The following is a 57,671-nucleotide window of genomic DNA, read 5'->3' as shown; positions in this document are numbered from 1 at the left end:
AGCCTCTGGCCCCGGGACTCACCATCCCGGAAACGCTCGGTTCGCCCCGGCCCGTCCAGTACAGGAACAAGGCCTTTCTGCCCGTGGGTGGGGACGCGGATGGCCTTTATTGCGGGATCTACGCCCGCTGGTCCCATCAGATCGTCAGGCATGAAACATGCCAGCTTCATCCGCCGCTCTTTGACCAGATCGCCCTCCGCTGCCTGGAGATCCTGACCAAGACAGGGGTTTCCGCCTATGCTGAAAAGACCCACTCCGGCACCCTGTGCCACATCGGTTTCCGCGCCTCGCGCGACCTCAGCCGGGTCCTGCTCATCCTGGTCACCCGCTCCGGCAAGCTGCCTTTCACGCGGCTTCTGGCCAAACAGCTTTCCGAGGAATTTCCCCAGATCTGCGGGATCGTCCAGAACATCAACCGCGAGCGGGGAAACGTCATCCTCGGTCCGGAGGAAAAGGTCCTTTTCGGCGAGCCATTTCTCCATGACGAACTGGCGGGCCTCAAATTCCGCATCCATTACCGCAGTTTCTGGCAGGTCAATGGCGCCACGGCGGAACTTATCATCCAGCATCTGAAGGGCCTGCTCGGTCCGGACGATGCGGTTTTTGACGCCTTTGCCGGGATCGGTGCTCTGGGCCTCTCCCTGGCCGGAAAGGTCCGCAAGATCCTCTGCATCGAGGAAAATCCCGCCGCCGTCGCCGATGGAGAGGAAAACATCCGCGCCAACGGGATCACCAATGCCGGATTCCTCCGCGCCAAAACCGAGGACGCCCTGCCCGCCCTGCTCCAGCCGGTGAATCCTGAAACTGCCCGGAAACCGGAGGCCATCATCCTCGATCCACCCCGCGGCGGGGTCCAAACCCAGGCCCTGAAAGCGATCTGCGCCGCCCAGATCCCCAAAATCCTCTATCTGAGCTGTTCGCCCATCACCCTCCACCGGGACCTGAAGATCCTGCTCGGGGAGGGAAATTACCGCCTGGCCGCGATCCAGCCCTTCGATATGTTTCCCCAAACCTGGCACGTGGAAACCCTTGCCGTGCTCGAGCTTGCACCTTCGGACCCACTTAGACAATGAAACCGGCCCTCCTCCTCCTGCTGTTCCTGGCCCTGGCCCTGGCCCTGGCCCTTCTTTCCTGCGGCCACAACAGCACAGACGAGGACGAAACCCGGATCCGCGACATCATCTACGACATCTCCCGGGATTTCAACTGGAACGAGATCGACGGCATCATGGAGCACGTGCACCCGGATTATCTCCACAACGGAATGTATGACTATCAGTTGCGCCTGCTTTGGCTCGACCGCCTGGCCCAATACGATCTCCTCTCCTGCGAGGTCTCCCGGGTGGATCTTAACGGCGACCTGGCCACCGTGCACATGCTCATGACCTTCGAAGCCTCCTCCGCTCCGCCCCTCAGCTATTCCGAACCGGAAACCCACGGCGACACGTCGTTTTTCCTCTACGACCAAGGGCAATGGCGCCTCTACGGAAACCAACTCTGGGGAAAGTGACTCCGCCTTTTCCCATTGCCCTGTTTAACTCACACGGATCTCGCAGATCACGCGGATTTAAAAGACCATTTCATACGGATTGAACGGATGGAAGGGATGGACGGATGAAGACCAGTGTCCACGAATTACACGAATTTCACGAAAGGACGGAGCCATTAACGTGAAAACGTGAAAGCGTGGAAGGGTGTAACACCGGCGCAGCTTCCCTTTTGCCCTTTTTCCCTTTTTCCCTTTGTTTCCACGAATTACACGAATTACACGAATTACACGAAGGGACGGAGCCATTAACGTGAAAACGTGAAAGCGTGGAAGGGTGTAACACCGGCGCAGCTTCCCTTTTTCCCTTTTTCCCTTTTTCCCTTTTTCCCTTTGTTTCCACGAATTACACGAATTACACAAATTTCACGAAAGGACGGAGCCATTAACGTGAAAACGTGAAAACGTGGAAGGGTGTAACACCGGCGCAGCTTCCCTTTTGCCCTTTTTCCCTTTTACCCTTTGTTTCACTCTATTCGCTGGTTCGCCCGCCACCAATTCACCACTGCCTGAGTAACCGCTGGTTCAGCGTTTAGTGAGCGTGTGGTCAGTGAGTGGTGAGCGGTTCTGAAAACGGGGACATTCCCCTCTATATATAGTGGGTTACGTTTGGGGATAAAGAGTTTCACGCGGATTTTCGCAGATAAAAAGCGCGGATCAACGCAGAAAAAGAGGCCTCACACAGATTTCACAGATTGCACAGATATAAAGGGGATTTTCATACGGATTGAACGGATGGAACGGATTGACGGATAAAGAGGGGCACGCAGATCTCGCAGATTTTAAAAGAGATTTTATACGGATTGAACGGATGGAACGGATTGACGGATAAAGAGGGGGCGGGGATGAAAGAATGGGAGAAAACAACAGGCTGAAATAATAGTTATTTGTTTCCGACTTGTTGTCCCACAAGGGATTAGGCGAAGAAAACCACAAAAAACAGGTCTCTGTATCTGTAAAAAGAATTGAGCGAGAGAGAGTTGGTAAATAGACGCATATACCTATAGTATATAGGTATATACAGTATATATATTATATAGTTTTATTTTTTATTATATTTATTATAGATATTACAAGCACTGGGAGCGGCATACAGTCCCCCCTCAAAGCAAAGCCCGGCATAGACTAGACCAGGCTCCCGGAGAGGATGCAAGAAGTTATTTTTAGCATTGAAACACCCCAAGCAATTCTTATATATACAGAGGGCTGTTTTTTGTGGTTTTCTTCAGTTAAGTTGTTGAGCACCAATTACTCGGAAACAAATTCCAATGTTTTTCCCCTGTGGTTTTCTTCCTTCAAAAAGGGGCAGACATCGCTGCCTGCCCCATCCATTGCCAGGGTTATCAGGTTTCCCCGCCTGGTTGTTGCCATGAGTTCAGGATCTCCTGATCCAGTACGTATAGTTTGGCCGGTTTGTTATTCCTGGACAACGACGTTTCCACGCTTATGGCCTCGCGTTCCAGCAGGGACTCGATGGCATCGCGGAATTCCCGCTTGCGCATGTGGGACATGTTCATCAGGTCCGTGTGCCGGGCTTTTCCGTTGTATTTCTGGATCAGGATCTCCACCAGTTTGCGTTCCCCGGCGAGTTTGTCCTGTTCATCCACGATCTCCAGGAAGGGGATGGTGTTGGCGAAGTAGAAATCGCAGAGGTAGAGGGCCTGGCGGGTGGTTTCGGCGCTGACTTCCAGTTCGGCCATGACGCTGTCGACGCTTCCTTTGGGAATGGCGAATTTGAGCCGGTCCCAGGCGTCGAAGACGGTGATGATGATGCAGAATTTGTAGAAGTAGCCGTCGTAGATCCTGGTGAAATAGCTCATCAGGGAATCGTTGCAGGGAAAAATCGCTTGACAGGAGAAGGGCCGCAAAATCTTTGGAAAAAAACTTCGGGAAAATTTGGTCCAGTAACTCAGTGGTAGAGTATCTGCCTTTTAAGCAGAGAGTCGTTGGTTCGAGTCCAACCTGGATCACCATATTGCGACCCCTTCGTCTATCGGTTAGGACACAAGATTTTCATTCTTGTAAGAGGGGTTCGATTCCCCTAGGGGTCGCCAATTGTTGCCCGGAGCCAATTATAGCGTGTCCCGTTCGTCTAGTGGCCTAGGACTCGTGATTCTCAGTCACGCAACAGGGGTTCGATTCCCCTACGGGATGCCACTTTCAGCCTCAAGCCAGGATCAATCACCATTAATATTCCTCCAACTGGGCTGTTTTTTGCATAAAAAACCTTAAACATTACAATAAAGATGGGAACCAAGCGCCTTAGATGAAAGAAGAACGATTCTTGCCAGAGCTGGAGCCGGAGACCTATCCGGACCGGCGGATCAAGCTGATCCTGGACAACATGGGGATCAAGCACAGCGTGGCTTTTCGCCCCTGGGTCCTGATTCTGCTCGTTCTGCTCTTGGTTCTGGGGCTGGCGCTTTTGGGCTTTTTCGCCTTTCAGGGGCAGAACTCCGAGCTTAGCTCCCGGCTGCGGAGGCTGGAGACTGAAAACGACTATTTGCGCGAAAAGCTGGACCTCTATGAGACGGAGCTCGATTCCATCAACGTCCGGCTGGACACGCTGGGCGTGTATAGAAAAGAGGCGGCCACCGCCTATCCCCATTTCGGAAAGCAGGACCCCCTGGCTCCGAACCGGCTGCAGGTCAATCCCGGCCTGGGCAGGAAGCTTGATTCGATCGAGCTGAAGCTGGCGACCCTGAAGCAGCAGGTGGAATTCGGATCAAGCGACGTGGGCCTTTCCTTCATACTGCCGGAGGAGTTCGACACCCATGGCGACGGTATTCCGGCGATCCATCCCACTTTTGGCCAGCTCACTGACGGCTGGGGACACCGCTACCATCCCATCACCCTGGAATTCGAGTATCACTACGGACTGGACATCGCCAACAGGGTCGGCACTCCGATCTACGCCACGGCGGATGGGATCGTCTCCCGAGCGCAGAATGTCAACGGCTATGGCAAGATGATCACCATTGAGCATACCGACGGCTATCAGACCCTCTACGGGCATCTCTACAGCTTCAAGGTGCGCCCCGGGGATTTGGTCTGCAAGGGCCAGATCATCGGCCTGATGGGCAACACGGGGCTTTCGACTGGTCCACACCTGCACTACGCGGTCTCCCGCAACGGCAGGCAGCTCAATCCCACGGTCTATTTGAACCGCATCGACACCAACACCTACGCCGCCAGATGAGGATATCGCGAAAAAAAGCCTGGCTGTTCACGGCCCGCAGCCCGGAGGAGATCTTTTCCAGCTACGCGTCCATCGACCCTGGCGCGGACCTGTTGGTGGCAGTGGATGGCGGTTTGGAGCGCGTGGACCGGTTGGGGCTCAAGCCCTCTCTGATCATCGGGGACATGGATTCCGTTTCCCCGGCTCTGCTGAAGAGGTATTCACGCACCTGCCAACTGGCCTATCCGAGCCGCAAGAACGAGAGCGACACGGAACTTGCCATTCTCTGGTGCCTGGAGCAGGAAGCGGGAGAGATCGTGATCTGCAACGACCTGGAGGGACGATTCGACCATGCCCTGGCTCTGGTGCAAAACCTATCCCTGGCGCGGCAGAGAGGGGTGGAGGCCAGCATCGAATCAGAACGGCAGCGCCTTTTCTGGCTGGAGGAGAACACTTCGCTGGAGGGCTGTCAGGGCTGCGTCATCTCGCTTTTCGCCTGGAGGGGCAAGGCATTGTTCCGGGATTCTGAGGGGCTGGATTATTCCCTGCAAGACCTGGCCATGGCTGAAGACCAGACCCGCGGGCTCAGCAACCGGATCATCGCTCCGGAAGCGCGGATAAAGCTGATTTCCGGACAGGTTCTGGCGATTCTGGCGAAATAAGGATTGACAAGATTTATCTGCTAATTTATAAAGGTTAGAATTACGTCATAACTTTGGGAGAACAAGTATGAACGAAGCTCGGGAAAGCGAATTGCTCAGCTTTGAAAAGGCCATCCAGGCCCTGGAAGGAGTTGTGGAAAAGATGACCAGGGAACAACTTAGCCTGGATGAAATGATCGCCCTCTATGAAGAAGGGATCGGCTATCTGCACCTTTGCCAGAAAAACCTGGAGGGGGCGGAAACCAAGATCAGGATGCTCAACGCCCGGATCAAGCAGGCCGAGGAAAACGAGGGCGAAAATGGATAGAAAAGTGCGCCTCAAAAAGGACATGAAAGAGAAGCAGGAGCTGGTCAACATCATTCTCGACCGCTACCTCCCCCGCAAGGACGAATATCCGAAAAACATCCACAAAGCTCTGCGCTACAGCGTTTTCGCCGGAGGGAAAAGGCTGCGGCCCTATCTCACCATGATCGCCTATCAGATGTACAAGGACAATGTGGAGGCGATCACGCCCGTGGCCGCCGCGATCGAGATGCTGCACACCTTTTCCCTGATCCACGACGACATGCCGGATATCGACAACGACGAATACCGCCGCGGCAAGAAATCCTGCCACGCCCTCTTTGGCGAAGGCGAGGCCCTGCTGGCCGGCGACGCCCTTCTGATCAGCGCCTTTGAGCTCATCACCCATGCCGAAATCAAGGCTGAGCTGCGCCTGCAATTCATCCGGGAAATGGCCGAGCAGTGCGGGATCCGGGGCCTGATAGCCGGCCAGATGGTGGACATCGAATCCGAAGGCAAAAAAGTCGACAGGAAAACGATCGATTATATCCACGAGAACAAGACCGCCAGGCTGATCAAGCTGTGCCTGCGCTTTGGCGCCCTCGCCGGCGATGCTCCTGCTGAGGAACTCAAGCTGGTGGAGGATTACGGGGCCAAGGTGGGTCTGGCTTTCCAGATCGTAGACGACCTGCTGGACATCGAAGGCGATCCCGACGAGATGGGCAAGACGGTCGGCAAGGACGCCCATGTCCAGAAAGCGACCTACCCTTCCGTGTATGGGATCGCGGAATCCAAGCGCAAGGCCCAGGAGCTGATCGCCCAAGCCCGGGAAAGCATTTCCGCCTTGGGAGAAAAGGCGCTGCTGCTGGATATCGTGGCAGAATACCTGCTTAACCGCAAATCATGAAGATACGCTATAAACTGCTCACCCCGACCGCCATTCCGCCCAAGAGGATGACCGACCACAGCGTGGGTTGGGACCTGAGCGCCGATCTGGCCAGATCCGAGGTCCTCGAGCCCGGGGACAGGGCCGCCATCCCCACAGGCATCGCGGTGGAGATTCCGACTGGCTATGAAGGGCAGATCCGACCCCGCAGCGGACTGGCCCTGCACAGGGGACTGGGGGTGCTGAATTCGCCCGGCACGATCGATTCCGACTACCGGGGCGAGCTCAAGGTCATCCTGATCAACGCCTCCGCCGAGACCGTGATCATCCAGCCCACCATGCGCGTTGCCCAGATCGTCATCTGCCCTGTGGTCTGCGCCGATTTTGAGGAAGCTCCCGAGCTTGAAGACAGCAGCCGTTCCGAAGGCGGATTTGGGCATACGGGGGAATGAAGGGAGGTTTGCCATGACACTCATAGACAAGATTAACAGGCTTCGCCAGGAAAAGAACGCCCTGATCCTGGCCCACAACTATCAAGCCATCGCGGTCCAGGACATTGCCGATTTCCGGGGGGATTCACTGCAGCTCTCGATCCTGGCGCAGCAGAGCAAGGCCCGGCTGATCGTTTTCTGCGGGGTGCGCTTCATGGCGGAGACCGCTTCTATCCTCAATCCCGGGGCGAAGATCCTGCTCCCGGCCGAGGACGCGGGCTGCCCCATGGCGGACATGATCACGGCGGAGCAGCTGCGTGGTTTCAAAGCCCAACATCCAGGCGCCGCGGTGGTCTGCTATGTCAATTCCTCGGTCGAGGTCAAGGCCGAAAGCGACGTCTGCTGCACTTCCTCAAACGCGGTCAGGATCCTCAAATCCTTTCCCAAAGACCAGACCATCCTCTTCGTTCCGGACAAGAACCTGGGAACCTGGGCTGGCCGGCAAAGCGGACGCAAGGTCATCGTCTGGGAAGGCTACTGCCCGGTGCACGAATGGGGCTTTCAGCACAGGCAGTTGCTCAAGATCCGCGAGCTGCATCCCGGCTTCACCTTGCTGGCCCATCCGGAGTGCGACGAGGACATCGTGGAAGCAGCGGACCATGTGCTTTCCACAGGCGGGATGATGAAATACGCCAGCGACCACGACAAGCTGATCATCGCCACCGAAGCGGCTTTCACGGACTATCTGAAGCACATCTATCCCCACAAACAGCTGGAGGCCCTGAACACACTGGCCCGCTGTGTCAACATGCGCAAAACCACCCTGCACCATGTTTTGGAATCCCTGGACAAGGAGCAGCACGAGGTGACGGTGGATCCCGAGATCGCCACCAAGGCCCTGCGCTCGCTAACCCGCATGCTGGAGCTTTCCATCTGATCAAAACCCGGCGCGTGGACCTCGATGGGGAGGGGCTTTACATTCTGCAGGACGCTGCCTCGCAAGCGGTTAGTCATGCCTCCGACTCCCTGCGCAAAGCCGCCCTGGCCCTCAGGGACGAGCAACAACTGCGGGTCCTCGAACTGGGGAGCGGTTGCGGGATCGTGAGCATCATGCTGGCTCTGGCCCGTCCCGGATGGGAGATCGAAGCGCTGGAGATCCAGCCCGAACTTCACGCTCTGGCTTGCGAGAATGCTTCACGCCTTGGCCTGCAGATCCAGTTTCTGCTTTCCGACCTGCGCCAGTACAGCTCTGATGAGCCCTATAGCCTGATCGTCTCCAACCCTCCCTGGCAAAAAACAGGCAGCGGCAGGTACAGCCCGCTCCAGAGCAGAAATGTCAGCCGCTTTGAACTGGAATGCGCCCTCCAGGATGTTCTGGATTGCGTGCGGCGCAACCTGGCCCCGGAAGGCGACGCGCTGCTGCTTTATCCGGCCTCGCGGGCCGAAGATATCCGGGTCGCGGCGGCCAAGACTTTGCTTGACATAATTTCGCTCTCTCCGGCTGCTGGTCTCAAAAGACATCTTATCTGCCATATCCGGCATAAAGGACAAGCAAGATGAATTCACGCTTTACGGTGATCCTGATCCTGATCACGGCCGCTCTGCTGGCCTGGACATACATCCACCACCAATATCAGGAAAGCCGGCAATTCCGCCTGCAGCAGCTTTCCGGGCTGCCGGTCTACGTCTACATGGACAACGCCATCGCCATGGACAGCCTGGCCATCGAGCTGCACGTCAATGTGGCGGAGATAGATTCCCTGGCCAAGGAATCAGGGCGCGAAGCGGCGGAGGCCCTGCTGCGGGAATACGAACTGGGCATCGAGCCCAATACCCTCCGCGATTACCGCTTTCCCAACGTCATGACGCTGTTTTTCAAAGCCTCCGGGGCTTCCTTTGCTGCACGGGAGCAGGTTTTGGAACTGCTCAGGGAACGCGGGGTCCCGGAAGCCGATATCGACAGCCAGGCTGCCGCCTGGGGCCTCGTCAAAACCGAGATCGACCACCTGACCAGGCGCTGGAGCAATTCCACCCTGTTCACCGCCCTGGTCTTTTTCCTGATGTTCCTCTTTGCCCGGCTCTATCTTTTCCTGGCCCAGGCCCTCACTCCGCGGGACATGCGGGCCACCATCCTCGAATCCATCCGCAAAAGCGAGCTGAAGAAGTGGCAATCCATAAAGCTGCTGATGATACCCTTCCTGGTCAATGTCCTTGGCTATCTGGCCCTGGCGGCCCTGGGTTTGCTGAAGCCCCTTGTGGACTGGACCTTTTTCCTGGTCCAATTCATCTCGGTCCTGGCAGCCAGCGTCATCGCCATTTTGCTGGACAACACGCGCGAGCCGGGAGTTTCAGGATCAGGCCCCTCCATAACCGTCACCGTGCCCGGAAAGAGCGATGCGCTGGATTCCTAACGCCCTCACCATCCTGCGGGTCCTGCTGATCCCGGTTTTCGTCTGGCTGATCTTTGTTTCGGAAGTGCAAAACCACGTGGCCTGGGCTTTGCTGGTTTTCGCGGTCTGCGCGGTCACGGATTTCCTGGATGGCTGGCTGGCCCGCAAATGGAAGGTCATCAGCGATTTCGGCAAGATCGCCGATCCCCTGGCGGACAAGCTGGTGGTCCTTTCCGCCCTGGCCGCCCTCACCTGGTTGGAGCCCTACCGGCTGTTTCTGCCCATCTTCATCGCCATCGCCCTGCGGGAAGTGGTGATCACCGTTTTGCGCGAAGTATACAAGAAGAGGGGGATCATCCTGCCGGCGGACACTCTGGGCAAGTGGAAAACTTTCCTGCAAATGACCGGGATCATCCTTGCTTTCGCCCTCTGGGCCTGGCTTCCGGCTGTTCCCCGGTACTGCGTAACCGCGGCAAACATCTGGTTTGGACTGGTCGCCCTGCTTACCTTGTATAGTGGGCTGAATTATTTCAAGCCGCCCCAACAACCTGTTTTGAAGGAGGAAAAATGAAACTCACGGTCCTTCTGCTGGCAGCCGCGCTGCTCCTGGTCCTGGCCTCTTGCGGCAAGGATTCAGGCGAAGCCAACCATTATACAAGGTATGACAACCTGATCGACGGCTCCAAGCCGGTCGCCTATGGTGAGGACAGGGATGTCTTCATCTTCGCCGGCGCACGGAATCAGGCGCAGGTGGCTTCCATCCTCGATTCCACGCTCTCCCGCGAGGTCACGCTCACGGTCCCGGAGCGCTATTTCAATCCCGTCTCCATCGATTTCAAGGAGTTTGACACCTACCTCAACTACAAAAACCTGGTCTTCTGCGGAACTTTGGACGGCGCGGACGAGGTTTCGGCCCAGATGCTCCGGACCCTGGCCCCCAATCTGATCGATTCGGCAAAGGAAAGCGGGGCGGAGCTCTTTGTGATCAACAACCAACATGTGCGCGACCAGCTCATCCTCTATCTCCTGGCCGCGGACGCGCCATCCCTGGAAAGTCTGGCCCGACAGCGAGCGGACCAGATCTTCGGCTATTTCCGGGAGCGCTATGAAAAGCGCCTCGGCTACCAAGCCTACAGGCTTTCCGTCTATGCCGCCAGTTTTTTTGAGGACTGGCCTTTCACCCTCCAGGTGCCTGTGAATTTCCGGCCTTTCAGGGAAGACAAGGCCGGCGGCTTCCTTTCCTTCATCTACCAGCCCGCGACCCCCAGCCGCAGCATTCCGGACAAGTATGTCTCGGTCCACCATCAAGCCATGGCGGAAAACACCATCGACGCGGACTGGCTGTACGCCAAACGACAGGAACTGGGAGCCAGATACTACAACGGGGACGAGATCTACAAATACCAGGCTGAAGAGGCCAGGATCGCCGGCCAGGACGGACTGCGCATCTACGGGCATTGGATCAACAAGAGCCTGGGCGGGGGTGTCGGCGGCGCTTTCCAGACCTACGCTTTCTGGCATGAAATCTCGCAGACGGCCTACGTGGTGGACAGCATCGTCTATTTTCCTGATGGGGAAAAGCTTCCCAGCCTGCTGGAACTGGGCATGATCTCCCAATCCCTGCAAATCAAGTGAGCATTGCCTTGCCCAGGATCATCCCCATTTGCCTGCTCTGCCTGGCCCTGGGGGCCTGCGCGAGCCGCAGAGCCCAAACCGGAACGGAACTCCAAGCTGATCCCTCCCGCCCCAATTACGGCTCGATCTACTACTACGTCGTGGCCTCCTATCTGCGCTCGCAGAACAACTATTCAGCCGCGGACGCCCTCTACCGCAGGGCCTTGGACAGCGATCCGCGCAGCCATCGGCTCAAGAAACAGGTCCTGCTCAACGCGATCAATCTGCATCAGGCAGGAGGGATCGAAACTGAAGAACTGCGCGGCCTGATCGATGAATATTCACGCGAGTTCGCTTTTGATGAGGAACTCCTCTACGCCTGCTTCGAATTCTTTGAGCGGGAAGCCGATGCGGACGCCCTGCAGAAAACGATCCAGGAGATACAAAACCGCTTCCCCAGCGCCCGGGCCAGCATTCAGCGCTTCATCTTTGAGCTCAGATACAAAAACAACACGGAACTCAGGCATCTGGACCAAGCGCTGCAAATGGCGCACAACGATCCCCAGACGCTCTATCTGCTGGCCAGCATCTATATGTTTTACGACCAGGACAAGGAACGCCAGGCCCTGCGCCGGCTCCATGAGATCGCCCCTTCGGACGATTCGCACAAGTTGCTGCGGGACCACATCGTCCGCGCCAATGACCCGGACCTGGCCAGGGATTATCTCTCCAGCCTGGAATACCCGGCGGATAGGGAATACATGCTGATGTTCGCCGATTCCAGCATCGCCCCGGACCGCTATGGGCTGCTGGCTCAGCTGGCGCCTTTGATCCTGCCAACCCGGGACCTCGATCTGCTCAATATGCTGGGCCTTTCCGCCATGCTCAGCCAGCGCGGGGACGTTTTGGACGCCCTGGGCGGGCTTCTGCCTGGCCTGGAAGCCCCGGACCGCGACAAGCAATACCTTCGCACCATGCTGATCGCCCGATCCCTCAAAGCCGGCGACAGCTACGCTCTGGACCCCTGGATGGATCAGCTCTTTGAAGCATCCTCCTTCGACGACATCCTGGCCCATTACAATTTTGCCGTGACCTCAGACATCGCCGCAGATTGGAGAACCCCGGACCACGCGACCCTGGAAGCCTTCAAACGGCAGATCACGCTGCGGCTCTCAGACGGCCCCCCTTCGCGATATCTGACCGCGATCGCCAGCGCCGTGCAGGACAGTACCAATAAAAGCTTCGTGGATGCCCGGCACGATCTGTTGCTCTGGCTGAAACAGCGCCACGGGCTGTCCGAGGGGGATTATGAGTTTCTCCTCCAGTATTATTACAACCAGGGCAGGACGGCGGAGCGCAGGTCCCTGCTCGCGGAGGCGCAGGAAGAATATCCGGAAAATGCCTTGTTCAACAACGATCTGGGCTATTCGCTGCTCCTCGAGGGCGCCGACCCGGAAAAGGCCGCGGCCCTGATCCGTCGAGCGCTCGCGGTCGAACCGGTAAACCCCTACTATCTGGACAGCCTGGCCTGGTACCACTATCTGATCGGCGAATACGAGCTGGCCCTGGATCTCACCGCCATTCCACAGGAAATGGAGAACGTTCCGGCAGAGATCGCCTGGCACATCGGCGCCATTTATCTTAAACTGGGGGATTCCGCCAACGCCCGGATCTGGCTGGAAAAATGCGTCGAGTCCGGAGACGATCCGGAACATGCGGCCAAGGCAAAGGAAGCCCTCAAACAGCTCCCCTAACCTATTCCAATTCCATGGCAAGCGGCAAGATAAGGCACATTGCCCATATTTATATTCATCCAACCATGTTAATCCCCATCCAGATAATTATTTAGGCTTATCACACCCCCATGGCTCCCCTTATCATTACGGTGTCATTACGGACTCATTACGGACAAAGTCCGTAATGAGTCCGTAATAACACCGTATTGATCAAGGGGGAGATGGATTATCCTGCAGGGAAATAATTCTTGACAAGATAGTTGTCTGCTCAGAACATCAACACGAGCGGCAGCAACGATCAGGCTGAGCCTGGAATCCCTGTTTTAAAAAGGGTATTCTTGGTGCCGCCGGTCCAGGTTTCCGGTTTATATAGCAAAAACCCAGTGAAGTGAAGGCCGGTTCAGTTCCGGCTGAATGGATCCCCGGGCGAGATCGGGCCGGGACAAAGATGCAAAAGCCATAAACAAAGGAGACACCTTATGAGAACCATTGCCTGCATTTTCATTCTGACAGCGCTGCTCGGCTTTGCCCACGCGTCTGAGCACACCGCAATTGTGAACCTCTCCCGGGATCCGGTTACGGTTTTCCCCTATCAGATTGGTTTTGATGGACCGGCATTTCCTCCGGATGGCTGGACAAATGTGCATACCGCGGGTCAGGGCGAACCGGGGACCTGGGATCGCCAGACAGCTGGTACAAATCCGGATTGCCTTCCCCAAAGCGGAGCCGGAATGGCCAGATACAACAGCGCCGAACTGCTGATCGGCAACCGGGCTGAGCTGATCTCCCCACCCCTGGCGGTGGCGGAAAACACGGTTTACCAAGCCAGTTTCTGGATCTACCGGAATGCCGCGTATCCGAACAACTACGACTTTATCAAGCTGTATCTGAACGATTCACCCACTTCCGTGGGCGGCGAAATCCTGCTGAACGTTTTCCGGCATTACACTCTGCCCCCGGAAGAGGTTGTTCCCAACCAATGGTATGAATACACAGTGTTTTTTGGGGCCGAAACTTTCAGTTCTCCGCTCTACCTGGTGTTCGAGGCATACAGCGGAAACGGCACCAGCACGGGAAGCAACCTCTATCTGGACGAGATCAGCATCGGGCTGGCCGTGCAGCCCTCCATAACCTTGAACCTCAGCAACTGGAATTTCGGCAATGTGATGCTGGGGCAGGCGGCGACGCAACAATTCACCCTCAGCAACCAGGGAACGGGTCCGGGCATGGTTTTCAGCCTGAACGCCAGCGGCACCGGTTTCAGCATCAGCGATGATCCCACGCCGGTTTTGCTCCTGCCGGGGGGATCGGTCAGTTTCACGATTCAGTTCGCTCCCGTCTATTACAGGGCGGAGTTTGGATTTGCCGTCTATACCTATGAATACGGCTACAGCGGCCAGACCGCGGAGGCGGATGTGCAATTGACGGGGACAGGGTATTTTCCCGCGATCAATACCTTTCCCTGGAGCGAGGATTTCGAAGGCGGAGTTTTTCCCCCGCCCGGCTGGACATATTACGACATGGACGGAGTTGGAACTTCCTGGGAGGCCAGCACAGCCCAAAACCATACTCCGGGCGGAACCACTTCAGCACTCCATGCCGCCAGTGATGAGGCCCCCGAGATAGATGGAGGGCAGAGAGGCTGGCTGGTTTCGCCTCCCATCTCCATGCCCTCCATGGGTAACAGCATCCTGGCCCTCAGTTTCTGGTCCCTGAACGTAAATCCCGCCAATTACCAAAGCAACAGCATCTGGGTGTCCACCGGCTCGCCCGATCCGCAAATAGGCCCGTATCAGCAGTTTGAATCGGTGGAATACGTGGCAGACGAATGGATCAACAATCAATATTTCACGCTTTGGCTCTATGAATATCAGACCATCCATATCGCCTTCAGGTATGGAGGCTACGCCGCGGACGACTGGTATCTGGACGATGTGAGCGTGTTCGCGCCTGATCTTTTGGCTCCCGAGATCACCCATCTGCCACTGATCAACAGTCCCCGGGACGATATCGCGTATCGTGTCTGGGCTGAGATCGAGGATGATCCTGAATTCAACAACCCCATAGCTGATGCCCGGATTAGCTATTCCGTTAATGGAGGCGGATTCACAGATATTGTGATGGCCAATGCCGGCGGCAACAGTTTTTACGCCGATATTCCCCCGCAGCCGCTGAATTCTTCCCTGGAGTACTTGATCCAGGCCAGTGACGATCAAAACAACATCATGGCGCGGGGACCCTGGTTCTTCACGGTTGAGGATCCCGTCTGGCTGAGATATGATTCCGGCTATGTTACGAACTACTTGCAGTCATACGCGTCCTGGGGCGCGGCCAACTACTTTGAAAATCCGTTCTATGGAACCGATGTTCCCCTGGCTGTGCATGCGGTGGACGGCAATGTGATTTATCCGGAGCCGGCCACGCTGAAGATCTATTCCTTCAACCAAATGACGAACATGCAGCTGCTTTTCTCTCAGCAGGTCTATCTGCAGGGAACTACCACCATCGACCTCTCCAGCTACAACCTCTCCGTCAACGACCAGTATCTTTTGGTGGGCTTTTTCGATCTCGCCCCCGGAGGGAATTTTGGCATAAATGAGGAGTACAATTACGGCAGGTCGTTGCAATACTTTGGTGATCAATACCAACCACTGGACATGGGGGCTTGGGGCATTGGAGCCCAGGTGGGAGCAGGTACGCTGACCCTGGAAGCCCCTCTGGTCAGCATCCAGGTCAACAGCAGCGGCAACCTGATTCTATCCTGGAATCAGGTTCCGGGAGCCAACAGCTATCGGATCTATGCCTCGGCAGATCCCTTTGCTCCGGAACCCTGGGAGCTCTTTTGGATCACGGACCAGACCATGTTCGTCTACACTTGGGATGAAACGGCCTGGTTTTTCAAAGTGGCAGCCAACAGCTCAACTCCGCGCAGGGATGAGGCCTGGCTTATCGACCTGTTCCCCAAGCCGGCCAGCAGCCGAAAGGAGGAAGCGCCAGGCTTCTGAGCAACGTCCTCAGGTCTCGCCTGGAAAAGCCTGGAAACTCCGCCTATTCGAAAGGCAGGAAGTTCAGCAGAGTGTTCAGGCCCAGGGTGGAGAGCACAGTTCCCACCAGCACGGAGATCACGATCAGGATCTTGAAATAGTCCTGCGCCTTGAGCATGCTCACCAGTTCGATGTTGCGGGAAAGATAGGCCGAGGCGGCGTAAAACTCCTCCCCGATGAGGGTGTAGTCGCAAGTGGTGATGAAAAAGGGGATCTGGGTGATGGCGTCTGAGGCGGCGATCTGGATGGCTCCGCTCTGGTTTCCGGTTTCGGTCATGAGCAGCGCTTCAGCGTAGAAATAGCCCATGTAGAAGATCGTGGCCACTCGGTCGCGCACCGTGATGCCGTTCACCGCGGCGCAGAAGGCGAACTGGGTGTCCGAAACGAAGAAGATGTCGTTGTTGTTATAGGCGTCCGGGCGTCCCATTTCGTTGTAGGCGGATTGGACCATTTCCTGGGCCAGCGGCACCACGAAGTAGTCCACGTGGGGAGAGATCAGCCGGATGTCATATGCCGCGGTCTTTTTGGCGATCTGGTTGAGGATCATCATCGCGGAAATGGTGCAGGGCTCGCCCAAAGTGCCCCAGCCAGGCACAAACATCACGGGACGTCCCATTTCCGTGGCGCGTCCAACGGCGTTGTCGAGCTCCTCCAAACCCGCGATGGGGCGGATATACAGGTCCTTGCGCCGGGCCACGGTGAGGGCGTAGACCACCATCAGGCCCATCAGGATGGAGGCGATCAGGGTGGCGAGCTTGGTTTTGTCGAACCACTCTCCACGGGGATAATGCCATTCCTCCTCTTGGGAAGCGGCCGCGTCGGCTCCAGGCAGGTCGGATTCATCGCTCCAGAGGCCGCGTCCGTTGGTCGCGAGCAGTTGATAGGCATAGGAGCGGGAATTTTTGTCCAATTCCTGCCTCAGGACCCTGCGCCAGGCCCGGTCTCCATTGGCTTGGGCGGCTTTCTGATAGGCGGGGTTGGAAAGGATGAGATCCAGTTCCGCCTGCTTGGCCTTCAGGTTTTGGGCAGCTTCGGAAAGGCTGTCGCCAGTGGCGGTTTCCGCGCCCAGGGTTGCGATCCCGGCCCGCAGTTCATCCAGATAGGCGGCAAAATCCTGTTTGTAAAAAGAGGGCGAGAAGCTTACGAAGTTCTCGTTGTCCTGGGCCACTTGGAAATGGTGGTCGGTCAGGAGCAGTCCGGTCTGGGGGTCGTATTTGAGGATGGCGGGATATTCGGTCGCGGGGAAGGGGATGGTATGGTCATAGAGACGGGAAAGCGCTCCGATGCGCATTCCGGGGCTGAAATTGGCGCTCAGCTTGTTTTTGCTGAAGATATCGTAATAGAAGCTGTTGAGGACCTGGCCTCCGAGGCTGACGTCGCCGCCATTGAAACGAAAGGCCGTGGGGTCGTAGATGATGTCCTGGCTGATGTACTCAGAGCTGATCTGCCTTTCTCCCAGCTTCCTGGCATAGACGCGGACTGAGAAATCCTCGCCTGTCTTTGTGCCGGGGGGCAGCTTGAAGTGGATGATTTTGTCCGGATAGTTTTCCTTCACCCTGCCCAGGCTGTTCCCCTGGCGGTCAAAGAACTCGAACCTGAGGCGGTCGATCTCCTCATGGCCGTTTCCGGAGATCTCATAGTTGATGCGCATCCTGGTTTTGGCCTTGTTCGTGTAGCTGGCCATGGTTACGAAAGCGAAGGAGCGGCCGAAAGAGATCAACATATTGTCGCCCTTGTCGTTGGGCTTGTCCAGAACGCTGTAATCCGGCAAGCGGGGAAGCTGGGCGGATGCATGGATACTCAGCTGCTCGCCGAGGGAAGCGGTCTGTAATGCCTCTTCTCTGGAGCCGTCCTCAGAAACCCAATAATCCTCGTAAGTGAGTACGGGAATGTAGTTTTGCAGTTCTTCCGGGCTTGGGATCTTGATCCCGGCTGTGTTGAGGTCGACCTTGTCATAGAAGACCTGGGACCAGTAGGGTGGATACATGCTGTGGAGCAGTATGGAGCCGCTCTGCCAGTTGGCGTGGAAAACGCTGTCCGGGGCGGAGGCATTGGCTTTCTGATCGGCCCGGAACTGAGGTAGCATGCTTTTGGGCATCAGCCAGGCCTGCCAGCCTGAAATGTCACTGCTTTCCAGGGGCGGGGTCCATTCGAAGCGGAATTCGTTTGTATCACTGATGTAGGTGGTGTAAAGCACAGCCGTGGAATCCGGACGATTGTTTACTGGCGTGGCTGGAAGCACTTGGGTGGCTGGAAGAAAACCTCCGGTCTCGGTTACGGGGACCACGCAGTAATAATAGGTGTGGCCGGCCTTGGGGTTGGCATAGATATTGTTGAAGCGGGTGAGCTCGTATCCCGCGTAAACTTCAGGACCTTCCCCGCCCTGGATCTCCACCCGGCTGGAGCTGTTGAAATACTTGGAGGTGTTGATGTCCCCAAGCACGTCATAATGGGGCAGAAGCTGGCCCAGCACCTTGGCATCGCGGGGCACGGCTTTGAAAAGTGTGCCGCTGGCGGTTTGGTGCTTTTCCTGTTTCAGCTTTCCTGGAGCTGTTTCGAACTCGATCAGCGTGAGATAATCCTTGTCGTAGAAATTGAGCCAGTCGCTGGCCACCCCAACCGTGGGATCGATCTCTATTTTGGCCAGGAAAAACAGGCTGTCCGGCCTGTGTCCGCGATAAATGTTGTATTGGATAATGCGTTGGGAGCGGTCCAGAGGTTTCCAGGTCAGCATCACTCCGGTCCCGTCGTCAAAAGGCATGTCGGCGGCCGCGAAGGAAGCGATCCTGCTTTGCCCCACATCCCTGCGGGCGCAGCCGGCCAGGAGCATTAGAACCAATAGCAGCAGCGCCGTGAGTGCGTAGAATCTATTCATCAGTCAATCCTGAGGATCATGAACTCATATTTTTTTTTAAAAACCCGCAAAGAACTGTGGGGAAACTCATGCAAGTTTCCCCACACTTGATTCCATATCTGTGTGCTTAGCCGAAAATGGCTTGTTTGAGCATGATGAAGACGTCGTTGACCAGGAACTGGATCCTCCCGATCAGCAAAGAGATACGCGCCATCACGGTGAGTCCGAAGGAAGCTCCGAAGCCCACCATCATGTACCATTTGCCCACATCGACAAATTTCCCGTAAAGCCCAGTGTGCGCTTTGGAAAAGAAGAAATAGAGCAGCACGGCGATCGTTCCGAGGAAGATCAGAGCCAGGTTTACGTTTTCGATGGGCACCATGGCCTGGCGCATCTGCACCAGGATGATGTTGTGCATGGCGAGGGCGACCGAGGCACCCACGGCCATCATGGAAAAGGCGATGGGATAGCGCGACAGCCAGCTCAGCTTGCGTGTGAAACGCAGCAGGTAGAACATACCGATGATGCTGGGTATGATCAGGATCCATTCATGGCGCAGGAAGATCGGCTGGTAGAAATAGGGGATGAACACGCGTTCGTAGGTCAGCACCAGCGAATATCCCAAAGAAATACCCACCAGAAGCTGTTCAGACATCTGATAGAAGGGATTGTCCTTGTAAAGGAAGGAGAAGATGCAGAGGGTGAAGAAGGCACCCACGAGATTACTGAAGAGTTCGAATGACATTGTTTCCTCCCTTATTTCCTGGCCGTTCTGGCTTTCTGGATGAAGTAGCCGATGTTACCGATGATGATGAACACGATGATCATGATATGGGCCACCGACTGTGCGTTCATGCCGATGCGGGCGACCTTGAATTTATAGAGGGTGTTGCGGGTCATGCGGTTCAGATCGGCCCAGGCGTCACGTTCAAAGTCATCCGCATTGAGCTTGCTCACATCGATGACGATCTTGCCATTTTCCCTGGTCTGGGCGGCGATCATTCTGGCCTGGTCCTCGGGAGAGTGTTTGGCCAGAAAGTCCTTGAATTCAGCTTCGCTGAAGCTGGCCTTGGTTTGGGTGGTGATCTTGATCAGGTCCTGGACCTCGGGCTTGACCAGCACGTCCTTGCTGAAGGCCCTGCCGGGAACGATCTTTTCGCCATTCAGACTCTGTGTGAAGAGTCTGTCTCCCGGAGCGCGATAGGCTGCAAAGACCTCCACCAGTTTCTCGTATTCCGCGGCACCTTTCAGCCCTGCCAGCATGCCGATGAACTGTCCGGTCTGCAGATAGGGGTATTGGTCGGCTGCCATGACGGCGGTGACGCCTACGGCGATGTTGGTGCCGAATTTGGGCCGCGCGTAGGTGAGCCAGTAGCCGCCGGCGATGGAGCCGGAGAATTCGATCACCAGGTTCATCTCGTTGTAGTTGTTGATGCCTTTCATGATGGGCAGGTTTTCTGTTTTCCTGCCCTCTGCGTCGGTGGGCACGGCGGTGGAGATGTTATCTCCCATGCCGATAACCGTGGGCATGGCCAGCGCGATGGGGATATAGCCGAAATTGCAGTAGTCCGTTCCGGACTTGATGTTTGGATATTCCTCTTTCACGGAGTTGACGGCCATGTCGATGATGGGCGCGCCGGTGGGAAGGAAGGACAGCAGGAAGACCTTGACGTTGCGCTCGAAGCAGTGCCGGAGGATGGCGATCTGCATCGGATAGAGCTCTGGCATTGTCGAAGCGTCGTGATAGAAGCTCATCAGGATGGCCCTGTCTTCCCTTCCGGCAAAGGAATCTATCATCTGATAAACGTTTTCCGTGGAGGCGGAGGTCACGTTATCCGAATTATAGGGTATCAGCAACGGAATGATGATGGCCAGGGCGACCACGATGTAGATCCATCTGCGGTCAAGCCTTTGCAGGCGTTCGAAGAAATTCATTCTCTCTGCCATGTCAATCACCTCCCAGGTAGGAGCGTTCAATTCCCAGCATGATCTTCAGGGTGGTGGCAACGCTGCCGAGCCCCACTCCCAGCATGATCCCGCGTTTGGAAGCCAGGTTGGGCACGTCCAGGATCCACTGCGAAATGGTGGGCAGATGTCTGCTGATCTTCACACCCAGGGGCACTTGGGCCAGCATAACTACAATGGCAGCGACGAGCAGCACCGTAGCTTCAGGAGATCTGGCCCGGAAAGCTTTGTATGCGGCCGAGGCCATGTAGAAAGCGAGCAGGGAAAACATCGTGGCGCTCATGGGCATCTGCATGTTCTCAAAAAGCCACATGTAGAGCCCGCCTTTCTGCGTCCCGCCGATGAATCCCGCCAGCGAGGTGGCGATGAACCCGGCAAAGAAGAAGAAACTGTATTGCCATTTGGGGGCTCTGCGTTTGATCTTGCTATAGTGCATCATGGACAGGCTCATCACGCCCAGCAGCATTCCGAAAGGCGCCATGGCACGTATCCAGGGAACGAAGAATTCATAGTAGAACACATCTGCCAGGTATCTGTGGGGAATGAAAACCCAGCCGAGCCAGATAACTCCGCCCACGATCACGATTAATAAAGGTATTGTCTTCTTCATGTAAGACCTCTTCTATTTTAAGGGGAAAAGTTGCATTAAGCCGGTGACTTGGAAAGTCGCCAAGATCGCCCCGACAATTACCAGGACGAGGATCAGGAACTTGAAGTAATCCTGTGCCTTCAGGGTTCCCAAAAGCATCGGTTCTCGGTTCAGATAGGCGGAGGCGGCGTAGAGCTCTTCTCCGATCAGGGTATAGTCGCAGGTGGTGATGAAGAACGGGATCTGCGTGATGGCGTCCGAACCGGCGATCTGAACGGCGCCGACGGCGTTTCCGGTCTCCGTCATGAGCAATGCCTCGGCGGCGAAATAGCCCATGAAGAAGTTGGTGGCCATCCTTTCGCGGATCATGATACCGTTCACACCCGCCACATAGGCGAATTGGACCGAGGTGAGGTAGAAAACGTTGTTCTTGTCGAAGCTGTCCGGACGTCCCACCGCGTAATGGGCCTCGCGCACGATCTCCTGGGCGATGGGCATCACGATGTAGTCGTAGCAGGGAACGATCAGCTTGGTGTCATATTCCGCCGCTTTGCGGGCCACCAGTCCCAGGATGCCCATGGAGGCCAGCGTTGCCACGTCGGATAGCCCGCCGTTGCCCATGCAGTATAGCATCGGACGTCCCATTTCCGTGGCGCGGCCGATGGCGTTGTCGATCTCCTGCAAACCGGCTATGGGGCGCATGTACAGGTTCTTGCCCCGTTTGGCCAGGTTTACGAATACCACCACGGCGCCGCCGAAGATGAGCACGGCAAAGAGGGTGAGCAGCTTGTTCCAGTCGAACCAGTTGGAGATCGGCGCGTAATAATTGTAGGAGCCGTCTGCCTGGATGTCCGGATCGGATTCCGTGAACAGGCCGCGGCCGTTTGTTTTCACCACCATGTAGGTGTGCTGGCGGATTTCGGGTTCGCGGATGGATGTCACAAAGCGCATTCTGTTCCGGTTGGAATTGAATTCCAGGGAATGGGCGAAATGCTCGTTGTCGGCATGGATCTGGAGCTTTTTCTCCTGGGCTTCGATGTCCCCGCGCAGGGCCTCGATCTCGGCCTGCAGACCGGCTTCCGTGCCAGGAGCGGCCAGGCTTAGGGCGCCCAGCTTTGCTTCCAGCTCCTCCTTGCCTTTGGCCAGGTCTTCATTCATCTTGTCCAGCTTCTTTTTCGCTTCGTCGATGAAGATGCTGGTGCTGAGCAGGGTCTTGTTTTCCTTGTCATAGGTGAAATCGATGTCTGAGGATACCAGGGCCAGGTTTCCGATCTTCTCTCCAGGTTCCAGCTTGCGGGAGTGGCGCTCGCCGTTCACGTAGGAATGGAGCATCCCGTCCTTCACGAAGTTGAATCCGGCCACCACTTGCCCCACGCTGGAGATGTAGGGGATCGTCACATCCAGGTTGTTTTCGTAGGAGGTGTTCTTTTTGACCAAAGTGAAAGAGCTGCCGCGGTAGCTTTTGCGATAGATCGCGTTCAGGATCGGGGAAACGTCAACCCCATTGAGCAAAAGTTCCCGGGTGGGCATGTAGGCCATCATTCCGGCATCCGGCTTCAGATACTGGATCAGCTCATAATTCTCCACCAGCCTGGACTTGCCCCAACTTAGGCGGCCGGTTCTGGGATGCAGGGTATAAGGCTTGGTGGCTATCGTGATCTTCACCATCAAGCTATCCGTGGGCAGGGTCTCCCGGTCGCGCAATGAATACTGCTCCGGGATCTTGACCTTGATGATGTTGTCCTGGTAAAATTCGTTGACCTTGGCAAAAGGTTCAGATTGTCCGGGCTCAAAGAACTCGAAATAGATGTTTCCGATCCTTTGGGCATCGGTTTTGTTCACCTGGTAGTTGATCTGCAGGGTCGTGCCCTTTTTGGTCTGAGTGGTCGTTTTGGTCAGGGTCACGATCGGCTCTTCCCAGGTCACTGTGATGCGATCGCCCTTGTCCATGGCCTTGTCTTCCACCCAGAAATCTTCCTTCTTGGGCAGATCGGCGCTGGTTTTGCGGACCGGAGTGCTCAGAATGCTCAAAGGCGAGGGCGCGGGAGATCCATAATCCTGGAAGCGGATGGCATATCGGGAATTGACAGCCGCGTCCCAGCTCAGCCCGGCAGGATGGCCCTGCAGGTCGGCTTCGCTGACCACGCTGTAATTCTTCAAAGCTCCTCCGCCGACGGGGCCTTGCGTGAGCATGATGCCCCGGTTGGCCAGAATTGTCTCCCGCTCCGGATCGCTCATGTTGTTCCAGAGGGTATCCGATATTGCCGGCAGCATGTAGATGCTGTAAGCCGCGATATCAGAAAAGTTCAGGGGATAGTCCCATTCAAAGTTCAGGTTGCGCGTGTCCTCGATCGCAGCGCTGTATAGGCCGGGCGATCTTTCCGGACTGTCATCGATGGGATAGCCGCTCGCGGGTTCCGCGATGCCCAGATACTGGTTGCGCTCGTTTACCGGCACCACGGTATAGTAATAATGGATGGGCTCTTCGCCCGGGGCGGCGCTTTTCAATGAGGCCAGCAGGGTCTGCTGGTTGAATCTCAAGCCCGCGTAGACGGTCTCGTCTTCCGGATCGGCCGAGCGGGCCTTTTCGGAGCGGTAGTAGTAATACTTGTCCGGGATGGAGGCATAAAGGCTGAATTTCTCGCCCAGCCTGGCCGCCAGCTCCGTATCGCGCGGGACAGCCCGATAGAGGATGCTGCCCTTTTGTCCCTTTTCATTCTTGAGCTTGCCCGGGGAATCGATGTCGATGAGGGTGTTGTAACCGCTGTCGTAATAGTACATCATGTCCGACGCCACGCCGGTCTTGACGTTCACCTGCACCGAGGCCAAAAAGAACAGCGTGTCCGGGTTGACGCCGCGGTAGATGCGGTATTCCTGGATGCGCTGGGCTCTGGGCAGGGGTTTCCAGCTTACGATCAGACCGTCACCCCCGTCATTGGGAATGTCTTCGATCCTGAGGCTTTCCACGACTGTGTTGTTAAGCTTGTCCTGTTCCTGATCGGTCGGTCCGCTACAGCCAAAGGCAAGCAAACCAAGCAACAGCATCAAGCTTAAGAGCCGTATGTATAGCTTCATACGTCTACTCCTGTGCCATTTTAAGTTATTTTTTCCACTGGAATGCATCGACTCAAAACACCCTAAATTGTCAATCCCTTTTTTGTATGGCTTGACGCCGGCAGGCAAAAATCACCCCGGCGGGATAACCGCGCCTGGGTGATATTTGCATTTTTGCCTCTCATGGCTCCCTTTATCATTACGCTATCATTACGGACTCACTACGGACAAAGTCCGTAATGAGTCCGTATTGACACCGTATTGATAAGGGGGGCGACAAAGGTATGTATGCGCCAAGTAGTTGCCCTGCAACCTTATAAGCCATAAAGGTGAGCCAAATGATCAGCTAAGGGGCTAATATCCTGATGATGAGTTACATGCGTCGATGAGGCGAGCGGGATGCTGATCCAGGCTTCAAACGGCGGGAAGAGAAGCGCAGAATTATGAGGGAAGAGTGAGGTGGTGGGTGATACTGGATTCGAACCAGTGACCTCTACGATGTGAACGTAGCGCTCTAACCAGCTGAGCTAATCACCCCGGAAACAAGGGTGGTGGGTGATACTGGACTCGAACCAGTGACCTCTACGATGTCAACGTAGCGCTCTAACCAAGCTGAGCTAATCACCCGTGTGATTGTGCCATCCCAAAAAGCGCCGGAATTTTGTCAATGAAAATCGCAAATCCCTGGGCCTATCCACGTTCGGCCAAGCTTGCGCTGGGTCTTGAGGCCGCCCTGATGGTTCCCGCGCACTTAAAGATTGACAGATATGGCAGGGGCAGAATTGTTTGGCAAAGAACTTTAGCATATGGAGTAGCGATGTCCAGGTTTATAATCATATTTGTGGTGGTCATGATCATCAGCAGGATCTTGAAAAGCGTTCCCCGCACGGGAGGGGAATCCAGCCGACGCGAAATTCCCCGGCCCGGTCAGGATCCGAACCGTCCCGGCCCGGATCAGAACCGCCCCGAACCCCCATTGGAGCAGGCCCCGGTCTGGGACATCTGCCGCAGATGCGGATCCCTGGTGGAAAAAAGGGCAACCCGCTGCCCCAGTTGCGGGAAGGTCCGGAAGACAGGCTGGATCTGGGTGATGATCCTGATCGTGGCCCTGGCCATCGCGATGTTTTGGCTGGCCCTGGTTTAGGATCGGCCAAGCGGAGCAAAAATTGCACGAACAAGCTTGAGTGAGGTAAGATGAAACAATTTTGGATGACGCTTTTATTCCTGCCGCCGTTGTTCCTCTGCGCGGCCAATTTCATAAATCTGCCCACCGCGGTGGAGCAGCCCGACGGATCCGTCCTGGCGTTGCTGGCTTCGGGAGACGAATTTGCCAACCGGCTGCACGACGCGGAGGGTTTTTCCATCATGCAAAGCTCCGCGGACGGATACTACTATTATGCCGTTTTGGCTGGCGGAGAACCGGTTCCCTCGGCCTGGCGGGTCGATGCACATGATCCCCGCGCTCTGGGCCTGGTTCCCGGGATCAACATTTCCCCGGCGGCATACCAGGCGAAGGTGGATTTCATGACTTCCCATGCCCGGAGCGGCTCGCGCGGGCCAAACCTGGGAACGGTCAACAACCTCGTGGTCTATATCAAATTCAGCGACCAGACGGAGTTTGAGGTTTCCCGCGGGGAATACGACGCCAAATTCAACTCCGTGGGCGCGGACGAATATTCACTGCGCAACTATTTCCACCAGGTGAGCTACGACCAGCTGGATTACGTTTCCCACCACTATCCGGTCTGCGCCCCAGAGGTCAATCTTTCCTATACGGACAGCCATCCGCGGGCATATTACATGCCCTACAACGCCGTCACCAATCCCCAGGGCTATCGGGATTACCAGCGCACGGACAGAGAACACATCCTGCTGGCCAACGCCCTCAATGCAATATCCTCGCAGGTCCCGGCCAGCTTGAACATCGACGCGGACAACGACGGCTTCGTGGACAACGTCTGCTTCATCATCCGCGGGCCCCATACCGCCTGGGCCGAACTGCTCTGGGCGCATCGCTGGGCGCTTTACGCCCAGGATGTGTACATCAACGGCAAGATGGTCTGGGATTTCACCTTCCAGCCGGAAAACCAGAACAGCGTGCGCACCCTCTGCCACGAGATGTTCCATTCCGTGGGCGCGCCGGACCTCTACCACTACAATTTTGACGGGCTCACCCCGGCCGGCTGCTGGGACATCATGGAAAGCGGCAACGGGCATATGGGCATGCACATGAAAGCGCGCTACGGCGGCTGGATAAGCCCCATACCCACCATCTCAGAAGGCTTCCATACCCTCAGTCCGGTTACCTCGGCCACCAACAACGCCTATCGCGTACCGCTTTCCGGGACTGAATACCTGGTCCTGGAATACCGCAAGCAGGATTCCGACATTTTTGAGGCAGGCCTGCCCGGCTCCGGACTCCTCATCCACCGGATCAATGAAGCCCAAAACGGAAACGCGCAGGGCCCTCCGGACGAGGTATACGTCTTCCGTCCCCAAGGCGGGCCAGCGAACAACGGCCTGATCGCGCAAGCCGCTTTCAGCCTGGACAGCAGCCGCACGGAATTCAACCAGTTCAGCGACCCCAACTGCTTCCTTGGCTCCGGAAATCCCATTCCCGTGAACATCCACAGCATTTCAGAGGCCGGCGGGACCATCTCTTTCATCCTGGGCCAAAGTTCAGGTCCGCTGCCTCCGCAGATCGGCAACCTGAGCCCCGCGGACGGGGAGATCCTCACTCCCGGCGAACATCAGATCAGCGCGGAGATCACGGCTCCCGGGGATGTTATCGTGTCCGTGGAGTTCAGCCTGGACGGGATGATCCTGGGCCTGCTCTACTCAAGCCCGTATGTGTTGGACATTCCGGATGGCTTCCTCACTCCCGGCCATCACGAGATCAAGGTCCGCGCCACCACGGGCTCCGGCTTGAGCTCAGTCCGGCAAGCCCGGGTCCGGATGGTCGATCCCCAGCAGCCAACTTGGTTCAACTGGTTGAGCGACGCTCCGGTGCACTCCGAATTTGGCCGGGGCGCCGTTCCGATCAAGGCGGCGGTGGATTTCAACCTCGGCGCTGAGGATTTCAATCTCAAAAAAGTGGCTTTCATGCTTTCCGCCGATCCCTGGGGCTTTCCGGCAGTGCCGGGCCTGGTGAATATCAAGGTGAACCGCTTCGCCGAAGGGGCCATAACCAGCCAGACCTTGCTGGATATCGGCGACGTGATGTGCGACCTGGGGCAATGGTTCGAGCTCGACGTGGACAGCGATGTGGTCCTGAACGGGCAGATCGCTGTGATCCTGGACCTCTTTGAGTATCAGATCATCCATTTCGATACCAACGGTGTATGCGGCCACAGCTGGCTTACGGAACCGGACCGGCCCTGGACCGACGCGCTGGGCCGCGGCGTCGTGGGAGCCGCGGTTATCGAGGTCCAACTCCAATCACCCTATGTTTCCAATCCAGAGGACACAGTTCCGGCCGCCATCAGCGGTTTGAAGCAATACCCCAATCCATTCAGCGCTAAAACCACTCTCAGCTTTGAGCTTCGATCGGCACAGCCTGTCCGGATCAGCATCTATAACCTCCGGGGGCAGAAAGTGGCAGAACTGATCGATTCCAACCTGCCCGCGGGAAGCCACAGCTTGGAATGGGACGGGCGCAACCGGTCCGGCCGTGAAGCCGGGGCCGGGATCTATCTGTGCCGGCTCAAAGCTGGCGCAGAGACGTTTTATCGCCGGATGGCGATAGTCAAATGAAGATGGGAGGACCCAATGAGAGTGTTTGAAGAATTGCTGGAACCAGAACCCGAGCCGGTGGTTACGGATGGCGACAGCGTTGCTGAACTGGTTGAAGAGAAATACAAGTTCATCGTGCGCCAGAGCATGGGTGTGGTCAAGGGCGCCTTTTCCGTGCATGCGTTTAGCAGTGCTGGCCTGGAGATCGAGACCCCCTACGATTTCAAGAAGCTGGAAGAGCCGATGATCTACCGCAAAACCATCCAAACCCCTCCTTCCGAGCTGGCCGGAGGCAGGATCGAGATGCGGTCCAGCTTCTATTTCGTGGATGCCATGATCAAGGAATGCAGGATATCCCTGGAGGTTTTTCTGGAGGAGGAGCAGGTCTTTTTCCAGGAAAAGGCCAAACCCCTGCGCGACTTGCTGCATATGGAGCACATCATCATCCGGTACAAGCTCGGAGGCCAGGAATGATCAGGCGACTCCCGGTCATACTGCTTTTGATTACAATCTCATTTGGCCTGGGAGCTCTGACTGACACCTATTATGAAAACATCCCGCTGGAAGAGCTGTTCCGGATCTACGGGGTGCCCGAGGTCCCGGCCTATATGGTTTTGGGCGTGGAACCCAGCTCCACCCTGCCTCCGATCGATGACAACGGCATGTCCGTCAGCATATCCGACCTGGCCTCTGGAACGACCATCATTCCTGAGACCTTCGCGCTGGAGATCGCGCCGTTGCTGCTTTACAAGAAGGACATCACCCTGCAGGACTACCACAGAAGCCCGATATTCTTTAATTCCCGGCTGTCCCTGGCCACCACCGGCTTGGATGACGGGCGCCGGAAAGCCTCTTTGGGCCTGCGCCTGAAGCTTATCGACCGGGCTGACCCCAAAGGGAATTTCAACCGGGCCTGGCCGCAATTCTTTGAAGACTATTTCCGCGCCCAGCAGAGCTACCTGAATGCCGAGTTGTACGCGGACCCAGATCTGGCCGATGACCCGGATGCGCTGGAAGCCCTGATGTCCCAGTTCGACGATGATTATGGGATCAATGCCAAGCTGCAGGAAATGATCCAGGACAACAAAGACAAGTGGAACAAGCTCCGGATCGAATTTTCCACCGCTGTGGTGGCCGTTTCGCCTGATTCTCTGGCCAGCAAAGCGCGCTTCGAGGCCTGGCAGAACTGGTTTTCACTCTCCAATTCTTTGCTGGGCTCCACCACCGCGCAATACATATTCAGCCCTTCGGTACGTTATTTCAGGGATGAGGGGGAAAACCACCTGAGCGTATTCGCGCCTCTGCGCTTTGTTTTGAAGAGCCCGCTCATCAACAGCTATCTCGAGCTGCAATATTCCCATGACGGCTGGCTGGCGGAGAACTTCGGCTCCGGCACGCTGGGGCTTTATTTCCAGTTGCAGAAAGGCCTTTGGGTGGATTACCAGGCCAGCTTTTCCGTCGATCTGGATAGCGGGGCCTCGGACCTGGACCACAACCTCAAGCTGAAATACACCCTGCCCCTCTTCCTGCAGAATTGAGCGTCCCGGCAGGAAAGGCACTTGACAAAAAGGGGGGAATTCTGGCATGGTTTCTTAAAACACGGAGATTGCGGCTGGACATGCAGGCCAGAGAATGAATCGCAAAGGAATCAACACTATGCCTGACATAAAGATAAGCATCGTCAAGGAAGCGAATCCGGAAGCCATTCTGGCTCTCTACCGGCATCCCGGTTGGTGGCAGACCGACGAGAATCCGGAGTACCTTGCCACAGTCGCAAAGATTATGGCGGACACCTACTGCTTTGTGATCGCGGAAGACAAAGAGGAGATCGTCGGAATGGGGCGCGCCATCAGCGACGGGGTCAGCGACGCCTATATCCAGGATGTCGTTGTGCATAGCGATTACCGGGGCAGGGGTATCGGCAAGGCAATCATTGGCAAGTTGCTGGAAAAACTCAAGGCCGACCAGATCCAGTGGATCGGTCTGATCTCCGAGCCTGGCTACGAAAGGTTTTACGAATCCCTGGGCTTTGCCCGGATGGAGGGTTACACGCCCTTCCTGCTCAAACAGGACTGACGCGTCGGACATGCTGAACCTCAAATCCCTCGGTCCGGCCGACATTCCCATCCTGCGCGAGTATCTGGTCAAACATCCACGCCAGGCCTGCGATTATTCCATCTGCAATCTGATGACCTGGGGCCGCATTTACAACAACCAATACGCCATCTGGCGCGATCATCTGATCCTGGTCAATCCCAAATATGACTATGTCTTTTATCCCGTCGGGCCGGGATTAAGCTCAGCCGAATTGCTTGAATTGATCGACATCTACCGGAGTACCGGTCCCGAGGCGGAACTGATCCTGATCCCGGAGGATTGGGAAACCACCAATCCGGACCTGGGGGATTACTTCCAGATCGAGCATATCCGGGATTGGGACGACTATGTCTACGCGGTCGAGAGCATGGTGAACCTGAGCGGCAAAAAGCTGGCCAAGAAGAAAAACCTGATCTCCCAGTTCGTGCGAAATTATCCGGATTACACCGTGCTGCCCATCACGCCTGCCAAGCTCGATGTGATCAGGCGCTTCACGCAAAAATGGCAAAGGGAGCGCAACGTGGAGGGGATCTATCTGAACACCGAATTCCAGGCCATCTGCAACACCCTGGAGCTTTGGGACCAGATCCCCGTGGATGGGCTCTTGATCTGCCACCACAACCTGATCTCGGCCTACGCGATCTTCAGCGAGATTACTACCGACATGGTGAACATCCATTTTGAAAAATTCGATCCGGACATGAAAGGCAGCGCCCAGATCATCAATTGGGAGACGGCCAGGCGCTTGCGGGGCAGATACAAATGGATCAACCGCGAGCAGGACATGGGCCTGGAGGGCCTGAGGCAGGCTAAAAGCAGCTACGCGCCTGATTTCATGGTCAAATTCATCGTCGGCAGGCCCCTATAGACCAGTCCGATGGTAGAGCAGCATGCCAATGCAGCTGGAAAGCAGTGAATCAGCTTCGGCAAGCTGCTCAATGGCTTGCTAAGCCACGGACTTGGCCAGAATGGTTTTACTCAGTGCGAGGCTGATCAGGTAAAAGAGGAATTCCAGAACCACGATGTTGGCGCCGGTGGGCAGATTAAGCCACCAGGAGAGGGCGAATCCACCAACAGCGGCCAGAATGGCGATCAGAGCGCTGGCCAGGACGGCATGGTCCAGCCTTTTCACCAGATTGAAGGCAGTTGCGGCAGGCAGGATCAGTTGGGCACTCACCAGGATGATCCCCGCGGAGCGCAGGGTTATGACGATGTTGGCAGCCAGCAGGATCATGAAGAGGCGGTTGACCATATTGGCCGGCAGCCTGTAAAACTGCGCCATTTCCGCGTTGTATGAGAGATAGAAGAGTTCCTTGTAGAGCAGGAAGATGAAGGCCAGATTCACCACCAGCAAGATCCCCAGGTGCCAGAGGTCGGAAATTGTGACCATCAACACATTACCGAAGAGATAACTGGCCAGGTCGAAGCTATAGCTCTGTTTCAGGGAGATGAGGATGATGCCCAGGGCCATGGAAACGCTGAGGAAGATGGTGATGGTATTGGCTTCCTCCAATTTGTGCCTGCGGGCCAGCCAGGAGATGGCCAGGCTGACGGCGACCACGAAGAGCAGGGTGGTGAGCTGCAGGTTCAGGCTGAACAGCAGGGCTATGGCGATTCCCGCAAACGCGATGTGGGAAAGCGCTTCGCCCATGTAGGAAATGCGGCGCAGGGTCACAAACGGCGAAAACAATGCCAGGGATACCGAAGACAGGACGGCTGCCAGCAGCGCATGGACCAGAAAAGCGTATAGCATCGTCAATAGTCCTTCATGATCACGCGCACGTCCTGGCCGAAGGTTTTGTGGATGATCTCGGCATTTACCAGTTCGGTTTGGCTGTGGCAGTGCAGGCGCCGGTTCAGGCAAACCAGAAAACTGCAGTAATCGGTGAGGGTGTTCAGGTCGTGGGAGATAGTGATGATGGTCTTTCCGGCCTTGTTCAGTTCTCTGAGCAAGGTGAAGAAGCTTTGTACGCCGGGCAGATCGACCGAGGCTTCAGGTTCGTCCAGGATCAGGTATTTGCTGTCTGAGACCAAAGCGCGGGCCAGGAAAACACGCCGCAATTCACCTCCGGAGAGGCATCCGATGAATTTTCCGGCCAGATAGGCTGTTTGGGTGGTTTCCAGGGCCTGGAGCGCGCGTTTGCGGTGCTGGGGCCTGAATCTGGCTCCCACAGGGAGTTCACCCGCCAGGCCCATTAAAACGAGGTCCAAAGCCCGGGCCGGAAACCGACGGTCAAAATCCTCGCGTTGGGGCAGGTATCCGATCGGATTCTTTTTCAACCAGTCCAGATGGGGGATCCCATCGATCTGTATCGTTCCTCCTTGCAGGGGAAGAAACCCCAGGATCAGCTTGATCAGGGTGGATTTTCCAGCGCCGTTGGGACCGATGATGGCCACAAACTCGCCATCGGTCAGCTCAAGGTTGATGTCCTCAAGGACAGGCATTGAGTTTATACAATGGGAAAGGCCACTGATCCTGATCATCTTTGCTGTGCCTCATTGCCAGCTGAGTTTCATGCCCTCCCAGTTGTTGAGGATGACGTCCATGATGGTTTTGGGTTTGAAGGAGTAGCCCAAAGGATCGAGCTCGATGATCTCCAGGCCAAATTCATCGGCCAGAACTGTCGCGGATTTGCGGTCCATCTGTGGTTCAACGAAGATGGCTTGGAGGCCGTGTTCCCGGATCAGGTCGCCGATGCGGGAAAGTTCCCTGGGAGTAGGTTCGTTTCCCGGAGAGCTTTGCACGCTGCCCAGATACTCGAGGTCATAATCGTTCTGGAAATGGTGAAAGCTATCGTGGAACGTAATCATGGGCGTCTTGGCAAAGGTGTCGCGTTCCTGCCTGATGCGGGCATCCAAGGCGGCAAGCTGGGAGATGATGTCAACGCTGTTGTTGGCGATGGTGTCTTTGTGTTCGGGAAAAGCAGTTTGCAGACGGTCGTTCAGCATGATCACAAGCTGTTGGAGTCGGCGCGGGGAAAGCCAGACGTGTGGATTCAGCTCAGCATCGGCTTGCCCGGGCGGGGTCCTGAGCATGTCCTCCACCCGCAGGAGCTTGTCCTCGACCGATTCCAAAGCCTGGCGCAGATTGGTTTCCAGGCCATACCCGTTAACCAGCACCAGTTCGGCTGACTGTAGCTCTTTGAGTTCCCTGGGCTTGGGACTGAAAGTATGAGGCGAAGCGTTTGCCGGGATGAGGGTTTGCACCCTGATATCCTGGCCCACGATCTGCCTGACGAGCAACTCGTAGGGATGGATCGAGACCACGATCAGCTTTTTGTCCTCGCCAGCTTTCTTTCCGCAGGCAAATAGGGACAGCAGCAGCCCCAGAACAAGTATCACTATTATCAAGCGGTGCATCTGGCTATTCCATTTCGCGCAGGAGTTGGGTAAGCAACCGCACGCCGACCCCGGTCGCGCCATAGGCGTTAATCCCGCTTTCCTTGTCTTTCAGAGCGGTTCCGGCGATATCCAGATGGAGCCAGGGCTTGCCTTCCACAAATTCCTGCAGGAACAGGCCCGCCGTGATCGCTCCGGCAAAGGGACCCCCGGTGTTCTTCAGGTCGGCGATCTCGGATTTGAGCAGTTCCTTGTAGCCTTCGTGGGCAGGGAGTTGCCAGATCCTCTCTCCGGTCAATTCTGATGCGAGTTGCAGCTTTTCCAGCAGGGAATCGTTATTGGTGAGCACGGTTGTGATCTGGTTACCCAAGGCCCCGACGGCCGCTCCGGTGAGGGTGGCGATGTCGATCACTTTGTTCACGTGGCCGCGGTTGATGGCATAATGGATGGCGTCGATCAGGGTCAGTCGGCCCTCGGCGTCGGTGTTGATGACCTCGATGGTTTTGCCGGCCATGCTGCGGATGATGTCTCCGGCCCGGTAGGCTTCGCCGGAGATCATGTTTTCGCAAGCCGCGATCACGCCCAGCACGTTCACCCGGAGCTTGAGGGTCGATATGGCGGCCATGGTCCCGATCACAGCGGCCGCGCCGGCCATGTCGTTCTTCATGTTGACCATGCCTTGAGGCGTTTTGATGCAGTAGCCGCCGCTATCGTAGGTGAGTCCTTTGCCGATGAGGCCGATGGTTTTGGCCTTGGGTTCTGGATTGCCGTGATAGGACATCAGGATCAGGCGGGGTTCGTGCTTTGAGCCTTTGGCAACCGCGATCAAGGCTTCCATCTTGATCCGCTTCAGTTTGTCCTGGCCGAAAACCTCGATGGAGAAGCCGTATTGCAAAGCGGCTTTTTTGGCTGCATCGGCCAGCGTTTCGGGATAGATCACGTTGGCGGGCTCGTTCACCAGGTCACGGGCCAGATTGGTGGCTTCTGCATAGATCCTGCCTTCCAAAATCCCGCGGTTGACATGGCGCGTGGATTTGACGTTCAGAGCCAGATGCAGGGACTGCAGGCCTTGATTCTTATCCGCGCTGAGATACTTGTCGAACTTATAATCCACGAGCAGGGCGGCCTCGGCCAGAATGTGGCCGAAATTCACCTCGCCCACGGGATTGGTGAAGCCGGGGAAGAGAAAAACCTCTTTGGACCCCAGTTTCATCGCGCTCCGGATTACCCGGGCAAACAGATGGCGCAGCTTTTCCCCATCCAGTTCGTGAGTGTTGCCCACCCCGCAGAGGATGATGTTGCAGCGGTGTTTCTGGTGAATGATGGAGAAGTTTTTGACGGAGTCGTAATCAAAGGCGTAATCGTCCTGTTTGACGACCACCGCTATGGCGTTCTTTATATATTCGGGGAGGCTTTCAACGCTGTGAAAATCCCCTTTGTCACCGTGCATGACGATCACGGTGTCCATGTGTTCGGTTGGCTTGCGCAGCAAGTCGATCTTCATGTTTCTTATCTCCTTGTATCTATCTCATTTGCTAAAAATCTTCGCTCAAGCTGAGGTAATAGGTGGGTTTGGAGCTGGAGGCCAGGTCGGTGAGCCAGGCAATGTCGAAGCGCAGGATCACGTAGCCCAGATTCAGCCTGGGACCGAAGCCATAGCTCATGTAAAGGTCTTCCAGTTTGCCGTTGCGGACGCCCCGGAAGCGGTCAAAATCGTCAAACACCGTCCCAATGTCGGTAAACAGGCTGCCCCTGATGTTGGGAATTGTCAAAGGCACGGGGAAGGCCATGCTGATGTATTCAAAGAAGGGAAAACGCAGTTCAGCGCTGGCCACGGCTTTCTTTTCGCCGCTCAGGTCGCCCTCATAGGCCCGCACCCCGTTGTATCCATAAAGGTTGAAGCGCTGGGGATCGTCACCCAGGCTGATGCCCGCGATGGTGCGCAGCGCGACGGCATAGCGCTTGCTGAACAGGGTGTAGCTGCGCCAATCCAGGTAATTGGTCACATACTCGACATTTCCGTCGGCCAGGGTGGTGCTCAGGTTGTAGAGGGCGCGCCAGCCCAGCAGCGGCCCGGTTGAGCCATACAGGGAATTGTCATGCACCAGGGTTAGGCCGGGCGTGTAGACTATGTCCTGTTCCTTTTTTTCCGGACCCCAACTGCCGATGCTTGGGGTTGCCCAATTCCATTCTGACAGGTACTGGCCCCGCTGATAGAGCATATGGTCCAGCTCCAGGCGGAGAAAGCGGCTGAAGGGATAGCGGGTCAGTAAGTAAAGCCCAGTCTGCCTTTCCCGATAGCGATAGTAGTCATCGAGCCCCGGTTGGTAACGGCGGAAGTAGAATTCCTGGTTGAGGTTGAACAAGCCCACGCCATAGTCCATCCTCTGCTTCAAATACAAATAGGTGAGCAGGAGGTTGGAGTCCTCCAGTTTGCCGGCCACTCCGGCGTTGATGCCGATGCCGTGGTTGCCCATCATGTCGCTCAGGCTCAGTTCCACATAGCCGATCGTGCCCACATAGGATGAATAGGCCAGGCCGCCCCAGAGGCTGTCCAGAGCGAATTTGGTCTTGTAGGGTTTGACGGTCGGGATGGTCTCGATCGTGGTGGGACGCTCGTCAAAGCTGAAGTCCCGGGTCAAATGGAGAGAATCCTCCCGGGTGAATTCAAAGGAGGGCGCGTCCCCAAATAGCGGACGCCGCAGGTCGTATTGAGTGGCGGGATTGATCCGGCGTGGGATTTGTCTTTCCCGCTTGCCGAAATAATGCAGTTGGCTCAGGTCCACGTTGTCCATCAGATCGCCCTCAGACTCATGGACAATGGCTTCGGGATACTCGGCGAAAATCAGGCTGTCCCTGGGCCCGGGGGTGAAATAGATGTTCCAGGCCTGGTCAAAGTAGTTCGAGAGGAGGAAGTTCCTGCCGTCGGGAGAAAGGTCCGCGGAATAGACCCCGGAGAGGAAATTGGTGACCTTTGTCTTGCCGCCGCCGCTTTGGTCCAGGGCGTAAAGATTGCTCACGCCTTCCTCGGATGTGATGTAGTAGAGCAGGTTGCCGGCGCTGTCGAGCATTGGAAAGCCGCAATCCTGGTGTTCGAAAGTGTGCTGGCGCATGAGGCCGCTGGCCAGTTCCAGGCTGAAGATGTCGCTATGGAGGTGGGCGAAAAACCCCTTGCGCTCGCTATCCCGGTTCTGGCTGCGTTCCGAGGAGAAGACGATGCTTGTGCCGTCTGGAGCGAAACGCGGCTGGGCCTCGTTGTAAAGGTCATCCGTGAGTTGCGTCAGAACCCCACTCTCCAGGCCGTAGAGATAGAGATCGCACTGCATGCTTTTTTGTCCGGCGAAGACGATGCTCTTGCCATCCGGAGCGACATCGAGCTCATAGATGGCGTCAAAATCCTTTAGATCGAGCGTTTGCACGATCTTCTCCCGATCAACGTCGAGGATGTGGATGCGGTCGCCGTTGGCAGTTTTGGCGGCAAAGGCGATTCTGCGGTTATCGGGAAACCAGCTCAGATTGGAGCGGAAATAGTAGAATTCCTCGACCCGTCCGGTCGCTTCGCCCATGAGTATGCGTTTTGGCTGGGAAAGTCCGTGGAATCCGGCCATCCAGATGCTGTAGCGGGCGCCCGCGCTGCTGTAATAGACGTAGCGGTCGCCATTGGGGGAAAAGCGCGGCACGAAGTTGAAGTAGGAGCCGTCCTTTTCGCTGTCGGTCCTCTGTTCCATGTTCTCGCCGGGGATCGCGTGGCTGTTGATGAGGGGAAAGTAGTCCCGTTTCAGTTGGTAGCGCCAGCGAGATTCCAGATCCTCAAATTCCATGCCAAAGACCTTTTTGGTTGCGTTGTCCAGTATCTTCAGCGACCGCAGGGCAAAGAAGTATTCGGAGACCTTTTCGCGCCCGTAGGTGTTGGCGATGTAGGTCAGGAAGCTTTCTCCGAGGCGATAGGCGTAGTATCCTCCAAGGTTTTCCAGCTTGGGTAGCTTGTCGTTGACCACCATGTCCAGGATGAACATGTTATTGTAGTCGTCCTCGCCGCCCAGGGAAAGGAATTCCGGCAGGCCCTCGGAAAACCAGAAGGGAAAGGAAACAGGGCGCAATGTGTACAAAGACCCGGAGGGATTTTTGTCCAGGGCGTTGATATAGGCGTGGGTCAATTCGTGGACCAGCAGTTTTTCCAGATTGGCATAGCTGCCGTCAAAGGGGATCACGACCCGGTTGCGCAGGCTTTCAGTGAAGCCGCCGACCCCTTCCGAGAGGAGCGGATAGATGATGTTTGTATTCTGAAATTCGGTCTTGTTGCCGTAGAATATGATCGGGATCCGTGACTGGGCCGGAAAGGTCAGGTCGTCGCGCAGGGCGTAGTACGTCTCCTCCGCCATCAGGGCCGCCAGCTTGCCAAACTCGTCCTCGCCCCGGGGGAAATGGATGTCGAAATGCATGGTCTGGAGCATGGACCATTCGCTGGGCCTGGCGTTGACCTTGTTTTGGCCGAAATTGTAGGCTTGGGCGTAACCCGTCAGGGCCAGCAGCAGGATGATGAGGAGAAACCTGATCTTCATGAAAGTTCCTTAAAAGACACTGATCTTGAGATACTTCTTGGGATTCGCCCTGATCTCTTTGACCAGCGTGTCCAGCTCAGCCACAGAATCCAGGAGCCTGACGTAGAGTTCGTCTTCGTTCATCAGCCGGGAAGCCGTGCCGGTTCCGCTGTTGAGGGTTTCCAGGGCCGTTCCCAGCCGGTTTGATACGCTGCGCAGGCTGTCCAGGGTGGCGGAGGCCTTCAGCATGGCCTCCGGCGCAGAATCCAGGACTGAATTGACCTTGTCCCTATTGGCGGCCACTATCTGATTTAGTTGCCCCGTCAGCTCTTCGACCCGGTCCAAGGTTGCCCTGATCTCGCTTTTCACGTCCAAGGCCAGCGCGTCGACCGAACGCGCGGCACTGTCGGCGTTGTCCAGCAAGACCGAGGATTTGTCGATCAAGCCGCCATCCTTGCGCAGGTCCCTGAGCACGGCGTTGATGTCGTCGATGGTGGTGGCGGCCTTGCTCACGATGCTCATCAACCCTGCGGGGGATTCGCCGCTTTGGACCAGGTCCAGGTCGATCATTCCCTCACCCTGCCCCTGTGCTATGTTCAACACCCGGCCGCCCATCAGGCTGCTGTCGCTGATATAGAAGCGCGCGCCTTCCTTGAGCCGGATGGCGCTGTCGATGCTGGCGGTCAGAAGGATGTCCTCGGCCCGGGATTGTATCTTTTTGACCCGGCCGATCTCCATGCCCCGGAAATTCACCTTGTCGCCGATCTCCAGACCCGTCACGTCCTCAAAGCTGATCTTCAGTTCTCTCTGCGCGGTGGTGGAGATCCTGCTGCTCAGCCAAAGATAGCCCAGCACCAGGACTGCAAGCACCACAACCGTGAAGATGCCCACCTTGACCTGGGTCTTGTACATATTGCTGTAAAATCTTTTCACTAAACGCTCCTCAGGTTTTGAGCTGTTTCTTCTCGGCGGCGGGAAAGAGGATGTTGTTCAGGATCAGCCTGTATCCGGGGGAGTTTTTATGCAGGTCCAGGATGGTTTCCGGATCGCCCACCTTGTGCTGGTAATCCTCAGGATCGTGCCCGCCGTAGAAGGTGAAAGTGCCTTTGCCGATGTTGCCGTGCAGATATTTGACCTCGTTCTGGCCCGGCACTTCGGCGAGGATGATCACGCTCTTTTTCACCTTGTCCTTGAAAAAGGAGGTCGTCTGGCCCAGAAAGCCGTTGATGACGTTGACGTGGCATTGGGTGAGCATCGTGGGCACGGGATCGTATTTGGCGGAGAAGTCAAAAAGCTGGAAATAATCGGCTTCAGGGCCCCGCAGCCGCGAATAGTCGCTGGCGTCGATATCGGAAAACTCATATTCAAAAGGATTGGTCTTGAGCGTGAAACCCTCAAAGGCGAAGCAGCGGCTGAAATCCAGCTTGCTCTTGTATTGCGGGTCGATCCCGTCGCCGTCGATCAGGCCGTCCACGATGTCCACCCCGTAAGCCGCCATCGCGATGTCGTAAGTGTCTGTGGCAGCGCACATGGCAAACATGAAGCCGCCGTTTTCCACAAACTCCCGGATCTTTTGGGCCACGGCGTGCTTAAGCTGCCAAACCTTGGCGTAGCCGTGCTTGGCGGCCATCGCTTCGTTCACGCGCACGTCGTTTTGATACCAGGGTGTGTGACGGTAGGCGCCGTAAAACTTGCCAAACTGGCCGGTGAAATCCTCGTGATGCAGATGCAGCCAGTCATAATCGGCCAGCTTGCCCTCCAGGACCTCGTCGTCCCAAAAGCGGTCATAGTCGATCTCAGCATATTCCAGGGCCAGGGTCACGGCGTCGTCCCAAGGCAAAGCATTGGGGGGTATGTAGATGGCGATCTTGGGCTCTTTTTCCAGGACCACCGCCTCCATGTTCGAGCTTTGGATCTCTTCCAGGATCGCGGCCACCTGGCCTGAGGAAACCAGCTCGAAGCGCACTCCGCGGATGTTGCAGAGGGCTGCCAGGCTGCCGGATTCCGGCATCAGGAAGCTCCCGCCCCGGTAGTTGAGCAGCCATTTCACCACGTATTGCTCCTTCAGCGCTTGAAAGGCCACCCCGTACGCCTTCAGATGGTTGCTCTGCGTGGCGTCCATCGGGATCAGCATTTCGCCGCTCAGCAGGGCGCTCAGCAGGACCGCGAGCAGCAGGAGCAGATACTTGGTCCGGATCATCAATTCCATCCTTTGTCTGTCGTTCAAATTCCCATCCAGGCGGGATTCCGCCATTTTGGGAATCTAACAAGCCATAAACCTCCGAACCGCCTTTTGATGTCAAGCTAATTTTCATCAGACCAGCCAGGCACGACCGGATTAATTTGCTTTTTCCGGAGGCGGGATTAAATTGTCCCCAAAAACAACATAGTGGAGTCAACAAATGAAATATACACTGCTTGCAATTATCCTGCTTGCCATCGCGAGCCTGGCTTTCGGGCAGGCCCAGATTGGATCGAAGTTCAGCCTGGACCTGGAAACCGGGGCCGCCTTCTCCGGCTACAACGACCTGCGCATCCCCAACGCCCCAGAAGATAACAGCACCATGTTTTCCTTCACCGACGACCTGAGCTCCAAAACCGTGATGTATGGCCGCGCCAACCTGCATTACAAGATCACCCCCCGCCACCAGGTCTCACTGCTGGCCGCTCCGCTCACCATCCGGCCCACCGGCACCCTGGATTACAACGTCGAATTCATGGGCGAGACCTTCACCGCCGGGAAAAAGATCGATGCCGTCTACCGCTTCAACAGCTTCAGGCTTCAATATCTCTACCGCTTCAAAAACCAGAACATCGGCATCCGTGCCATAGGCCTCTCCGGCAAGGTCCGCGACGCCGTGATCTCGCTGGAAAACGAGGATGGCTACGCGGAAAAGACCGACCTCGGCTTCGTGCCCCTGATCGGCTTTGAGTTCGGCTACGACTTCACCAACGAGCTTTCCGTGATCCTCAAAGGCGAAGCACTGGCTTCACCCTTCGGCCGCGCGGAAGACGTTTTGCTGGCTTTCAATTACGATTTTAACGACCGCTACGGGCTCTATCTGGGCTATCGCTTCCTCGAAGGAGGATCGGACATCGACGAGGTCTACACCTTTGCCAATGTGAACTATGCCGCGATCGGCACCAGGATCAGGTTCTAAGCCCACTCAGAGTCTCAATTCATCGGAACGCCGGCTAACCCCGGCGTTCCTTTTTTGTAATAACCATACCGCCCCCCTTATCAATACGGTGTCAATACGGACTCAATACGGACTTTGTCCGTATTGAGTCCGTATTGACACCGTATTGATAAGGGGAGCCAGGTATAGGACTCCAGGGCAATAATAAGGGATAAACGTATATAAGCCAGAGGATTATGAAGTGTAGAAGGCTTTAGGGTAGAGGGATGGCGAAAGTTTCGAAGACCTGGCCATCCAGGCCGTAGGCCGCGCAGTTGAGGGAGCTTCCGTCTCTGGAAAGGATCATATAGTGGTGATCGACACGAAGCATCCTGCTCTGTTGAATTAGTTTATGCTTGGTGAGCAAATTGCCGCCCGCACCGCCGGAAATGACATAGGTGATCCCGGCATGCTCCAGGCGCTCGTAGTTGTGGTGGTGTCCGGAAAAGACAGCCACCACGCCGTAAGACTCGAACAGGGCCGGCAGGAAGAGGTCCAGTTCAGCTTCGCCGGGTTTGTATCCGCTGCTGAAGACAGGATAATGGAGCAGCACGATGCGGGGCAGCGGGGGTCCGGCTTCAAGGGTCTGGCGCAGCCAGTTGTACTGATCTGAGCGGGGTTTGAGGTCCAAGTTGCTGTCCAGGATGATGAACAGCAGGCTGTCGTGTTCGACCGTGTACCAGGTTTTGCCGTCCAGGGCGGGAAAATTGTCCAGGAAAAGGTCCCGGGAGCGGTCGTGGTTGCCCCGGGCCGGCCACAGCGGGCAAATATGGACCAGAGGATCCTCGATGGCGAAGAAAGCGTCGTAGTGCCTCTGTTGGGAGCCCCGGGAGGTCAGATCGCCCAGATGGAAAACGACCTCGGGTTCGTGCCCCAGGACGGAGCTGACGATCCGGGCATGGACTTTGGCGTTGGTCTGGGTGTCTCCGTAAACGGCGATGTCGGCGCTGAGACTGGGACACAGCCAGGAAAAGAAGAACAGCGCCAGGAGCAGGAGGAGCTTCCGGCGAGCGTCGCGGATTGAGGGTTTTATGAGGAAAATCTTCATTGCGTGAGGCTTTGGTAATCCGCGCTGAAGAGCTTGAGGTCCTCCCAGGCGGGGCGTTTCCAGTGGGGGTTTCTGAGCAGGGCGGCGGGGTGGTAGGAAACGTAGGTCTTGATGCCCTGGAAAAGATGGGTTGTCTCGCGCAGCCTCTGCATGCTCAGGTTGCTTTGCAGGAGGGTTTGGGCGGCCACGAGGCCCAGCATGAGGATGAGCCGGGGCTGGATGATCTGGATCTGTTCCAGCAGATAGGGCAGGCAGGCCTCGCGTTCTGAGCTTTCCGGATTGCGGTTGTTGGGAGGGCGGCATTTGACGATGTTGCAGATATAGACGTCTTCGCGGGTGAGGTTGATGGCCTTGAGCATATCGGTGAGCAGTTTACCGGCTGGCCCCACAAATGGCCTGCCAGTGAGGTTTTCCTGCTCTCCCGGCCCTTCGCCGATGAGCATGGCGATGGCTTCCGGATTGCCATCTCCGTAGACCAGCTTGATCCGCCCTTCATGCAGGCCGCACTTTTGGCAGCCCGCGTATTGGGCGCTGAGCTGATCGAGGATCCCGGCTTTGGGGCTTTGGCTTTTGAAGATCTCCCGGATGCCAAAGTTTTGAAGCAGCTCCAGATGCTGCTGCAGCGCGCGGCGGGTCATATTACCCCGGATCAGTCTTCGTCTTCGTCAACCTCGTCGTCGCCGAGGTCGAGTTCTTCCTCGTCGTCGTCATCCGGATAGCTGTCCAGATTTTCGTGCACGAGCTCTTCGATGTGGTCCTTGGAGTCGTCGATGGTTTCCTCGCCCAGTTCGGAATCATCATCCGGGAAAGGAGAATTGGCCTGGGCCATGGCGATGTTTGCCTCTTCGATCTCGGCAAAGTAGTCCGGGACCTCGTTTTCGGCCACGTGGTTGATCGAGATGACGGCGATCTTTTCCGGCAGGCGCTGTTTGACATAGGTGGGAAGCTGGCTGATACGCTGGGCCTCAAGCTTGGAAAGCAGGCAGAAGAGGTAGTTCATATCAGTCTTCTCGAGAAAGCTTTCGATCTTTTCGTTGATCATTGTCTACTCCTGGTTCAGGAAGCCCTGGACGGGCTCCAGATAACGGCTGACGCGGTTTTCCTCCGCTCTCACGATGGCCAGCACATCCTGCACGGCGGTGGCCAGGCCGTCATTGACAACCAGGTAATCGTAGGCAGGGATGTATTTCAGCTCGTCACGGGCGATGGTCAGCCGCTTTTGGATCTCCTCCGCGGAATCGGTCTCGCGCTTGACCAGACGGTCGCGCAGAACCTCCATGGAGGGCGGAATGATGAATATCTTCACATAGGGTATGGCTGTGGCGCTGATCTGGGCCGCGCCCTGGACGTCGATGTCCATGATCACGTGGTGGCCTGCCTCCAGGCGACTCTGGATGAAGCTGATGGAGGTTCCGTACCAGCGGCCGAAAACCTGGGCGGTTTCCAGAAAATCGCCGGCTTCGCGGCGCTGCAAAAACTCGCCCTCATCCACAAAATGGTAGTGCCTGCCGTTCTCTTCCTTGCCCCGGGGCGCGCGGGTGGTGTAGGAAACCGAATAGTCGATGTCTTCCGCGGCCTTGAGGACCTGGTTGAGAATGGTGCTCTTGCCTCCTCCGGACGGGGCCGAAAGGATGATGAGGAAGTTTTTGTTTTTGGCTATCACCGCGGATCGCTTAGGATTCGGTCAGTTTGCCGTATTCCAAGGGGCTGAGCAGGTTTTCCAGTTCGTCGGGGTTGCTGAGGCGCACCTTGTAGAGCCAGCCCTCTTCATAGGGGGATTTGTTGATCAGATCGGGGCTTTCCTCAGCTTCGAGGTTTTTTTCTTCGACCTTGCCGCTGACGGGGCTGTTCAGGTCTTCTGCGGATTTGACTGCTTCGATGGTGCCGCAGGGCTCGTTGGCGGAAACCTTTGCGCCCACCTCAGGCAGCTCCAGAAAAACGATCTCTCCCAGTTCGTGCTGGGCAAAATCCGTGATGCCGACAGTGGCGAGGTCATCCGCCACGCGCACCCATTCATGGCTTTCAGTGTAGTATAAGTTATCGGGAACCAGCATGTTATCCTCCATGACTCAGGTATTTGTGATATTTAGGCCAAGTCTTGGCAGGGCGTTTTTGTGTCAAGGATAAGTTCTGCATTCCAATCCGGGCAAGGCTTCACAATCCCAGGATCAGCGCCACGAGCTCTTCGCCTTCCTTGTTTTGGCTGTAACGCACGCCGAGGTTGAGGGAGAAATTGTACAAGAGCGAAAATTCGGCGATCAGCTCGGCGCCGTAGGAATAGCGGACGTTGCTGTCAACCTTGTCTCCGGGGAAGGCATGGTCGTAGAAGAGGCCGAGGTTTACATCCTCGATGTAGATGTTGGGGTTCCAGATCCCATCGCGGATCTTGAGGATGGGGGCATACCAGGAATTGCTGAGCTGCACGCCTCTGGTCTGGTTCCAATCGCTTTCGTAGCCGCGCATTGGGGCAAAAACCTCATCCGGGTCCGCCTTGGGATCATGGGCGGCAAACACGCTGTGGCGGAATTCCGTGGAGAGCGGGGCTTTCCAGCGCAGGTTGGCCAGGCCCTGCCAGCCCAGGCGGTCTTTATCTGTCTCGATCAGCAGGGAGTTTTTGGTCTGGAGCCGGGCTCCCCGGGCGGCGAAGTTCAGCCCCACGAAGGGATCCCAAACCTGGCGGGCCATATTCTCCGAAGCCGTGAAGCCAAAACCAGCCCTAGCTTCCGTTAGCCCGTAATTCTGCCTGCGCAGCAGGGGAACGTATTGTACGGATTTGAGGGACTTTCCATCCAGGTCGGAGTATTCCAGCGTGTGCTTGACCGGGCTGAAGAAGTTGTTCTCCAGGCCCAGATTGAAGCCCCAGTCTTCATTTTTCACGTCATACAGCACCGTCGCGTACCACATCGGGAAATCGCCGACCACGTCCGTGCCAGCCATCTGGACGCCCACGATCAGCTCGTCAAGTTCTCCGTCCCCGTTCTTGTCCGTGGCGTCGATATAGGGAAAGCGGTACAGCCGCGGCCAGAGCATGTGGCCGATGTTTTTGGCGTAGGAACCGGCTTGGATGGGGTATTTGTTCAACACCCGGCTGCTGCTGGCGCTGAGCCGGGTGTAGGAGGGGCCAGCGGTTTTGGCCTGAGGAAGGGAAAAACTCTGGAGCTTGAGTGGATCCTGATAGACGTCGTAGCCCTGGGCATTGATGGAGAGGAAATAGGTCTTGCCGCGGACCTCGACCGCGTCCTTGATCTCGGAAAAACCAGCCAGCCTCTGGATCTCCCCGCTGTCCAGCTTGTAGATATAGGCCCCGTTCTTTCCGTCATAGACAGCGTTGAAGGCCAGATCGTTGCCCCCGACCCAGGAGACTGTTTCCAAACTGGCTGTGTTGACCAGAGGGGTGAGGGCCAGAGTGTTCAGGTTGAGTTCATAGATGCTGTTGTTTTGCCAGAACCTGCGCGCGGTGACGAAGATCCGGCCCTGGCTGGCGTGGATCGTGCCGACCAGGTGGTCCAGGGTGCCGCGCAAAGTCTTTCTGGGCGCGGATCCCGAGATCTCATAAAGCTTGGTGTTTTGGTGGGTCTCATCATCCTCGGCCACCAGGAAACGGTTTCCCCCCAGGTGGCAAAAAGCCCGGATCGGCCCGGCAAAGAGCTTTTTCCGGTTTCCTCTGGACAGGTCCTGAACCCAGACCTCGGTGATGATTCCCAGGCCGTCGAAATCGTTGTTGGCATAGCCTGGTTTGAACTCAGAGCGGCTGTAATAGAGCTTGTTTCCGGAGATCTGGTAGCCGGCGGTGAAATCCGAGCCTTGTTCAATGACGACTTCTGCGCTGGCCTTGGCGCTGAGGCCGTTTAACCGCATCAGCCGGTAGCTGGAAAAGCCACTGGAGGGGCCGGTCTTGGCGGTCTTGCGCTGGATGTAGTAAAGCGCGCCGTTGTGATGGGTGAGGCCTTTCTTGGTCCAGCCGTCTTCGGTGAGCTTCTGTTTGGGCAGGGGGGTTGATCTGTCGATGGTTTGAGCCTGCCAGTCGGACCAGAGTTCGCTGACGCTTTTACCAAAGGCGGTTTTGTAGGACCTATCCAGTGAAAGCGAGGAGGAGAGAGGGTTCAGATAGGAGGTGAGGGAAGCCGAGGTTTCGCCATAGAGGACGGCAAATTTATCCTCGCCGTAGGTATCGGACAGATATTGATGGAAGCTGGAGCCATAGACGTAATAGTTGCCCAGGGGGTCGCTATGGCTGTAATAACAAGCCTTTCCGGGTGAGGGGAGCCTGCCTTCGCGGGCCAGGGCATTGATGATGGCCGGATAGGTCCCGGAATTCAGTCTGCCCGTGTATTCCGAGAGCTGTGATTCCCCGTAAACAGTGATCCCCTCAGTCATCCACATCGGCTGGTAGAGATTGGGATAGAGGATGTTGCCGAACAGGGCGCGCAGCAAAGCCGGCTCTCCGGAAGTGCGGGTCATCTGGGCCATGTGGATGTATTCATGCACCCCCACGAACTGCCACCAATCCTCTCCCAGAGCGAGTTCGCCCGAGGATGGGGGATAGGCGAAGAGGCCCATTTTGGCGCCCACCGGGTTGGCATAGCCGTTGACCATGATCCCCATGTCGGAAAGGACGACGGGAACCCTGGCGGGCCTGTGCCCGGTCAGGCTTTCCACGTAGGGGCGGCTGAATTCCAGGGCCTGGAGGATGTTCTTGGCCTCGGTTTCCCAGCCCTTGCGGAAATAGACCTCAAAATCGGGAGTGGACAGAGTAGTGTAGTTCGCCCAGGCGCTCAGCAGCAGCGGCGCCATAACCATAAGCAGGGCAAGCGTTTGCTTCATCATAGGCCGGATGATCCTCCTGAAGATCTGATTTTTTACAATGCTAAAAGCAACCATATTGCTGTCAAGGACAAAGAGCAAGGCGCCGTCCACCAAGCCCACGGTTTTACATCTGCCTTTCCGGGCGAAATAGTGCTTGACCAAAAGCGGCCTCAGCCCCATATTGCTTAAAACAGACATCCACAGGTTTGAAGAGATGATAAACAACAGCTGTAAAAGGATCCTGGCGATCCAGGACCTGAGCGGATTCGGCCACACCTCGCTGCTGGCGGAGATCCCCATCATGTACCGTCTTGGGATCAGGGTTTGCGTCCTGCCCACGGCGATCCTTTCCGCCAACACGGATTATCCGGACGCCCATTGGGTGGACATGGATCCCCATCTGGAGCGGCTCGCAGGCCACTGGAAGGACCTGGGCCTGCGCTTCAGCGCCATCCACAGCGGCTTTCTCTCCTCGGCGCGGCAGGCCGGCCGGATCGCCGGGATCATCGACCAACTCCGGGATGAGGGCACTTTCGTGCTGGTGGACCCGGTTATGGGAGATGGCGGAAAGCTGTATTCCTGCTTTGACGCGGGCATTGTTCGCGCCATGCGCGAACTGGTGGGCAAGGCGGACCTGATCACCCCGAATTATTCCGAAGCGGCCTGGCTGGCGGGGGCAGACCCCTCAGCCGGTTTCGATGATGCGACCTTCCTGGATTGGTGCCGCAGGATAAGCGCCCTGGGGCCCAGGCAGATAGTCGTCACATCTGTGCCGGGAGATGATCCCGGACGTTTGGAGGTGCGCTATTTCAATTCCGGCGACGGGACCCTGAAAAGCTATCCCTACATCATCCGCGGCGGAACCTATCCGGGAGCCGGAGATTGTTTTGCCGCCTTCGTTCTGGCCGGAGTTGTCAACGGTTATGAGCTGACCGATTCGATCCGCGCTGCGGTGGAGATCATGTCCCTGGCGACAGGGTTGGAGCCCTCCCTGGGCCACGACTGGAGGGAAGGCATCGAACTGGAGCAGGTGTTGGATTTGGATTTGGAGATCTATTACAGGATCTGAGGGAACAACCGTTTAAGGTGGTCATGATAAAGATATGAGCCCCGGAGGGGCGACAGATCATAGCGTTGGGCGCGTCAGCCCCACGTATTGGAAGTGGAAAGAGAGCCGAAAAGATTATTGAGTCCCGGAGGCCGCGATAGATCTTATCCCGAAACGTTTATTTTTCCTTTACTGGCCAGCTTTCAAGCTATTTTCCCGCCGGTTTCCATCCCCTATGGCTCCCCTTATCAATACGGTGTCAATACGGACTCATTACGGACAAAGTCCGTAATGAGTCCGTATTGACACCGTAATGATAAGGAGGGCGGTGAACATTGGAGAATGAGGAAAAAACCGGCCCCGCCTTCCTCATGCCAAAGCACGGGTGGGACGGGGCCGGTCATGCCCAAGGGGCTTTAAGTTATCAGTTCTTCCGGACGGGCGGATTGCTTACCGCAACCACCCTGTAGAAGGCTTTTCCGGAAACCTGGGTGTCCTCGTAAGAGGTCAGGGTGGTGGAATCCAAGTAGACAAAGGTGCCGTAGGGATCGGCTGACCGGTAGATGTGGTATTCGGTGGCGCCTGTCACGCTGCTCCATTGGATTGTTACTCCTGTTGCGGAACTCGTGATGCCCGTTATCTCCGGAACCGGAATGGTGGTGGGGATCACGGTGACGATCACTGTGTCCGAAGCTTCGTCAATGCCGTCGCTGACGGTGAAAGTGAGCGTTTCCGTTCCGCTCCAGCCGGGCGTGGCGCTGAAGGTGACGATGAGGTTGTTGATGTCCACCAAGACGTTCGTATTGCCGCTACAGGAGAGGACAAGGGCCTGATTGTTCAGGTCGTTCACGTAGGGATCGAAATCCACGATCAGGGTCCCGCCTTCATCGAAGCTGAATTCATCCGGCAGGACGATGGTGGGCAGGCTGTTATTCACATTCAGGTCAACCTCGACCTCCACTTCCGGATCGTAGGGATCATTGGAATTGATCAGCAGGGTGGTGTGATAAGTTCCAGGAGACATTCCTGACGCGGAAAAAGAGCCCGTAACGGTTTGGCTGCCGCCGGGAGCTATGTTTCCTGAGGTTGGATTGGCGCTAAACCAAACCACCGAGGGCGATTCCGTGATCGAGAAGCTGAGGGTCTGGCCGCCGGTATTGCTGATAACGAAGCTGTCCGTGCTTTCCCCGCCGTAGTCCAGAACGCTGGCCAAGGAGTCGGTATTCAATGAGATGGCCGGGGGAATGATGCCGCTTCCGCTCACCGGGATGCTCACACTGGGGTTGTTGCTGTCGTTGCTGGTGATGGCCAGATTGCCAAGATAGATCGCCACGGCGGTGGGGGCGAAGGTGAGGTTGAAGGTGCTGGTGGCGCCGGCCGCTACATTATAGGCGAGGGTGTTGCGCTGGGATTTGCCGGCCGGGGCTGTTCCGAGGCGAGATTCCGCATCCCTGGCTGCCAAGGCAACGCTGTAGCCAGTTGGGGTGGTGATATTGCCGGTGAGGGGTTCATCGCCGGTATTCTGGATCGTGAACTGCTGCACGGCAGTGGTTCCAACCTCAACAGCGCCAAAGATTATGGAGGTGGGGTTGACCGTGATGTGCGGGCCGGTGCTGATCGGCTGAAAGCCCAGGCGGATGTTGTAGCGCCGGTTGACCAATACGCCGCCGGAAAAGACGTTTGTCTGGTCCGATTCCTCGCTCCAGGCGAATCTGTAGCCCGCGTTCATGGTCGTGTATTGCTGGGTTCCCGAGTAGTCAGACACTGGCAGGGTGCCAAAGGCGGTATCGACCAGGATGTTGTCCGTTCCGTTCCAAATGAAGGGTGTGGTGAAAGACAGCATGTCATAGCCGCCGGCGGTGGGCATGTAGGAAGTATTGGCATAGACGGTTTCCAGAGCATCCGCGGAGTGCCAGATCGATGCATCATTGGCCGTTGTATGTTTCAGGCGGACCAGGAAATTCGGTATGTTCATGGCCGGGGACGCCACAACATTGAATCCCATCTGGGTAAGCAGGGCCGGGCCCGTGATTCCCGCGGCATTCAGTTCCGCCGCGGTGTATACCAGTTGGCCGTGCACACTGCGGTCGGAAATGTTGATCGGCGCGTTTTGGGAAGTGGTGTTCACATTGGTGCCAGAACCCAGCACCACATAGGTGATCAGGCTGGGCGTGGCCGTGGCTGTGTTTGAGGGGCCGGATTCACCGGCGGGATTGGTGTATAGTGTGGTCACGTAATAGGAATAGGTAACTCCGTTGGTCAGGCCGGTATCCTGGTATGAGGTCCCGGTGACCGTGGTGATGGGAGTTCCGTTCCGGTAGATCCTGTAACCGCTGACAGCCCTTTCTGCTGAGCGGGCAAAAAGCTCTTCCTCACGCCCCGCGGCGGCATTCCAGTTCAGGTTGACGAGGGCATAGCCCCCCACCGCGGTCAGGTTCGTGGGCGGATACATGTTCGGAGTGGCGGTCACAGTTTCGCTGGGATCAGATTCACCCTCAGGATATACAGCTTTCAGGTAATAACTGTAAGTGGTGCCATTGGTTACGGCCAAGTCGGTGTAGGAAAGTGAGGTGACCGTCGTAAGCAGCGAAGAATTGCGGAATATTTTATAGCTGGAGGGAACCCCTGAAGCCGGGGCCGACCAAGTCAGAAGCACTGATTGGTGGCTTGCCGTGGCGGCCAGGTCCTGTGGCGGCAGGAGCATGTCATAATCCGGGAAGACCTTGAGCCGGAGATTGGGTAGCAGATTACTGGCTGAAAGGTTGGTGGGGGCGGAATAATCGCTGCGGTTGGCGCGGGCCCGGTTGGTTGGAGTGGTGGTGTAATTCCAGCGGGGGTAATAGCTTATCCACTGTTGATAGCCTTTCACCATCAAGATGGCGAGATTGGATATCCCGTCATAAACGAACATCGGATTCAACTCCACTTCCATCCAGCCTGAGGCCGCATTATTGGGATAGGATCCGCTATAGACCAATGTGTATCCGGCCGTGCTGTAATCCCCAGAAGTGAGGGTCGAGGCGGTGGTGTTTTTCATATAGATGGATACGGCATCGATGGGGTTCATGTCCGTGCCAGAGCCCTTGTAGATTGCCATGGCTTTCAATGTGCCGGCCATGCCGATCTCCGAGGTCAGGTAAATCGCTTCGTGGGCGGAGTAGTTGTAATACCTGTCCAGAGGATAGGTCTGGTTGTTGGTCCCGGTGCCGATGATCACTTCCAGAGGGGCCCCGACTTCCAAGTTCTCCGTGGTAGAAACAGTGACCGGTCCCGCGACCGCGGTGAAGTTCAGATGGACGAGGGTTCCGTTGGTCATGCCGGCTGAGGCGGTAATGTTGAAGCTGAGGACTTCAAAGTCTCCCGCGGCGAGGGCTGGGAAGGTGTCGGAACCGGTGTTGATGGTGATTCCGGGGGTTGAACAGGTCAGGGTGGCGGTTCCCGCCAGGGAGGGTATCTGGCCGATATTGTTCAAGCGGATGGTGAGGTTGGCAGTTTCGCCGGGATCGAGGATACCGTTTTGGTTGCCGCTGGAGTCATACACCATGAGGTCGCTGAAAGCCAGTTCCGCGACATATACCAGGAGAGGGAAATTGTAATTCCAGTTGCCGTCATCTCCAGTGATGTTCAGGGTGAAGATGATTGAGTGGTTGGCTGGGCAGTTTGGCGCTACTGTGACCGCGAAGTTGGTTTGGGGGTAGGCATTGCCCTGGGCGGCGATGAATCCGTAAACCGCGCTGGCGGACGTAATTGTGACATAGGGGTCGCTGGTGCTGAGGACCGCGGCCACGCCGGAGGCATCCACCAGCCCGCGGTTGCCCAGCCGGATGGACAGCTCGGCAGACTCACCGGGCTCCAGATGCTGGTTGGCGTTGGGATCGACGACAGTGACCTGTTCGATCGCGATATAGGGATAATCAGGGATCAGAGACCGGGTGGTGATGAATAGCGCCGATTCATGGCTCAAAGGCGCTGCGGCGGTGGGATATGAGTTATTGAAGGTGTATTCCAGGCCGACAGTCTCGGTGTGGTCTTCGATGCCTATCGTGCAGAAGTTTCCATGGGGATAGGAGTCTCCGGCGCCCAGGTCCACATTGTTGAAGATCTTGTACTGCAGCTTGATCTGGCCGTCGCCGGTGTGGGTGGGGTAAAACACAGGATCGTAGAGGATCGCCTGGAAAGTCTCCAAGCTGCCGTCATAACCGGAGACCATGTTGTTCCACTGCACAATGTAATAGTGGAGGGTGGGGTTGTAATAGGTATAGACGCCGCTTCCAGCGCCGATCTGGAGGTCATCCCAGAATACGGCGATCATGGGGCTGGGGCCACCGGCATCCGGCAAGCGCCAATTGCGCCAGTCCGAATCCGTGGTGGAGCCAAAGGCGATGAAACCATTTGAAGATATGGAGGCCTGGGAGTAAGTAACCCCGTAAAAAGTGAAGGGAAAAGGCAATGTGACGGTCTGGATCGATACCGCGCCCACCTGGTCACCCTCGTCGTGAGAAACTCCGGGATCGGTCAGATTCAGAATGGTCCCGGAACCTCCCTCGGCCGGGGCGATGCCGATCCAATCGTAAACCGGGCATTGGTCGTAGGCGGTGTCGCCTTCGTCAAAGATGAAATAACCATAGGCGTCCTGCCCCAAAGGGTCGGTGACGGTGGTCTGGCCAATCGTGACAGTGAGGCTCAGGATCTCTTCGTAGCCGTCGGCGTTGTACACGCGCAGGGAAAGAGGAATAACCATCCCGTCAACGCAGGTGCTGCGGGCAAACACGGTGAATGTGTCTGTGCTGTTGGTAGCGGAAGATCCCTGGGAGATGCTGTTGAAGAAACCCAGGGTGTCCGGCACCGTAAAGAACATGTCATGCGAACTAAGGATTCCATACACTCCAGGCAGGTCTGCCGAGCCTGTATTGGTGAGGCTGAAGGTCATTTCAAACTGGTCTCCGGGGAAAATGTGATTACCCGTGGAACCGACGAACGAGTAGCTTTGAATTTCCAGTTTTCCGCTGTTTACCACGACAGGCACATAAACCGTCCAATCTCCCGCAGTGCTTTCAACAGACATTTCCAAGACTATCTGATGCTGGTCGGGACAACTGGGATCGATGGTAAAGACAATGGCGTTGAGGTTCAAGCCGGTATCTCCGGGGGCGATGTCGTCATATTCGATCCGGTTGAAACTGATGAGGCCCACATAGGGGTCGTTGCAGGTCACGTCTGCGGTCAGCAGTACGTTTGAGGTAGTCGTGTTTTTCAGGCTAACGTAGAGCTCGATCGTTTCACCTGGATTGGCATAGCCGTCTGAGTTGCCGACGGAGGAACCGTCCTGGTCGTCATCGACGGCCATGTCGTCATAGACCACTCCGCCAACCGTGTTGATGCTTATCGTCTGGGAAGCCGGAATGAAGCCATCTTTATTCACGGTGAGGTTCAAGCTTCCGGAGAGCGTGCCAGGTAATTCCAGCATCGCGAAACCATCCGCGTTGGTGAAAGCCAGGACCTGCAATCCGGAAGTGTTGGTCAGGGAAACGGAAACACCTTCCACGGGCTGATTGATGGAGTTCCTCACAGTAACCCCCATGTTTGCGGTGCCCGCAGCCAGGATGTCCGGAGCTTCGATGCTGAAACTGGAGGGCATTCCGACGTAGACGGCGGCGCTGGGATCGCCCATGATGTTGCAATATCCGGCAAAGTTGTAGGCCTGGGTCGCATTGCTCACTCCGTAAACAGCATTGAGATACAGTTTTCCGTAGAGCATTGCTTCGCCCATGTCCCTCATTCCGAGAGGATAGATGCCGTGGAAGATGCCCACATCCAGGCAATTGTTCATCGGTGTGTGGGTGCTCGAAGTAGCCATGCCTATAGCTGTGACCGCTCCGCCCAGGGTGGCTGCGGAACCGTATCTCACCACTGCTTCGGTCGTGCTGGTTCCACTTCCGAAAGTGCCAGTGCTGCAAGTTATGAACACTGCGTGAAACAACCTGTAGGCGTTGTTCATGGAGCTCATGGTGGAAGGCCAGCCGCTCATGCCGATGTAGCCACGATAGTTGTAAAAGGCCACGCCCTGGTTGATCGCCGCGTTGATCGTGGCCGAACTGGGGCTGGAACCGTAGACCTTGGTATAGGTGTAATCCGGGTTTACATGCAGGGACGTGTCGTAAATGTATTCATTGGTGTAAATGGTCGATATCCCTGAAGAGGCTGAATCTCCCACCAGGACCATTTTGTTCAGCCAACTGGCGGTATCGGGATTCAATTGCTGCTCAAACGAGCTGATCTTGGCCATGTAATTGATCATCTGCTCTGTGGTTTCCACTGAAATGCGGCCGATGATCACGTCGCCCAAGTTGTCCCCGCCGGCCAGCCAGGTGTAATAATAATCTATATAACTGTTGTAGGTAGGGACAGCCATGCTGCCGGTGACGTCACCGATCAGGACAATGTAATCCGGCCGGGTGGCCAGATTGTTGTATTGATTCTGGATATATGTCTTGATGGCGGTGTAGGTGGTCCCGGCCGTGGCGGTGCTTACGGAATTGACAATGAAACCCTTCTGCCTCTTCCAATTCACATATTCATTTACCTTGTTGAGATAGGCCGTATCGCTGTAGTTGCCGTAGATGACCAGCATGCGGGGGCTGCTGTAAGTTAGGGTGCGGTCCGTCATTTGGTCGTAATTGAGGATCAGGCCGCGGTAGATCCTCTCAAAAGCGCTGGAATAGCTTTGCGGGGGAGCGATCTCGTTGAGCGAAGGGCTGCTATTAAAATCGATCCTGATATCCACGTTCTGGCGGACTATGAGCTGCCTGCTGGCCTGATCGTATTGGAAGGGATAGATGTTGAGGCTCACCACCCGGAAATCGCGCAGTACCTGAGGTTCGGAGATGAGGACCTGGTCCGCTGGGTACAGCTCTGATGCGTACCTGCCGTTGTTTCTTTCGGCAGTGAGAGCCGCGTCGAAATCCAGCCTGACCTGGTCGCTGGATTGCGACTCGCTGCCCAGCAGATTGAGAGAAACGCCGCCACTGTAGGGGATCGCGACCATGGTGGCAAAAACGGGCAGGGTTTCCTCTTCATCGATGAAAATATACTGAGCGCCGGCGACGCTTACCTTGTGCAGGGTTTCGCCTCCGCGCTCAACTCTTTCCAGCTTCCACTGGGGCAGATCGAACCTGATCTGGATTCCGTCGCCGGAACTTCTGGTGATGCTGAAGGCGGATTCCGCCTGCAGTGTTTGGGAAAACAGGGACAGGGGAATCAATGCGAGCATGGCTATGGTCAGCCATATTGGATTGACTTTTTTCATACGAGAACCTCAATTGTAGATTGAAAATATTTGCTGAATGCCAAATGAAGCAAGCAGCGGTGCAAAACGTGATTTTTTTTGATCTTGGGCGTGAGGGAAAAATATCAGGACAGGAAAAAGCCTGGTTTCAACAGCCTTGCTTATGGCAAGAGGCTCGAAACCAGGCTCGGCAATTCTTTTGTTTTGGGATCAAGTTTATTTGAGCGGCGGATTATTGACGGCTATCACCTTGTAGAAGGCCATGCTATGGTCTTCGGCATCCTCAAAACTGGTCTGATTGGTTGTGGCGAGGAACAAGTAGTCTCCAAAAGGCTCAAACGCTCTATAGACATAATATTCAGTGGCATTGGCAACGGGCTCCCAAAAGATCGTTACTCCATAGGCAGACCTGTCGATCTGGCTGATCAGCGGCGTGCCCAAATAGTCCAGATTGACCGTAACCAAAACAGAATCATAGGAATAGGCATAGCCGTCATAAACCGAAAATACAATCTCCTCGGTTCCGTACCAGCCAGACATGGCAGTGAAGGTGACCGCCATGCCGTCAATTGAGACCAGGACATTGGTGTTTCCGCTATAATCCAGGATCAGGGCCTGAGCGTCAACATCATCCACATAGGGAGTGAAGTCAACAAGCAGGCTGCCGTTCATGTCGAATTCAAATGAGTCCGGAAGTACGATCGTGGGGGCCGTGTTGACGAAGTTGACCGTGACCGCCACTGTGTCGTAAGCATAGTCATAACCATCATAAACCGAGAAGCTGAGTTCCTCTGTCCCATACCAGCCAGACATGGCAGTGAAGGTGACCGTCATGCCGTCAATGGAGACCAGGACATTGTTGTTTCCGCTATAATCCAGGATCAGGGCCTGAGCGTCAACATCATCCACATAGGGAGTGAAGTCAACAAGCAGGCTGCCGTTCATGTCGAATTCAAATGAATCCGGCAATGCGATGGCGGGAATCGTGTTTACTACCTGTATCTCCACCCCGACAATCAACTGCGGAGTTTCGGGATCATTGGAATCAAGCAGCAGAGAGGTTTCATAGATACCGGGAACCATGCCATCCGCGGAGAAAGAACCCGTGGCCAATTGCGATGCGTTGCCGATAATAGTCCCGGACAGGGGCGCAGCGCTGAACCAATCCACAGCCGGGGATTCCTGCAGAGTGTAGGTGAGATCCTGGCTGCCCACATTGCTGATCGTGAAGCTGTCCGTGCCAGTTTCGCCAATGGTAAGAACTGTCGTTAAAGTGCCGTTGTCAATCGATATCGTGGGGGGGATGAAAGCGCTTCCAGTCACGTATATGTTGACGGTGGGCTCGTCCGCGTCGTTGCTGTTGATCACAACGTTACCATTGTAACTGCCCACTGCAGTGGGAGCGAGGGTGAGATTGAACACCGCTTCAGATCCGGCACCAATCGTGAAGTTGATCGTATTCCGATCCGTTCCTGCAGTTCTGAGGGTTGATCTGGTGATCTGGGCCGAGCGGGACTCTTCAGCAATGGAATAACCCGCGGGTGTGGTGATCGTCCCGGTTAGGGCCGCATCTCCAATATTTTGGATGGCGAAAGGAAGCACACTGATGCTGCCTGCCGCGAGCGCTCCAAAATCCATACTGGTGTGGGAAACAACGATCTCAGGGGCAGAGGGTTCTTCCACTAAAAATGTGAGTTGGACGTTCGGACGGTAACTTGAAATACTACCTCCAGAAAATACATTGGTCTGGTCGCTGTAATCATCGCGAACATAGCGATAGCCTGATGTTACTGATGTGTATTGGACAGTGCCAGATTGGGAATAGGCGGAAACTCTGTCGAAAGCTGTATCAATCACGATGTTGTCGATCCCGTTCCACAAGAAAGGAGTATCCAGAGTAAGCATGTCGTAGCCACCAGCAACAGGCATGTATGAATTTGAGCTATAAACAGTTACCATGCCAGTGGCAGTCTGCCAGCTTGCTACGTTTGTGGCTGTAGTATGCTTCATGCGCACGGTGAAACTGGGTAAAGCCAGATTGGGCGGGGTATTGACATAAAATCCCAATTCGGTGAATTCGGTTGGGCCAACAACTCCTGCCGAGTTCAATTCTGCAGCCGTGTAGACAGACTGGCCGTGCAGGCTGCGATACCAGATGTTTATGGGGCTGCCTTCCAAAGATCCGGTAAACAATGTACCGTTCCCCAGAATGACTGAGGTGACCGGATTGGGAGTGGCATAAACCGTTGCCGTGGGATCGGACTCTCCGCCGGTATACACAGCTTTCAGATAATAGGCATAGGTGGTGCCATTGACAACCGAGTTATCCGTGTAACTCAATCCTGCTACCGTGGTCAGCAGTGA

General features: G+C 56.1%; 43 protein-coding genes and 5 tRNA genes (1 of these 48 running past the window's edge). 25 read left to right on the top strand and 23 right to left on the bottom strand.

Features of this window, described 5'->3' with window-relative positions; all coding sequences use genetic code 11:
• Together rlmD and K0B87_00980 are read left to right on the top strand one after the other, a co-directional pair.
• Nucleotides 1-1,073: the 3' portion of a 23S rRNA (uracil(1939)-C(5))-methyltransferase RlmD gene (rlmD, locus tag K0B87_00985; protein ID MBW6513318.1), read on the top strand. Its footprint begins 310 nt before the window's first position; only the last 1,073 of its 1,383 coding nucleotides appear in the window; its start codon lies beyond the left edge, outside the window; it ends in the stop codon at nt 1,071-1,073.
• Nucleotides 1,070-1,510: a hypothetical protein gene (locus K0B87_00980; GenBank protein MBW6513317.1), complete on the top strand. Its 441-nt coding sequence runs from the start codon at nt 1,070-1,072 to the stop codon at nt 1,508-1,510. The genes rlmD and K0B87_00980 overlap by 4 nt, the downstream gene beginning before the upstream one ends.
• Before the next feature lie 1,379 nt (nt 1,511-2,889).
• Here the strand turns inward: K0B87_00980 and K0B87_00975 are convergent.
• A complete protein-coding gene (locus K0B87_00975) occupies nt 2,890-3,366 on the bottom strand; it encodes a hypothetical protein (protein MBW6513316.1) in 477 nt (158 codons plus the stop codon).
• 78 nt (nt 3,367-3,444) lie between these two features.
• On the opposite strand from K0B87_00975, the gene K0B87_00970 reads away from it, so the two are divergent.
• The 15 genes from K0B87_00970 to K0B87_00900 all read left to right on the top strand — a co-directional run bounded on the left by K0B87_00970 (nt 3,445) and on the right by K0B87_00900 (nt 15,731).
• Nucleotides 3,445-3,519: transfer RNA gene (locus tag K0B87_00970), tRNA-Lys, on the top strand.
• Nucleotides 3,520-3,525: 6 nt separating this feature from the next.
• Nucleotides 3,526-3,600, top strand: a tRNA-Glu gene (locus tag K0B87_00965).
• Between the two features lie 27 nt (nt 3,601-3,627).
• A tRNA-Glu gene (locus K0B87_00960) sits at nt 3,628-3,703 on the top strand.
• 109 nt (nt 3,704-3,812) lie between these two features.
• Nucleotides 3,813-4,745, top strand: a complete 933-nt coding sequence (locus tag K0B87_00955) for a M23 family metallopeptidase (protein ID MBW6513315.1) — start codon at nt 3,813-3,815, stop codon at nt 4,743-4,745.
• Nucleotides 4,742-5,386: a thiamine diphosphokinase gene (locus tag K0B87_00950; GenBank protein MBW6513314.1), complete on the top strand. Its 645-nt coding sequence runs from the start codon at nt 4,742-4,744 to the stop codon at nt 5,384-5,386. Before K0B87_00955 ends, K0B87_00950 begins: the two co-directional genes overlap by 4 nt.
• 67 nt (nt 5,387-5,453) lie before the next feature.
• Complete coding sequence (gene xseB / locus K0B87_00945) at nt 5,454-5,693, top strand: exodeoxyribonuclease VII small subunit (protein ID MBW6513313.1); 240 nt, start codon at nt 5,454-5,456, stop codon at nt 5,691-5,693.
• The gene (locus K0B87_00940; GenBank protein ID MBW6513312.1) at nt 5,686-6,576 is read left to right on the top strand and encodes a polyprenyl synthetase family protein; all 891 of its coding nucleotides are present in this window, start codon (nt 5,686-5,688) and stop codon (nt 6,574-6,576) included. The genes xseB and K0B87_00940 overlap by 8 nt, the downstream gene beginning before the upstream one ends.
• The gene (gene dut, locus K0B87_00935; GenBank protein ID MBW6513311.1) at nt 6,573-7,007 is read left to right on the top strand and encodes a dUTP diphosphatase; all 435 of its coding nucleotides are present in this window, start codon (nt 6,573-6,575) and stop codon (nt 7,005-7,007) included. Before K0B87_00940 ends, dut begins: the two co-directional genes overlap by 4 nt.
• A 13-nt stretch (nt 7,008-7,020) precedes the next feature.
• Entirely contained in the window at nt 7,021-7,923 is a 903-nt protein-coding gene (gene nadA / locus K0B87_00930) for a quinolinate synthase NadA (protein ID MBW6513310.1), read from the top strand.
• 14 nt (nt 7,924-7,937) lie between these two features.
• Nucleotides 7,938-8,546 (top strand): methyltransferase, encoded by a 609-nt coding sequence (locus K0B87_00925; GenBank protein MBW6513309.1) that lies wholly within the window; start codon nt 7,938-7,940, stop codon nt 8,544-8,546.
• Nucleotides 8,543-9,397, top strand: a complete 855-nt coding sequence (locus K0B87_00920) for a hypothetical protein (protein ID MBW6513308.1) — start codon at nt 8,543-8,545, stop codon at nt 9,395-9,397. The genes K0B87_00925 and K0B87_00920 overlap by 4 nt, the downstream gene beginning before the upstream one ends.
• Nucleotides 9,381-9,947: a CDP-diacylglycerol--glycerol-3-phosphate 3-phosphatidyltransferase gene (gene pgsA / locus K0B87_00915; GenBank protein ID MBW6513307.1), complete on the top strand. Its 567-nt coding sequence runs from the start codon at nt 9,381-9,383 to the stop codon at nt 9,945-9,947. Before K0B87_00920 ends, pgsA begins: the two co-directional genes overlap by 17 nt.
• Nucleotides 9,944-11,011 (top strand): DUF4837 family protein, encoded by a 1,068-nt coding sequence (locus tag K0B87_00910; GenBank protein MBW6513306.1) that lies wholly within the window; start codon nt 9,944-9,946, stop codon nt 11,009-11,011. Before pgsA ends, K0B87_00910 begins: the two co-directional genes overlap by 4 nt.
• 8 nt (nt 11,012-11,019) lie before the next feature.
• The gene (locus tag K0B87_00905) at nt 11,020-12,744 is read left to right on the top strand and encodes a hypothetical protein (protein MBW6513305.1); all 1,725 of its coding nucleotides are present in this window, start codon (nt 11,020-11,022) and stop codon (nt 12,742-12,744) included.
• A 461-nt stretch (nt 12,745-13,205) separates the two neighbouring features.
• Nucleotides 13,206-15,731 carry a choice-of-anchor J domain-containing protein gene (locus tag K0B87_00900; GenBank protein ID MBW6513304.1) on the top strand — a complete coding sequence of 842 codons (2,526 nt, stop codon included), beginning with the start codon at nt 13,206-13,208 and terminating at the stop codon, nt 15,729-15,731.
• Nucleotides 15,732-15,774: 43 nt separating this feature from the next.
• On the opposite strand, the gene K0B87_00895 is transcribed toward K0B87_00900, so the two are convergent.
• From K0B87_00895 to K0B87_00865, 7 genes are all read right to left on the bottom strand, one after another.
• Nucleotides 15,775-18,645, bottom strand: coding sequence for a hypothetical protein (locus K0B87_00895; GenBank protein MBW6513303.1), 2,871 nt, complete (start codon nt 18,643-18,645; stop codon nt 15,775-15,777).
• A gap of 106 nt (nt 18,646-18,751) precedes the next feature.
• Nucleotides 18,752-19,369, bottom strand: a complete 618-nt coding sequence (locus K0B87_00890; GenBank protein ID MBW6513302.1) for a hypothetical protein — start codon at nt 19,367-19,369, stop codon at nt 18,752-18,754.
• An 11-nt stretch (nt 19,370-19,380) separates the two neighbouring features.
• The gene (locus tag K0B87_00885; protein MBW6513301.1) at nt 19,381-20,559 is read right to left on the bottom strand and encodes a hypothetical protein; all 1,179 of its coding nucleotides are present in this window, start codon (nt 20,557-20,559) and stop codon (nt 19,381-19,383) included.
• Between the two features lie 13 nt (nt 20,560-20,572).
• The gene (locus tag K0B87_00880; GenBank protein MBW6513300.1) at nt 20,573-21,199 is read right to left on the bottom strand and encodes a hypothetical protein; all 627 of its coding nucleotides are present in this window, start codon (nt 21,197-21,199) and stop codon (nt 20,573-20,575) included.
• A 12-nt stretch (nt 21,200-21,211) separates the two neighbouring features.
• Complete coding sequence (locus tag K0B87_00875) at nt 21,212-24,253, bottom strand: hypothetical protein (protein MBW6513299.1); 3,042 nt, start codon at nt 24,251-24,253, stop codon at nt 21,212-21,214.
• Nucleotides 24,254-24,692: 439 nt separating this feature from the next.
• Nucleotides 24,693-24,769 (bottom strand) — tRNA-Val (locus tag K0B87_00870).
• A gap of 12 nt (nt 24,770-24,781) precedes the next feature.
• Nucleotides 24,782-24,859, bottom strand: a tRNA-Val gene (locus K0B87_00865).
• Nucleotides 24,860-25,049: 190 nt separating this feature from the next.
• Between K0B87_00865 and K0B87_00860 the strand changes: the two genes are divergently transcribed.
• The 6 genes from K0B87_00860 (at nt 25,050) to K0B87_00835 (ending at nt 30,929) form a co-directional block, all read left to right on the top strand.
• Complete coding sequence (locus K0B87_00860; GenBank protein MBW6513298.1) at nt 25,050-25,376, top strand: hypothetical protein; 327 nt, start codon at nt 25,050-25,052, stop codon at nt 25,374-25,376.
• A 50-nt stretch (nt 25,377-25,426) separates the two neighbouring features.
• Nucleotides 25,427-27,985 carry a M6 family metalloprotease domain-containing protein gene (locus tag K0B87_00855; protein MBW6513297.1) on the top strand — a complete coding sequence of 853 codons (2,559 nt, stop codon included), beginning with the start codon at nt 25,427-25,429 and terminating at the stop codon, nt 27,983-27,985.
• Nucleotides 27,986-28,000: 15 nt separating this feature from the next.
• Entirely contained in the window at nt 28,001-28,438 is a 438-nt protein-coding gene (locus K0B87_00850; protein MBW6513296.1) for a hypothetical protein, read from the top strand.
• Nucleotides 28,435-29,502 carry a hypothetical protein gene (locus tag K0B87_00845; protein ID MBW6513295.1) on the top strand — a complete coding sequence of 356 codons (1,068 nt, stop codon included), beginning with the start codon at nt 28,435-28,437 and terminating at the stop codon, nt 29,500-29,502. The genes K0B87_00850 and K0B87_00845 overlap by 4 nt, the downstream gene beginning before the upstream one ends.
• Nucleotides 29,503-29,620: 118 nt before the next feature.
• Nucleotides 29,621-30,040: a GNAT family N-acetyltransferase gene (locus tag K0B87_00840; protein ID MBW6513294.1), complete on the top strand. Its 420-nt coding sequence runs from the start codon at nt 29,621-29,623 to the stop codon at nt 30,038-30,040.
• Between the two features lie 10 nt (nt 30,041-30,050).
• On the top strand, nt 30,051-30,929 hold the full coding sequence (locus tag K0B87_00835; GenBank protein ID MBW6513293.1) for a DUF2156 domain-containing protein: 879 nt from the start codon (nt 30,051-30,053) through the stop codon (nt 30,927-30,929).
• A gap of 78 nt (nt 30,930-31,007) precedes the next feature.
• Here the strand turns inward: K0B87_00835 and K0B87_00830 are convergent, their stop codons facing one another.
• Genes K0B87_00830 through K0B87_00800 form a run of 7 tightly spaced genes read right to left on the bottom strand, consistent with a single transcriptional unit; the run spans nt 31,008 to nt 40,141 of the window.
• Nucleotides 31,008-31,814 carry a metal ABC transporter permease gene (locus K0B87_00830; protein ID MBW6513292.1) on the bottom strand — a complete coding sequence of 269 codons (807 nt, stop codon included), beginning with the start codon at nt 31,812-31,814 and terminating at the stop codon, nt 31,008-31,010.
• 2 nt (nt 31,815-31,816) lie between these two features.
• On the bottom strand, nt 31,817-32,545 hold the full coding sequence (locus K0B87_00825; protein MBW6513291.1) for an ABC transporter ATP-binding protein: 729 nt from the start codon (nt 32,543-32,545) through the stop codon (nt 31,817-31,819).
• Nucleotides 32,546-32,557: 12 nt separating this feature from the next.
• Entirely contained in the window at nt 32,558-33,421 is an 864-nt protein-coding gene (locus K0B87_00820; protein MBW6513290.1) for a metal ABC transporter substrate-binding protein, read from the bottom strand.
• A gap of 4 nt (nt 33,422-33,425) precedes the next feature.
• Nucleotides 33,426-34,904, bottom strand: coding sequence for a leucyl aminopeptidase (locus K0B87_00815; protein ID MBW6513289.1), 1,479 nt, complete (start codon nt 34,902-34,904; stop codon nt 33,426-33,428).
• 31 nt (nt 34,905-34,935) lie between these two features.
• Nucleotides 34,936-37,962, bottom strand: coding sequence for a BamA/TamA family outer membrane protein (locus K0B87_00810; GenBank protein ID MBW6513288.1), 3,027 nt, complete (start codon nt 37,960-37,962; stop codon nt 34,936-34,938).
• 9 nt (nt 37,963-37,971) lie between these two features.
• Nucleotides 37,972-38,874 carry an MCE family protein gene (locus K0B87_00805; GenBank protein ID MBW6513287.1) on the bottom strand — a complete coding sequence of 301 codons (903 nt, stop codon included), beginning with the start codon at nt 38,872-38,874 and terminating at the stop codon, nt 37,972-37,974.
• Nucleotides 38,875-38,884: 10 nt separating this feature from the next.
• The gene (locus tag K0B87_00800; protein MBW6513286.1) at nt 38,885-40,141 is read right to left on the bottom strand and encodes an asparagine synthetase B; all 1,257 of its coding nucleotides are present in this window, start codon (nt 40,139-40,141) and stop codon (nt 38,885-38,887) included.
• A gap of 202 nt (nt 40,142-40,343) precedes the next feature.
• Here K0B87_00800 and K0B87_00795 point away from each other — a divergent pair, with 202 nt between their 5' ends.
• Nucleotides 40,344-41,102 (top strand): hypothetical protein, encoded by a 759-nt coding sequence (locus K0B87_00795; GenBank protein MBW6513285.1) that lies wholly within the window; start codon nt 40,344-40,346, stop codon nt 41,100-41,102.
• Nucleotides 41,103-41,334: 232 nt separating this feature from the next.
• Here K0B87_00795 and K0B87_00790 read toward each other — a convergent pair whose 3' ends face one another.
• The 6 genes from K0B87_00790 to K0B87_00765 form a co-directional block, all read right to left on the bottom strand.
• Complete coding sequence (locus K0B87_00790) at nt 41,335-42,168, bottom strand: metallophosphoesterase (GenBank protein ID MBW6513284.1); 834 nt, start codon at nt 42,166-42,168, stop codon at nt 41,335-41,337.
• The gene (locus K0B87_00785; protein MBW6513283.1) at nt 42,165-42,806 is read right to left on the bottom strand and encodes a uracil-DNA glycosylase; all 642 of its coding nucleotides are present in this window, start codon (nt 42,804-42,806) and stop codon (nt 42,165-42,167) included. Before K0B87_00785 ends, K0B87_00790 begins: the two co-directional genes overlap by 4 nt.
• Before the next feature lie 11 nt (nt 42,807-42,817).
• A complete protein-coding gene (locus tag K0B87_00780) occupies nt 42,818-43,210 on the bottom strand; it encodes a hypothetical protein (protein ID MBW6513282.1) in 393 nt (130 codons plus the stop codon).
• 3 nt (nt 43,211-43,213) lie between these two features.
• Nucleotides 43,214-43,831, bottom strand: a complete 618-nt coding sequence (gene gmk, locus K0B87_00775) for a guanylate kinase (protein MBW6513281.1) — start codon at nt 43,829-43,831, stop codon at nt 43,214-43,216.
• Nucleotides 43,832-43,841: 10 nt separating this feature from the next.
• Nucleotides 43,842-44,222 (bottom strand): glycine cleavage system protein GcvH, encoded by a 381-nt coding sequence (gcvH, locus tag K0B87_00770; GenBank protein MBW6513280.1) that lies wholly within the window; start codon nt 44,220-44,222, stop codon nt 43,842-43,844.
• 100 nt (nt 44,223-44,322) lie between these two features.
• Nucleotides 44,323-46,995: a hypothetical protein gene (locus K0B87_00765; GenBank protein MBW6513279.1), complete on the bottom strand. Its 2,673-nt coding sequence runs from the start codon at nt 46,993-46,995 to the stop codon at nt 44,323-44,325.
• Between the two features lie 193 nt (nt 46,996-47,188).
• Between K0B87_00765 and K0B87_00760 the strand changes: the two genes are divergently transcribed.
• Nucleotides 47,189-48,043, top strand: a complete 855-nt coding sequence (locus K0B87_00760) for a pyridoxamine kinase (GenBank protein MBW6513278.1) — start codon at nt 47,189-47,191, stop codon at nt 48,041-48,043.
• A 403-nt stretch (nt 48,044-48,446) separates the two neighbouring features.
• On the opposite strand, the gene K0B87_00755 is transcribed toward K0B87_00760, so the two are convergent.
• Complete coding sequence (locus tag K0B87_00755; GenBank protein MBW6513277.1) at nt 48,447-55,328, bottom strand: choice-of-anchor D domain-containing protein; 6,882 nt, start codon at nt 55,326-55,328, stop codon at nt 48,447-48,449.
• 195 nt (nt 55,329-55,523) lie between these two features.
• Nucleotides 55,524-57,671: hypothetical protein (locus K0B87_00750; protein ID MBW6513276.1), on the bottom strand; the 2,148-nt coding region annotated here is incomplete at its 5' end.

Origin of the sequence: Candidatus Syntrophosphaera sp. (genome assembly GCA_019429425.1) — a bacterium.
In the GTDB taxonomy this organism is placed as follows: domain Bacteria; phylum Cloacimonadota; class Cloacimonadia; order Cloacimonadales; family Cloacimonadaceae; genus Syntrophosphaera.
This window is presented reverse-complemented; position numbering and strand designations above follow the sequence as displayed.

Coding starts and splice junctions, on each gene's coding strand:
- K0B87_00980 (MBW6513317.1), top strand. CDS start 1,070: ATGAAACCGGCCCTCCTCCTCCTGCTGTTCCTGGCCCTGGCCCTGGCC.
- K0B87_00975 (MBW6513316.1), bottom strand. CDS start 3,366: ATGAGCTATTTCACCAGGATCTACGACGGCTACTTCTACAAATTCTGC.
- K0B87_00955 (MBW6513315.1), top strand. CDS start 3,813: ATGAAAGAAGAACGATTCTTGCCAGAGCTGGAGCCGGAGACCTATCCG.
- K0B87_00950 (MBW6513314.1), top strand. CDS start 4,742: ATGAGGATATCGCGAAAAAAAGCCTGGCTGTTCACGGCCCGCAGCCCG.
- xseB (MBW6513313.1), top strand. CDS start 5,454: ATGAACGAAGCTCGGGAAAGCGAATTGCTCAGCTTTGAAAAGGCCATC.
- K0B87_00940 (MBW6513312.1), top strand. CDS start 5,686: ATGGATAGAAAAGTGCGCCTCAAAAAGGACATGAAAGAGAAGCAGGAG.
- dut (MBW6513311.1), top strand. CDS start 6,573: ATGAAGATACGCTATAAACTGCTCACCCCGACCGCCATTCCGCCCAAG.
- nadA (MBW6513310.1), top strand. CDS start 7,021: ATGACACTCATAGACAAGATTAACAGGCTTCGCCAGGAAAAGAACGCC.
- K0B87_00920 (MBW6513308.1), top strand. CDS start 8,543: ATGAATTCACGCTTTACGGTGATCCTGATCCTGATCACGGCCGCTCTG.
- pgsA (MBW6513307.1), top strand. CDS start 9,381: ATGCGCTGGATTCCTAACGCCCTCACCATCCTGCGGGTCCTGCTGATC.
- K0B87_00910 (MBW6513306.1), top strand. CDS start 9,944: ATGAAACTCACGGTCCTTCTGCTGGCAGCCGCGCTGCTCCTGGTCCTG.
- K0B87_00900 (MBW6513304.1), top strand. CDS start 13,206: ATGAGAACCATTGCCTGCATTTTCATTCTGACAGCGCTGCTCGGCTTT.
- K0B87_00895 (MBW6513303.1), bottom strand. CDS start 18,645: ATGAATAGATTCTACGCACTCACGGCGCTGCTGCTATTGGTTCTAATG.
- K0B87_00890 (MBW6513302.1), bottom strand. CDS start 19,369: ATGTCATTCGAACTCTTCAGTAATCTCGTGGGTGCCTTCTTCACCCTC.
- K0B87_00885 (MBW6513301.1), bottom strand. CDS start 20,559: ATGAATTTCTTCGAACGCCTGCAAAGGCTTGACCGCAGATGGATCTAC.
- K0B87_00880 (MBW6513300.1), bottom strand. CDS start 21,199: ATGAAGAAGACAATACCTTTATTAATCGTGATCGTGGGCGGAGTTATC.
- K0B87_00875 (MBW6513299.1), bottom strand. CDS start 24,253: ATGAAGCTATACATACGGCTCTTAAGCTTGATGCTGTTGCTTGGTTTG.
- K0B87_00860 (MBW6513298.1), top strand. CDS start 25,050: ATGTCCAGGTTTATAATCATATTTGTGGTGGTCATGATCATCAGCAGG.
- K0B87_00855 (MBW6513297.1), top strand. CDS start 25,427: ATGAAACAATTTTGGATGACGCTTTTATTCCTGCCGCCGTTGTTCCTC.
- K0B87_00850 (MBW6513296.1), top strand. CDS start 28,001: ATGAGAGTGTTTGAAGAATTGCTGGAACCAGAACCCGAGCCGGTGGTT.
- K0B87_00845 (MBW6513295.1), top strand. CDS start 28,435: ATGATCAGGCGACTCCCGGTCATACTGCTTTTGATTACAATCTCATTT.
- K0B87_00840 (MBW6513294.1), top strand. CDS start 29,621: ATGCCTGACATAAAGATAAGCATCGTCAAGGAAGCGAATCCGGAAGCC.
- K0B87_00835 (MBW6513293.1), top strand. CDS start 30,051: ATGCTGAACCTCAAATCCCTCGGTCCGGCCGACATTCCCATCCTGCGC.
- K0B87_00830 (MBW6513292.1), bottom strand. CDS start 31,814: ATGCTATACGCTTTTCTGGTCCATGCGCTGCTGGCAGCCGTCCTGTCT.
- K0B87_00825 (MBW6513291.1), bottom strand. CDS start 32,545: ATGATCAGGATCAGTGGCCTTTCCCATTGTATAAACTCAATGCCTGTC.
- K0B87_00820 (MBW6513290.1), bottom strand. CDS start 33,421: ATGCACCGCTTGATAATAGTGATACTTGTTCTGGGGCTGCTGCTGTCC.
- K0B87_00815 (MBW6513289.1), bottom strand. CDS start 34,904: ATGAAGATCGACTTGCTGCGCAAGCCAACCGAACACATGGACACCGTG.
- K0B87_00810 (MBW6513288.1), bottom strand. CDS start 37,962: ATGAAGATCAGGTTTCTCCTCATCATCCTGCTGCTGGCCCTGACGGGT.
- K0B87_00800 (MBW6513286.1), bottom strand. CDS start 40,141: ATGATCCGGACCAAGTATCTGCTCCTGCTGCTCGCGGTCCTGCTGAGC.
- K0B87_00795 (MBW6513285.1), top strand. CDS start 40,344: ATGAAATATACACTGCTTGCAATTATCCTGCTTGCCATCGCGAGCCTG.
- K0B87_00790 (MBW6513284.1), bottom strand. CDS start 42,168: ATGAAGATTTTCCTCATAAAACCCTCAATCCGCGACGCTCGCCGGAAG.
- K0B87_00785 (MBW6513283.1), bottom strand. CDS start 42,806: ATGACCCGCCGCGCGCTGCAGCAGCATCTGGAGCTGCTTCAAAACTTT.
- K0B87_00780 (MBW6513282.1), bottom strand. CDS start 43,210: ATGATCAACGAAAAGATCGAAAGCTTTCTCGAGAAGACTGATATGAAC.
- gcvH (MBW6513280.1), bottom strand. CDS start 44,222: ATGCTGGTTCCCGATAACTTATACTACACTGAAAGCCATGAATGGGTG.
- K0B87_00765 (MBW6513279.1), bottom strand. CDS start 46,995: ATGATGAAGCAAACGCTTGCCCTGCTTATGGTTATGGCGCCGCTGCTG.
- K0B87_00760 (MBW6513278.1), top strand. CDS start 47,189: ATGATAAACAACAGCTGTAAAAGGATCCTGGCGATCCAGGACCTGAGC.
- K0B87_00755 (MBW6513277.1), bottom strand. CDS start 55,328: ATGAAAAAAGTCAATCCAATATGGCTGACCATAGCCATGCTCGCATTG.